This window comes from Agrobacterium sp. RC10-4-1 (genome assembly GCF_014138475.1).
Taxonomy (GTDB): Bacteria; Pseudomonadota; Alphaproteobacteria; order Rhizobiales; family Rhizobiaceae; genus Agrobacterium; species Agrobacterium pusense.
Genome location: NZ_JACJIT010000014.1, coordinates 1 through 44,581, shown reverse-complemented (window position 1 = coordinate 44,581; position 44,581 = coordinate 1). Strand labels below are relative to the sequence as shown.

The following is a 44,581-nucleotide window of genomic DNA, read 5'->3' as shown; positions in this document are numbered from 1 at the left end:
TAGGTTCCTTGCGGCAGGCAAACGACACCGCGCCATGTGAAAGGCTTGGCTCCAGCGGTCCCAAATTGAAGGTCGGAAACATTCACGCCTTCAATAGGAAATTCAGCGGCATAGAAGTCGCTTGCCGCAAGAGCCGCATCGGCAGTTTGAACGACTAATCGGGGGCGGGTGACAGAGCCATCGGAACTCGTTTTGGCCGCCAGTGTTCCGCGCAAAACCCCGCCGCCACGCGCGCCGACGACAACCCCATCAAACAGATAAACGCTTGGCGTGGATATATCGACCAACGTCCCGACATTGCGATCCTGACTAACCTGAAACGCCGGGTTCAGATGGCGGTTTTCGTTGCTGGCCTTGGTCGAGTCCGCATCCGCAGCAGCCTGCGCAACGGCGTCGATTGCTGCCCATTGCGCGTCACTTACAGGCTTGTCCTTATCGGACGTGTTGTTGGCGTTGCTAAGGCCAACATCTGCCTTTTCCAGCGTGATATCGCCAGACAGGTCTTTTCCATTCACCTTGCGCGTAGCCGGGACCTTTTCTGCCAAGCCTTGGGAAAGCGCCTGTGCTGTTGCATAGTAGGCTGGCAACTGCCCACCAAACTTGAGCGTGTCGGGTGCCTTGCCGCCGATGATGATCTGGTCGATTTGATCTTGCGCCAGTTCGATTGAAGTTCTCAGCGTTGCGAGCTGGGGCGCAACGTTGACTTGAATGTAGTCGAGCGAGGCCTGAATGCCCCGCTCTTCAAGTTCGGTGAAAGATGCTGCGCGCGCCTCCACAACTCGAAGGCGCTCATCGACATCCCCCATGGTAAAATTCCACAGAATGCGGTCGATGAGTGTCTTCGGATATGAGGGAACCTGATAGCCGTTAGACCTCTCTGGCATAGTCAAGCACCTCGTCACCTTCCTGCTCGATGATGGCCACCACGACCTTTCCCTGCATGGTGATTTCGTTGAGCGGCTTGTAGGTGAACGCTCCGCGCTTAACCGGGCGCGTGAGCTTCACCTCATAGGATTTTTCCGGATCGATCTGGAAAGCCATGGGAACCCCCTAGAGTGCGGCAATGAACGCGTCCTGCACGAAAGGCACGGACGCTACATTATTTGTGGTGGCTGCTGGGCGCATGCGGGCAGCGTTTGCGGCCGCGCCGAGCGTGTAGGTTGAAAGATAAGTTCGACGCGCAGGCATCTGCGCGTCGATTGTAACTTCGGTCGTGTCGGGATTTACGACCGAGTTGCCCACCATGATGGCTGGCGTGAAGGTGTGACGGTCCGCGTCAAAGGCATCGAGCGTGTATTGCGTCTGGATTTGCGTAGTCGCAAACCCAAACTGGAAGCTTTTGGTGACCGCTCGCATGCTGTTGCGATTGCGGGCGACACGGGAAACAGCCTTCTCATCAAGCTGGATCATTGGCTGCAAGTCAGCCGTACCCATCATGACCATTCGCAGCTCGACAGAGGCAGGAAGCCCAACCAGTGGGTTCGTCGCCGGATCGCCGTCATCCAGCTCCGTCCAGACGGCCGAGCCGGATGGTCGGATTTCCCAGCCGAGCTGGCAACCACCAGGCACCCACCCCGCAAACAGCAAATCGATTTGCGTCATGCCGTCCGCAAGGTTCAAAGCCTGCATGGGAACAACCGTGCGGGGGCTTCTGTAACGTGCAGCATTCAAGCGGAAGCAAATATCGATTTCCGTAGAGCCTTGCGCAAAAGCGCCGTCTGTCGTGAGGAATTGCGTTCCACCCGTGTACTTGTTCGCGGCCGAGGTATGGAGCGCATGCGCGCCGGTCGTAACCGTGACGAAGGCATAGCGCTTTCCGCTTTCCAGCAACGTGATGGGTAGAACAGCCTTGTTCCAGCCGACGACAAGCTTGGCATGATCGAGCTTGCCTTGCGCCAGCACAGCATCAAATCGCGGCATGCCGTTAGGGGTTGTTTCTACGATGAACACATGCACGTCGCCGTCAGTATCAACGCGGGCAAACGACAGGTCGAGACTAGTGAGTTGCATCGGCTGAGCGACAAGGAACGACTGCCCAAAGATGGAGCCATTCACGCCGACATTCTCAGTGACGTATTCCCAATAGGGTTCGTTGTAGACTTCATAACGAATTTGCCGGACGCCATATTGCTGATGGCCTGGCCCACCATTTGCGCCGACATAGACCACTTCGAAGGTCTCGCCGCCGACATTGAGCATTTGCCCGACGCGGGAATCGCCGCCGAGGCCAGACCATCCCGCTACGTTTTCACAAGCCCATTGCGTCGGCCCATAGGTTATCCGAACGCGGGACGCTTCCTTGCGGACGAGCGTTGTTTGGGTGTGCTCAAGCTGCGAAATGTTCAGCGTGCCATCCCGCGATGTGTTGGCAATACGGGTGACCTCCTCAAAGGCGGGCACCATGCGACGTCCGCGAAACGCAATCTTCGGATCGTCTTCAGCCTGCACCTCGAGTCTCGCCTGCGCTTCGGCGGCAAAGCCAAAGCGCACACCCTCCTCAATGCGGGCCAGCCAGTCCACATGCGTCATGTCCCAGCGGTCCTTAACAAGCGCGTTGTCAAAGACGAAGGCACGGGCCTCATCCGGCAGATCGACCTTTAGCCGGGCTGCGCCAATATCGCGCTGCATCTGGCGAATAATGACAGGTCGAGGGATTTCCGTCAGTTTAGCCTTGATGTTGACGATCTGCGTTTCAATCGTCTCGGTCCGCATGAAAAGGCCATCAAGATCGACTTCAAGGGCCGTCACCCGCCCCTCAACTTCAAAGAGCGTCTTCACGCGGTCGCTATTGCCCGGCTCGATAGCGTCAATTCCCGAGGATGTGAGCAGCACGAATGCAATGCAAGCGTCGGTCGAGTCTACAACCGGCTTGACCGGAACCGGGTTTGCTTCGCCGGGCTGCACGATCAGATCGACAACGCGGCGGATCGTCTTCGGCGTCGTGCGGTTGACGATGACGCTGGTTTCCGGATCGTCCGACGTTTCGAAAGGGCGGGTTGCCGTTTCGGTCACTTCCTTGCCACGCAGAAGAATGGCAACCCAGCGCTGGTCAGATGCGGCGACCGGAATATGAAGCTGAAGGTTCATATCCTTTGGGGCCACCTGCGCATAAACGATCTTGCCGGCGACATAACGCCCGGTCGAAACCGTGATTTCCTGCGCAGATTTGCGGGCGACCGTGAAGGCAGCCCAATGGCCGGGATAGCCGATTGCATCGAGCCAAAGATGATCGGTGGCGTCTTGCGCCTGCAAACCGATGGCTTCGAAATCGGCGTGATCGGCGATTTCGGCTTCAGAAAAAGCAGTTCTCTGCATGATTGTTTTCCCTCAATCCAGCCGCTTGCGGTCCATGTAACCGCCGATGGCATGGCTTCCGTCGATGAAAATATTGTCGTCAAAGGTGATGCCGCGCCGCCATGCGAAGGAAACCGAGTAGAGCGTTTCCGGCGTCTTGGCGGTCGTCATGGCCAGCTTGGCGCGGCGAATAGGTTCAAGGTTAACCGGCGTCATCGCCGCCCGCCCGAAGGCGCTACGGCCGATCTGGAAACGGTTCTTCGGGGCGGTCAGCGTGACGCGCACCAGGTAGTGCGCAACGAATGCCTTATGCGCGATGGGCGTTCGCCCGATCACCGCCCGGCCGAAGGTGAAGCGGTTCGGATGCGCAATGCGATCCACAATGACCGCATCGACAAAAGCAAGATAGCGCTTCAGGCCGGCAAGGGTGCCTTTCAGCGCCGCCAAAGGTGACGCCGGGTAGAGCGTGGAAACGCCAGCGCATTGCGCGATCATTTCCCGCTTTCGTTCTTCGGGCCAATCGTCAAACCAGAGATCGACCGAACGATGCACGGCAAGCCAAGGCAGGAACCGCGCCGGCGTCTGGTATGGGTCCATCAGCACGGCGTAAGGGATCGGCAAGTCATCCGACATTGCGGCGGCAAGCGCCTTTTCGAATTCCTCTGACGATGGCGGAAGCAAAACGCCTACATCGCTCATGCCCGCACCTCGATTTGAATATCAAGGCTCGTCATGACGGGCACCTTGTACGGGTCCGGCTCGATGACAACAGGGGCGAGATCGCGCACCCGGATCACGCCATCACCGAAGGCAGCGCCCGAAAGCAGGGCTTGCGGGATTTCGCCGCCAATCAGGATGCGGGAGGTTGCCGCCGCGATGATGCGCCTTTCCGCTTCCGTCTTGATGATGGCGGCGCTGGCGCGAGCGGCCACGATTTCCAGCGAGAGCGAAACCGCATATTCGGTGCGGCCGGCCGCCATGACCGAAATAGCCACGGCTTCAGGCGCACGGTCCGGATGCGTAACGGCCGCCCGGATAATGGCCAGCTCGGCGTCTGTCGGAAGCCTGCCCATTGGACCGGCTATGACGACATCCGTATCGCCGCGCCGGCCGTGGACCGCCCGGCCATTCACTCGCGCATCCCAAAGCCCAAGCGACTTGTCAGCGGATTGCGGCCACGCCGTCCAGGCATCGAACAGATAGCGACCGGCCGAACCAGCAGCCGGCAAATCGAAGGACAGGAGATAGCGGCGAAGCAAGGCTTCGTCGCTTTCCATGATAGCGGCCGAGCTGGGCGTGGCAGGGGCGACAACCAAGCGGACGATGTTGCGGCCGGCCGCGATGGCTTCCAGATTGCTGCCCTTCGCATAGGCCGCTAGCAGCGACCGGAAGGCATCGTTGACGCGCTGGCGGTCCATCAGGCGAAGATAAGACCACGCTTCGCCGACAATGCCGGCAGGATCGGTTTCAAGGTTTTGCACGTCATAGACCGGCAAGGCCGGATTGATGGCGCGCATCTGGTTCCAGAATTCCAGAAACCGGACCTTGAAGGCCGAATAGAGGGTTTCGAAATCCAGCGCCTCGATGGCATCCGGAGCCGGCAGGCGCGAAACGTCGATGGCGGCCGGCGAGTAAACAGCAAGTGTCATGATGATCTGCCCGCTATGACGACCCGCGTGCTTTGATCTTCCGCAATGGAATAATCGCCGCGATGGCCGAGAGGATAATAGACGCCGAAGATTTCGAGCGAGATTTTGCCGCTCGCGTCGGCGCGGCTGACTTTTCCGAACCGCATCCGGAAACGCGGTTCCCATCGCTGGATTGCGATTGCGGCCGAGGAATAGAGCGCCAGCACATTGCGGCGCGTCATCTTCGCATCGACCAGGTCCGGCAGTTCCGAACCGAAATCACGCCGCATGACGCGAGCGCCAATCGGCGTGTTTAGGATTTTGGCAATTGACTGCTGGGTATGATCCCAATCAGTCAGGGGTGCGCCGGTTGCGGCGTTGACGCCGGTCGAGCTTGGCATCCGCTTTCCCCTTTTCATCGATTGGCGAGACGACATCGCCGAAGGGCGGCGCAAGCTCGCGGGCCTGATCGGCAGACAGTTGGATGGGTTCGCCGGCATCACGCCAGCGCCCGGCAATCTCGCAGCCGGTGCGAACCTTGTAATTTTTCATGGGGGTTCCTCAGTCTATTGCGAAGACTTTTTCCGAGCCTTCGACAATCGGCCACATGCCGGCCGATGACCCTTTCTCGACATGCACCATGTCGCCGATCCGCGCGACCTGCTTGCCGCCGTCGCCGCCGAGCTGCACGTTATCGGATTGCACAACGACCTTTGGAGCTGTGACTTTCACAAGCTCGCCGGTCGCCTCAATGACAGCATCGCCGATCTTGATGTGAAGTGGTGTGTCGCGGTTTTCGCGGGCGTTCTCGTCGCTATAGGTCGAGAAATCGATCTGCGCGTCTGCGAGATCGCCGCTTTCCGAAACCACGTCCACTTGCTCGCCGATGCTGTAAAGCACATCGACCTTGACGCCACCGCCAGCAAGCGTGCGCGCCTTTATCCATGGCGTCAGGTAGGGTTCCTCACCCTGCCGTGACAGCTCGACGCGATACTTGCTTTTGTCGTCGCTGATTTCGGCAATCTTGCCCTTGCGGCGACGGTTGCGTTCGCGGCGCTCGATATCGGCAATCCGATAATTCAGTTCCTCGATATGGTGGGCCAGCCACTCGGCACCTTTCATGGCGCACCCCCATCCGGAAGCGTCAGCAGCATGGCGTCCGCTTCGCTGTGTGTCATGCCGTAACGCCGCATCGCCGCCGCCAGCTCGTCGTCATTGCCAGCAATCTGCGCTTTCATAAGCGCGATCTTTTTGACCATGTCCGGCTCGCGGTGCACTAGGTCGCTTTCGCATTTGGCGAAAAATGCAGCCATCGGCGAACCTTCCTTCAGCGGGTAGCCCGTAACCGGCTCAGCAACGGCGGCAACAGTCATCTTCATCTGATGAGCTGCCAAACGAACGCCGTTCGTGTCGCCGCTGATACGGGCGCGCTGGCATTTCTCGACCCGCAAAATCAGGCTGTTGAAGATCGCAGCCCATTCATTGTCGGGATCAGCCAGAGCATCCGCGATCTGGCGAAGCGTCATATCGAGATAGAATTCGAAGTTGGCGTCGGCCGCAGGAAGGCCATTCATGATGATCTTTTCCTCCGTAAGGGGATCAGTCATCAGGTGCGGCGAGGCAACGCCGGCCTCAAAGACGAGATCGATTTCGCCGCTGGCGATCAGGGAGCGCAATTCAAGGCCGCTCACCTGTTTGCTGTCATCGGTATAGACCGAAACGAATTGCTTTTCCTGCGGGGTTTTAAGCTCGCCGGCAGAGCTGGTTTCCAGAGCGCCAATCTCGCTATCGAGAACATTGTCGCCTACCAGCGTGCGGCCCTTGAAAGCTTGAACGGCACAGATGCGAAGGGCAATACGAACAAGGGACATGGCACCTACCAGCGTCAGGCTTGGTTAAGCCCAGCAATCAACCGGGCGTGATTTCGGTCATCGACCGTGGAAACTTCAAAGACGGGTTCGCCGGGGCGCTCCAAGGCGCGCAGCTTGTCTTTCTTGCGAAGGACGATATCGGGGTATTCGGTGCGGTCGATGTAGAGAGCCGCCTTTCCCGCCGCGATCCGCGAGTGCAGGGAGCGGCCGCCGCTGACATCGAGAGGCCCGGCCGTTTCGTCGCCAGTCCGCAGAACCGCCATGATGACGACTTGCGGCCGGTCCGGATCGGCTTTTTCGTTTTTCATGGGAGACAGGCGAATGCGCTCCGCAAACCTCTGGTCGACGCCGGACACAACCGCATCGCGCGCAGCCCGAAAGGAAGAAGCAACCGGCATGGCAATCCCCATGAAGTGCGCCCGGCCGTCGAGATGGCGACCGGGCGTTTGTTGAAAATCAGTTGGTCTTGAGCTGCACCAGGCAGTCAGGCTGCTTGCAGATGGCCAGCATGTTGGACTGCGACTTCATTTCGAGGCCGGTTCCGTGTTTCAGCGTCTCGGTAGAGATGAAGATCGAGCCGTCTTCGCCTTCCGTAGGCGCCTGATTGACGCGGTCGATATGATAGGCCGGGCCGTCATAGGTGCGGAACATGGACTGCGTACCGGTCGGGTAGGCCGTGCCGCTGTTGTCATCCACATTCTTGACCGTCGAGACAGAGCCATCATTCGCCTTGACCGGCAGACCGCCCTTGTATTCGCGGAAGAGAATGTCGCCGAATTCGAAGACGCGGCCCCAATTGCCGCCGAGGCGTTGGCGTTCAAGCGTTGTGTGAAGGCCTGAATTCTGCGCCTGCACCCAAAACTTTTCGACCTTGGCATGCGAGATCAGCTTGGAGAAGAATTTCGTATCGACCACGGCTTCCACCGCGCCTACCGTTTCGCCCTTGGCATTGCTGATGATGTGGTCACTCGCTTCCTCGCACTTGGCGCGGACATCGGTAGCGGCCGTGCCGAGCGCGAAATCGATTTCCTTCTTTTCGACGCCGAACGTGTCGTAAAGATTGTAGAGCGTGCGAAGCTTGCCGTCCTTGATTTCGCCGCGGAGCATGCCGAGCCGCAAAAACTCGCGGGTAATCGCGTGGTTCTTGCGGATGATGACAAGCTTGCGTTCAAGTTCGGCGTCGAGCGAGCGCTCGGTAATCTCGCCGTTGACGACTTCGAGCATGCCGTCGATATCGCCGACAAGGATGTTTTCGAGGTGCACGAAATGCGGGATCGCAATGATGATGCCGTTCTGGTCATCATCGCCGGCGACCTCACCAGGTGCACCCGGCTCCTGATGCGAGAGAACGACGATCTGGCCGTCGCGGAAGTCGATGCGAACCATGCGCGAACGTTTCGGTTCGCTCGGCGCGATGTTGAGCGCGTTCAGAAGGCCGAAGGTATTCGGCAGTTTGTTGACCTCGTCGGTGAGTTCAACGTTGGAGTAAGGCAGCAAGATTTCAGGCATTGCCGATTGTTCCTTGTGAAGAAAAAGGCGCAGGACATCGCGTCCCGCGCGCGCAGGCTGAAAGGCCGGCTATTGTTGGAAAGGGTGGATCAGGCGCGCAGGATGAGGCCGAGGCGGTCTTCGATATCTGCGATGGCGGCGGCCTGCTGTTCGGCAGTGACGCCAGCGGGCCAGACGATGTTGGCACGGTTGAGAACCGAGAAGCGACGGGAATAGAGCAGCCCGTCAACGCGGTCCGTGCCGTCCGGCGCTTCGCAATCCTTCAGGCAAACGCCGTGAACGATCTGGCTACCGTCCGTCGCGGCCGGGTCCCATGCGACCAGCTTGCCGAGCTTTTCGCCGGCCGGCGCTTCTTCGGTTCCGGCGATACGGCCGATGAACTGGCCGAGCTTGACCAGGCGGGCATTACCGCCCGTGCCGCCAAGCAGCGTGCCGACGCCGCGCGAGATTTCGGGATCTACTTCCTTCTTCAGCAGCGTGGACATGCCGGGGGTCTGCTGGAATTTCATGACAGGCAAAGTGCCCATGGTTCTTTCCTTTCGAAAGGAATTGGAGTTTCAGGGGTGACGCGCGGAGCCGATCAGCTCTTTTTCATCTTGGCGGCGCGGGCATCCATGCGAGCGGACAGGCCGCCCTTTGCCTTCGGCTTGCCGTTCGGTTCGCGGTTGAGGTTTTCCGCATTCATCATGCGGCGCGGCGGCTGGTATTCTTCCTCGCCGGCGTCCGCTTTCGGCGCGACGGAAAGCGTTGCCTTGGCGGCCTCAACAGTGTTGCCGGCGTTGAACAGATGCTCGGCAAGCGCCTCGCGGCCCTTGGCTTCATCCAGCGCCATGATGGCGGCGCGGCGATCAAGCACCTCCTTAACGGCGTCGTTCGCGGATGCCGTCAGTTTCGCGACCTGTTCTTTCAGGCCATTGTTTTCCGTTTCAAGCAGCGCGGCGCGCTCTGCATCGGTCATGGTGGTTTCCTTTGGAGGGTTTGGCGTTTGGGTCTTCGGCGGATGGCTGGATGCCATCGACCATTTCTTCGTTTTCGCCAGCGCAACCAGTTTTTTGGGCGCGTGCGCAAACAGGCTGTAATCGAAGGCAGCAACCGGCTTGGCCTTTGTGGTGGCCGTCGCATCGGCGAAGCCCTCGGCAACCGCCTCATCGGGCGTAAACCAGCGTTCCGCTTTCATAATCTCGCGGCAGTCTTCAGCGCTCTTGCCGGACTTTGCCGCGTAGACGCGAGCATAGGACGTTGCCAAGGCTTCCAGAGCTTCGATTGTTTTGCTGTGTTCGCTGGAATTTCCGAAGGTGAAACCGCTCGGATCATGGATCATCATCACAGAGCCGGCCGTCATCGTGACGGTTGCGCCAGCCATGGCGATCAGCGAGGCGGCCGACGCGGCAATGCCCTCGACGACAATGTTCGTGATGCCAGGGCGAGCCGACAACAGCGCGTGGATTGCAGCGCCTTCCGTCGCAACACCGCCGCCCGAATTCAGATGAACATCGAGTTCGGAATCGCCATCGATCTGTGAAAGCGCAACGATTACATCAGCGGCGGTAAAACCGTCATCGTAGTAATACTCGCCGACATAGCCGGAAAGCCGAAGCTTTCCGTCTTCAAGAATTGCAGCCATTTGGGTTTACCTCAGTAGGGCCGGAAACGACCGCTGATAGCGTGCCGCCGAATTTTGGGTTTCTCGCCGCGCGCAATCTGGCAATTGCGGATGGCTTCATTCAAAGCGCGCTGCACCTGGTCGAGCGAGGCGGTGGAATAGCGCATCATGTCTTCACCGAAGCGGCCTTCGGTCATCATCTCGCCGGTAAGAAGCGCTTCCTCGACGCGGCGCAGTTTGACTGCGCGCGCGCACCAATCGATATTCACGGGATCGTCATTGTCAGCCATCAAGCGGCGTCCTTTGCTGGATCACGGTTGCCGACAGCAGCAGCCCCGAGCGGCCCGCCACCCCCGCCTTGCGAGCGGCCAAACGGATGGGGAACGCCTGCGGCTTCAAACATCTTCTTTTCGATGCCAAGCTGCTCGATCTGTTCTTCGCCGTTTTTGCCGGCCAGAGCGCATTCGTCGTGGAATGTGGAAATACCAGTTTCCAGACGAATTTTGACGGCAAGCGCCGCCTTGTAGTCATCGGCAGATGGTGCAGCCGGTCCGCTCCATTCAGACTGGTAGACGCTTTCACGGTCCCGGCTGAAGGCTGCATATCCGCCCTTGAACGGAATGACCTTGCGAAAGATCATCTCATCAAGCCAGCGCTCGAAAACGCCCTGAAGGAACGGGGCAACGATCCGCGAACGCCGGCGCATGACGATAGGCCAGATGGTGGCAACGGCCATGCGAACCGACGAATAGGAGGCGTTGGAATGATCCATCGCCAGTGCCTCGTATGTGATGCCGAGGCAGCGCGCGATTTCCTTCAGGAGACTTTGGAAGAACGGCAGATATTGCGCACCCGGCGTTGCCGCCGTGTGCATCTCGAAAGTTTCGCCCGGCCCAAGATGATTGATGCGGCCGGACTCGGACATCGAAATGCCCTTGTTCTTCAGGGCATCAATCCGATTGCCCCAAACGTCCATCAAGTCTTCCTGCAGGCCGCCGATAAATGCGCCCCAATCGCCCTCATAACCTTCGGGTGGGTCCATATCGGAAAGCGTCCGGATGGCTTCGAAGGCGGTTTCGCTGGGTTCGGGACTTTTGATCGTCGCCGCGAAGATGGTCTGCATCAGCGCTGTGGCCAGCGTTGCGTCCGCGAGCTGGTCGGATTGTGCGATGACCTTCAGCGCCGGCGCAATGACCGAAATCCCGCGCGGGCTGTTGAGGTTGGCGGCACGGTCCATGACATGGATAACGTCAGCTCCATCGATAGTCCGATCGGACTCGATACCATTCTTGCGGACGCGGAACTTGTAGCCAATCGCCCGATTGTGTTCGTCATGATAGACGCCCTGATCAAGCCCCTCGCTTTCGTTGGTCGTGCGCGGGCAACGATGCGAGGCGAGAACGGAAACCTTCAGGCCGATGGTCAGGCCGAGGCGGCGTTGAACGTCCACCGGCAATTGATCGAGAACGGCAAAGCCCTCGCCCGTGGCAAGGAAGCTTCGCAGAAGCGCTTCCGCCATATCCGCAATCGTCGCCTTGCCGGCGAGATCGCATTCCTTCGGGTTCCACGCAAAGCGCCGCCATGCCCGTTCAACCTTGCGGCACCACGCCGAGGCCTGCTTTTTCGTGTAGCCGAAAGCTTCGAGCTGGGAGCGAAGATTGAGTTTCAGTTCGTCGCCGATGGTATCGGTGATGATCTGTTCAACCGCGCCCGATATCCAGCCGCTGTTCTGCATGAAGTCGAATGCAAGCGCCGAGGCGCGTTCGGCCGACTCACGAACATCGAGGCGGGCATCGCGCGTGACGGCGCGGCGCATGGCAAGGGTTCCTGCCGTGTCGCCGCGCAGATATCGCGCAGTCATCTTTCGCGCCAGCGGCTTGTTCGCGGCCGGGGCTGATACCCGAACCGAATTCGCCTTGACGCGATGGCGAGGTTTTTCACTCAAGAGTATGACCCCCAACGTTTGCGCTGACGCGACTTTTTGTCGGTTGCTGGCGCTGGTTTCGGTTTTTGCTTGCTGAAGGGGCTTTCGTCGGCCAGGTCGAACAAGTCGTTGATCTGTTCCGTTTCGCCGTGAAGATCACGGATCAAATCGGCCCAGCGGTCGGTTGTCAGCCGGCGCTTGTTTTCGAGGTGCCAGCCGAGCGCATAGGCGTAAACGGTCACGTCAAACCAGTCGTTCTGGCGACCGTTGATCTTCTTCCATTTGCGCCCGGCCTTCGGATTGACCAGCTTTCGCGAACCGCGCTTGAGGCTGGTTCGCGCCTCTTCTTCCTCGTCAACCAGCCTTTCGGCCGTCAGCTCCTTGGCGAAATCGGTGTCGCAAAGGTTGGCGGCAAAATGGATGGTGCCCCGTGGCCACTGGCTATCCTCGCCGACGCCCTGCACCAAGTTGGCGAGGGCGGCCGCAACAGCCGTTTTCACATCGTAGAGGCCGACTGGATAAAGCAGGACTTTCGCAATCACGCGGTTGCGATGATCCTTGATATCCTTCTTTTTCGGCGTTCCGAGCCATGGCAGGCCGATGGGTTCGCGACCGTCGAGAGCAAGCACATTCGGCCGGCCAGCGCAGAACCGGTAAACCCGGTCTGTTGCCCAACCGGTATCGACACCGGAAATGTCCAAGCCCTTTTCCCTGCCGCTCGGCGTGACATAGGTCCGCGAGAGCGCGTCAGAAAGCTTGATCCATGGTTCATCCGACTTGTCGGGCGATCCCTCGAAAATCTCGCGGTCGATAAGGCAATACTGCCCGCGCGGCCCTATGGCATAGACACCCCACTTGATGCCGTAGCCCTGAACGTCAGCAGCCGAAACCAGCAGGGCCGCCCATTCCGGAATGACGTTGTTTGGTATGCCCTCGTCGCGGGCCGCTTCAACGATCTTTTCGTGATCGATTTCGACGCCGCCCGGATCGTATGGCAGGGCCAAATCCTGCTGATAAAACGCCTTCATTTTGGTGGTATCGCCTTGCGCGTCTTCCCACCGTTTCCAGATTTCGGCCCAGCGTTCGCGGGGCGCGTAGGCGGCCCAAAGATGATAGCTCGGTTCCCACTCGCGGCACCTGCCCTCTTTTACGGGGCAAAGCCATTTCGCAAGATCGGCCGGCGCTATAGCCAGCGGCACAGGATCGTCACCCTCATGAACGCGCCGCGCAATCCAGTGTGCCTGTTCCTCCATCTGGCGCTTGTGGCCGTCGAGGATCGGTTCGTCACAGCGAACGCAACGCATATGCACCGGAAGGCCACGCGCGGCGTCCGGCCCACGCATCATGTCGAATTCGAGCGCCTGGTAGGTGCCGCAGTGCGGGCACGGCATATAGCGATATCGCTGATCGCCCGCCTCGAAATCTTCGGTAATGGCGCATTCGCCGGCGATGCCCGGCGTAGACCCTTGCCATTCCTTGGCGAGATCGCCGTACATTTTCTGACGCGCCCGCGCCTGATCGCGAGGACTGCCGCGACCGTCAACGTCTTTCGGATATCCCGTGACTTCGTCCATTGCCAGATACTTGATGGACACCATCTGCAAGCCCTTGGAAGAACCCGCATTGACGATCTGGCAGAAGCCACCGGCATAGCGCTTGAACGCGGACGTGCTGCCCTGTTCGTCGCGGCTGTTGACCGGCATAACCTTGTGAGCGATGCGCGGCGATACCTCGATTGTCGGCTGCAATTTGATGCGGTTGAACTTCGTCGCTTCTTCCAGCGTCGGCAGCACGATCATCATCGAGCCGGGCGCTTGATCCACGATGAAGCAAAACCAGTTTTCAATTGCGGTCGATTTGCCGAGCTGGGCGGCCCAGCGGCACGTTACCCGCCGCGCCGGATGATCCGGATGGAGGCAATCTTGCGGCTCGCGCAGATATGGAACGCGGTCCGTCAGGAAGTCACCCGGCCACGGGGAACCCGATTCCGGCGACACCTTGCGATAAGCGTCAGAAAATTCGCTGATCGTCAGGTCTTCAGTCGGCCGGCTGGCGGCGGCCATGCCGCGAAAGAGCACCAACGCGCCATGCACAAGTTCTGGAAATCGAGCGCGCGCATCGTGAATTGTCACTGGAAAGCCCGCCCTGATTAGTCTTGCTGAAGCAGCTCGCCCTCGGCTTGGCGCTTCAGCGCTTCAAGTTGCTTTGTCACCTGCTCGTTGAATGTCGCCAGACCGAGTTTCGCGAAGCCCTTCAGGGCGAGGCGAACGGTTCGTTCGTCCCAGCCGAATTTGAGGGAGAGCGTTGCGGCTTCCGGCTCGATGGCGCGCTCGAAGGCGCTTTGCATCAGGGCAACCGCATCGCGGCCGGCCTGATCGACCTCATCAACGGTGGTAAGTTCACCCCGCCGCTTGGCGAGGTCCATTTCTTTCAGCTCCGCTTCGGCGAGCGCCTTGCGTGCGCTGCCATCGGCTTGCGTTTTGTTGCGGCTTTGGATGCTGCCCGAAGCAGGTGCCGGGCTGGCCACACTACTGAAGAGCGTACCGGCCGGGGCGGAACGGATGCGGATGTTGCCGGATCGATGCTCGACCAAGGCGATGTAATCAACCTTGTTCGACTTTCCGTCTTCGCGAAGCGGCAACGCTTCGGCGTGCTGCTTGAGGTAGCGGGAGAGCGTCGAGCGGTCCACCTTGTCGCCGGATTGCGTCAATCGCGCCGCCGCTTCGGTGATGGAAATCCAGTCTTCGTCCATCAAATCCATCCGTGCAAGCGTGCGTGCATCGTGCGTGTATGCGTGTACCGCTTTTCGAAAGTGCAACTAGTGAAATCCCGCAGTACCCCTGTCCCGTATGGTCGATTTTCTTCGAATACGGTCCCTAAATGGGGGGGGGGTGAGGGGTGCCGCCCTCAAAGGGGGCAGGGTCGAAGGGTCACGGGACCAGCTTATCAAGCACCGCCGAAACACGTTGATCGAGCAGCGGAGCGCCGACCCGATGGAAAGCGGCGGCTGTTGCGCCCGTGGACATTTCCGTCGGGATGAAGACACCCGACCGGGCGAAGGTAATCTTGCTGCCCGACGAATTCAGCCGGTAGTAAACGTGCCCGTTGAACTTCGGAACCTCTTTGCGATCCGGGAACAACCCGCCCCGCATGAAAGTGCCGGGGTAAAGCGTTGCCTTTCCGAACGGCCTTGCCACCACGCCAGCCGGGGTTTCCTTCGGCCTAAGATACTTGAGGCGGATGTTTCCGCCCCGCGTCGTCATGTCGTAAATATACCGACCGGGCCGAGCTGCCGCAGGATTGCCAATCGCCTTGACGATAACCTGCCTTGGCAAGCCGGTCTGTTTCGTCAGCTCGCGGATGACAACCGTTTTCGAGCGGTTGCCCACCTGGTTGACGATGCGCGGCAAGACTTTCGGGAATTGCGCATTCAGCGTTTGAAGGCGCTTGCCGTACTTGGCAAGGTTTCTGTCGGCCCATTTGATCGTCAAAACACCAGACATGGCCGCGCCTCCGGGAAATAACCCCTATACAAACGCAAAAGGCGACCGGTTAAGGTCGCCTTCTGAAAACATAGCTATCGCACCGACCCTGACTCGATGCCTCAAAAGCGAGGCCGGCAAGGCTGGGTTCCGGATCGCCTGTTCCCTGTAACCGTCTGGTTAGCTCTGGCAGCGTCTAGCGCTGGCATTTGAGGGTGGCGAATCCGAAATATCCGTTGCCCAAATGACTCTCACACCTTTTTCAGAAATGCAAGCGGCAGTGTGACGGGCTTCAAACGATCCCCAAAAGCCTCAATCCAAACGGTTGCTCTGGCGTTTCTGGCGGCTGTTACCTGCACCACAACGCAATCATGACCGGCAAAAGGCCCGTGGGTGATTTGAACTTTGCTGCCCTGCCCTATCGAACGATCAACGGCCATGCGGCTTACATCGTTCGTGTCGCAGATGGCCTTCAGCTTCGTAACATCAGCCAGCCGGACTTCGTAATAGCCCGTGGAGCCGCCCACGAAATCCACCACGCCCTCTTGCAGTTTCAGCCCGAAGAACGCTTCGGCCGAGGGCAGCACCCTAACCAGCATGTAACCGGGCAGAAGCGCGCTTTCGCCTTCAACCTTCACCCCTTTTTTCACAGCCGTCCAGCGCTCGCGTGGTACGAAAACGTCAACGCCGGCATCTTTGAGATTTTGTTCAAGCGTCAGTTCCCGCCCTCCAAAGACCGCCATGCAAAACCACTTTGCCCTTGTCGGCTCATCCTCGAAACGAGACATGGCGGCGGCGCTGAGTTGCTGGATCGCAAGTCGGAGCCGCCGCGTCATGCGCCTTTTTTGCCATTCCGATGGCTCGTTTTGTGCGCAAACATCAACTTGCGCCCCTGATTTCTTTCCCCGCATCCGCGTCAAACCTTGCTAATCTGTGTTTCAAATTCGGTGATAGCGGCCTCAACAGCCGTATCGAGATTGGTTTCGTCCGGATCGACAGGCGGAAAGCGCATGCCCATAGGCGGCACCCATGAGAACCACGGCCAGCATCGACGTTCGTGCAGACGCTTCCACGCGGCCAGCAGCTCGCTATCAGGCGCAACCCATTGGAACCGTTCGGAAATAGGCTCCAAAAACGTGGAGCATCGCCAAGGCTCACGCCGTCTGGCGGCAAAAAGCATCCCCTCGACAACGCTTGCGCAGTAGTCAATCAGCTTATTGCGGCTGATTTCCTCAAAAGACTTTTGGCCGGAATCGACCATGATCTTTTCGATAGGTGCCAACCGGATTGGCTGGTTTGAGGCCGTCAAGAGCATTTCGAGCCATGTCGCCATCCAGAGATTGGAAAATGATTTTGCTGGCACTTTCGCAACCGGGCCGCTCGCCGGTGGCAGCTCTTTCCATGCCTTTTTCCGCAAGTAGATGGCTGGGCTGTAGGGCTTCACCCTGCCCTCAATCCACCTAAGATACGATGGCGTCAACCGGATGCAGTCCCGCCGATCCGCGTCAGCCAGCTTGTCCCATTCCGCTTTCGCCTCGTCACGGCTGTAATCTTCGTGGCGCGGCCACGTCGGTTTCCACCGCTCAAACTCGCGGTTTATCCGCTTTCGCTCTGTCGGCGTCAGTGCGCGCTCGCCCGCGCCTCTTTCTGGAGAGTTAATTGGAGAGGTAAGTGGAGAGTTATTATAGAGGGGGCGCTCTGCCCCCAGCTTATGGGGCGCAGCGCCCCCAGCTTCGGGGCGCAATTCCCCCACCTCGCCAGTGCCGGCATCGTCATAAGGTGAGGGCATAACACCGCCACCTTGCTGCAATAATTCCGGATGGCTGTAACCGTCTGGCCAGCGCGCAACGTACTTCTTTTGACGCCATTTTTGACCTTTCATGCCGGCGTTTTCCACCCGCAGCCAGCCCTTTTCTTCGGCGGCACGCAGATGAATCCGGATTGTCTTGCGGTCACGCCCGCTTTTTTCGACCAGGTCGCCAATGGGAGGAAAGCAACGGTCGCCCTCGCGGTTCATGAATTCGGAAAGCACACGCAGAACGTCGCGCGTCGTCGCCGGCAGATCGGAATTACCGATTGCCCAGCGCCACCGCCACATCCGCGATTGCTCCTTTCGTGTTCTGTTTTCGCTCATTTTCTGTCCTTTAGCCCCGACATATGCTCGTCTTCACCCTTTCCAGTTTTCGTAAGCGCGGCGCAGATCGAGCCATCTGCGAGCCGCTTGCGTGTCTTCGTTGAGTTGATTTTTTGAGCTGATCGCGAGAACGCTTTTCAGCCGCGTATCGGCCGCCGTTTGCGTTCGGACCTGACCGCCCGCCGTGGTGGCCTCTAGGAAGCGCCAGAACGATGGTTCTTTCGCCGTAATCGCTGCATTGGCCGCGTAGTTCTTTTCGCGTTCCTTGCGGTCCTCACGGCCCAAGGCGCGGCGCAGGGCGGCGATGATCTTGCCGGCTCTTTCGCCAACATCGAGAAGCAGGCGGGCGACGTCGAGGCCGAGCGCTACCAACTCGATTTCGTGCGACAACGCATCCTTGCTGAAGGTTGCGATTATGGTTGCTTCGTCCATGTGGCGGAACGCGACCAGGTGCACGCGCTCATTGTCGGTTTCGACCACCCATTGATCGCCGGCCAGCCGATCCGCGAGGTAGCGAACCCGATCAACCTTCTTTTGTTCGGCTTGATGATCCCTCATGCGGCGACCGCCTGGACTGCGAGATGATTGCAGTTCGCAGCCGCGAGCGCCTTTGCCACGGGTGGGCAAACGCTGTTTCCAACGCAGGAAATCTGCACTTCCTTCGTGAAGGGAATCCATCCGGGGCCGCCATTATGGCCTATCTGCGAGCGATCATGGTAACCGTCGATCTTGTAATCGGCCGGGAACCCTTGAGCCGTGTAAAGCTCGCGAGGCGTCAGCATGCGCATGCCGATATCGACAACAACGAAAGTCAGGCCGTCGATTTCTAGAGTGACGAATTCCCGAGCATCCCAAAGTCCATGGGACCGCATGAAATCCGCCACCTGCCGCGCGCGAGCTGCTTGCGCTTCCGTGAAGGGCGGAATGCCGATTTCCGCCTCAAGATGAGCGTGGCGCGCTTTACAAGTCGCGGTCCGCATTGGCTCATCGCCGCGCGAACCCTCGCCAGTCTCGTAATAGGATTGCAGGAACGGCAGTATCAAACGGCTTTTGCCCTGCCCTTCCGGCATCACAGTGCCGCAAGGCTGTTTCATGCTGTGGCCGGTAGAGGTTCCGAAATCCCGCGCCACGTAAGCGGCAACGAGTTGCTGATGGCTTCCAGTTTGAGTGACGGCCGACAAAGGCGCGGACGCCGGCCGGCCCGGATTTACCCCGCCGATGCGCCGGCTATCGTTATTGTGCTGGGCCATGAACGCGCAAATGACGGCGTTTTGATCCTTATCGCTGGCAGTGATGGTATGCGCGGGCGTCCGAACAGAACGGTTTGCGCCTCCCTGCTGGGCGTAAGTCAGCACAGGCGCGACCAGCGCATGCTTGCCGCTACCGGCGACAACGGTTCCTAACGGTTGATCAGCCGACATGCAGCGTGGCGCTTGCCCTGCCCGCTCACCATATCCCACATGAACCAGGTACGGCCGACCGGCACGCAACACAAACCTGTCAAACCCGCGCGCAACCCGAGCCAAGGAGTTGTCAGCAAGGGGCCGCTTTGCTTGCACGCCGTGCTTTTCCTTGATTTCTGCAGTCGTGTCGAAGATTGAAGGGCAAGGAATGCTGTAGTCGATGCAGTCACCCACGATAGGCCACGGCAGCTTGCGGCCGGCAATTACTTCCGGATCATCGGGACGGGCATGCGTTGGGACCGGCCACACGATGGGCTGACCGTCAAAACGAATGATGATGAACAACCGCTTCCGGATCGTCGGCGCACCATAGTCGCACCCGCGCAGCTCGCGGCTTTCCATTTTCCCGCCAAGCTTGCGGATAGCCTTGCACCACTTCCGATAGCTTTGCCCCTTCTTTTCAGGATCAGGCATCAGGCCGCGAGGCGTCATGATGAGCGGGCCGTAATCCTTAAATTCCTCGACATTCTCCATCATGACGACATCGACTTTGCCGCCGCTTTTCTGGATGCGTTCAATCCATCCGGGAATGATCCAGCAGAGGTCACGAATATTGCGCTCAACAGGCTTGCCGCCCTTGGCCTTGCTGAAGTGTTTGCAGTCAGGCGAGAACCACGCCAGTCCAATATGCTTGCCGCGCAGATGGTCTAAAGGATCTACCTTGTAGACGTTTTCCGAAAGGTGGATTGTGTTCGGGTGGTTTTCCTCATGCAACCTAAGCGCCAGAGCATTGTGATTGATGGCATAATCTGGCGACCGACCAAGCGCTTGTTCAATGCCGGTCGAAGCGCCGCCGCCACCCGCGAAGCTATCTATGATGTACGGGCCATTTGGACCGATGGCAGGCGTCGCGGCCAAAAGCGTGCTTGCGAAAAGTGCACCAACATGAGCGTTCATGCTGCACCGCCTTCCGGCGCGCCAGCTTGATTGCCCCAAAAATCCCAGCGGCCGTTAAGGCGGATATCGCCTTCAGCCAGACTGTCTTTGCGCTGGAAAAGCTCAAGCTTTCGCAGATCGGGCCACAACCTATCAATCTGCTCGGCGAACCATACCGGTTTGCGGCTATGCTCGGTCTTGGCCTCACAATAGAGGCTGGCCGGCTGGGTGCCCTCTAAAGGCGCCATCGAAATGGAGCCCCGCTTGCCGATCAACAACAGCTCGTGACGATCCCGAACCCATCGACCCATGCCGATGTTAACCTTGTCCCAAGCCATGCAGGTGACGTACTCAAAGCCCCAAGCTTCAAGCACGGCGATGCCGTCAGGCAGGCGATTGGCCGTCACCCAAAGATACAGCACCGCATCGCGCGTAAACGGCGACTTGTCACCAGCGCAGAGCGCCTTGATTTCCTCGACCGGCATAGGAGGATAAGGAAGCCCTTTATCCTGCCCTGTTTCGTCGCTCCAAGCCTCTTGCTTCCATGGTGGATCAGCATAACCAACCGAATACGCCGCACGCGGCATTTCAGCCGTGGACCTTCGGCCCTGCTCGGCAATCAGGCTGATCATCCGAAGACGTGATGCCCGGCTGCTCGCGCGTTCCGCGTTGCGAACGACCTTGTTTTCCGCCTTCACCGCCCTGTCAGCGGCAAGCAGCGCGCGGACATAGCTTTCCTGCGCTTCAGGCGTCTCAATCTTTTTAAGATGATCGAGCGTCACCCCGTTGTTGTGTCGGGTGCCAATGAGCTGCTGAATTGCGGACTTGGAAATCTTTTCGCCACGCTCGACATCGCGCCGGATGGAACGTTCATCCCTACCGGTCGCCTCGGCAGTTGCGGCGGCAAACGATTTGGCGTCACGGACAACTTGTCCGCCACGTCCCTGCGCAGCGTTTGAGGCCAGAGCCTGCGCAACCCCTTTAGCCGTTTCCGGGTACTTGATGAGATGCAACTCTTTGCGCCGGGCCATAAACAAAGCGCGCTCGGCGACACTCAAGTCGGAGCGGATAAGGTTCTCGTCAATTTCCCATAGCTCGCGGTCCGTATCGTCGCCCTGCTCATGAAAGCAGAGAATGGTTGACATGCCCAACCTGGTGCACGCTTCCAGACGATGACCGCCGGCGCTTAGGCGAACCGTCGCATCCGCTTCATCCCCATAAACCGTAATAGGGGTTTTAAGCCCAACCGCTTTGATCGAATCCATGAACGAAAGCACTTTGGCTTCATCCAGATTGCGCAGCCGGGTTCCGACAATGATCTTTTCAATGTGCCGAGCAACGGCAATCTTTTTCTTTGGTTCGAGGATCATCGGCTAGGCTCCGTCCGAACATAGTTGCCGTGATCCGTCGCCTTCAGCTTTTCGCCGACGCGCTTGCCACTCATTCCGCGCGCGAGCATCTTTTCGGCCGCCTGCGGATGAAACTGGAAAGCCGCACCAGAAATGGCGCGGCGAGCATCGACCGGGAGAGCATCGAAGCGCCGCATCGTCGCGGCTTTTTCTGGATTTGGGGGAGGAAGCCGATCCGGACCGTCCATCAGTCAGCCCTCACGATGACATCGAGGTATCGCCGGCCGCTATCCTTCAGATAGACTCGATCCTGCCCGCCCTTTTGTTCTTCGATCCGGCAATACCCCGCCTCCGCGCATGCTTTGGCGCGGTCACGATCATAGATGCGAATGAGGGGCATTGTTCCGCCTGCCACGTCGCGCAGCATGAAAAGAAACTTTCGATCCAGCCTGCTAAGTGGCTTCTGGAAAATCCGGGTGGCCGGTGAGTTGCGAGCGGGCTTCATTCGTCACCGCCGATCATCATCGCGTCGAGGCGGGCCAAAGCGATCTTTGCGGATGCAATGCGCTTGCGGATTTCCTTCCGCTCGTAAGCGTCCGCATGGCCGTCCGACAGTGCGTTCGCAACCTCATCGACAACATCGTCGAGTACACGATCAAGCTTGAGCAGGCTCAGCGGGCAGAGCTTGACATCATCCCCCTCCGGCAGATCGTCACGGACCAGCGCAAAGCCCAGCTCCCTTGCCATCGTGGTGACGATGAACGGGTGCGGCGATCTGCGATCCAGATCGACAGCAAGATCAACTCGAATGAAATTCTCTTTCCACTGCTCGTCTTGCGATGCGTATTTCGACAACGCGGAAATGCCGACGCCGAGCAACCCGGAGGCGGAAGATGTTCCGCCGACCGCATCATATGCTGCCTGCGTATTAGCCTTGAGAGCACTTTCAAAAATCTTGGAATTCTGACGCACTTAGAGACCCCACAAAAGCAAGGAAAAAAAATCTGGAAATGATTCCGTGAATGCCGTTCGCAGGCGGCGTATTCAGGTGACAGCTACAGAGTTACGGAGATCACCCGATGCGAAACAAAGTTAGAAACCCGCGCCAGAGCATCAGTGAGATTGCGCCCCGGCGCGGGCCGCAGCAGGCCGGGAGGAAAGGCCGCGCGATTGGAAGCTATGGTGGTGCCCGCTCTATTCATTTGCGGCACCTGCCGGTTCAGAAAACAGGTCAGAGCGATTGGCTTTCAGCCATTCAAGACGCTGGTTGTGCATGTCGATGACGGCAACATCATTGTTCGTCACGTCACGAATGCGCTCGACCAAGTGAGCATCGGCGCGATTTTCCCCGTCCTCGTAACGCTGATAGGTGCGTGCCCTCTCGATACCGAGAAGCGCCGCCATGTCAGCCAGGGTCTTTCCGCGCGTCAGTCGCCACTCTTTCAATCGCATGGCCGGGAATATGTCGATAAACGACAATAAAAGTCAATCAAAATACTTGTCGACAACCGACATACCCTCTTTGTCGAAAATCGCTATAAAAAAACCATGACAAATCAGATCAGAAAAATCCGGGAAATGAGTGGCAAGACGCAGGCGGAAGCGGCTGCGGTGCTTGATATCACTACTGAAAATTACAACCGGCTGGAAACGGGCAAGACGCAGTTAACCCTTTCCAAGATAGAAAAGCTGGCCGAGTTTTTCCACAGGCAGCCGGCCGAACTGATCGCCAGCCACGGCAACGTGCGGACGGTTAGGGTGCGTCAGCACGTGCAGGCGGGGGAATGGGCAGAATCACTGCTATGGCATGAAGACGATTGCTACGACGTAATCGTTCCTAATGATCCAGAGTTTCAGAATGTCATGCTTTATGGCGCGGAAACGCGCGGACCGTCTATGAATAAGCGTTATGCCGAAGGTTCGGCAGTCATTTACACTAGCCTGATGGAAACCGGAGAATCCCCTATTCCCGGAAAAAGATACATCGTGGAGCGAGAGCGTGCAGACGGCCTGCGCGAGGCCACGGTTAAAACACTCTTCAAGGATGATGAGGGTAAATTCTGGCTGCTGCCGGAATCGAATGATCCGCGTCACCAGCAACCTATCGACCTGAGCGGCGGCGATAACGACATCGTGAGGATCGTAGGTAGAGTGACGTTCTCGGTACAACGCGAGACGTAAAGCCGCCTAATCAACGCGCCCGGATTTTTCATAGGCCTATGTCATTGAACGACATAGGTCTTTTTTTGTTCTCCTTATATATTGTCGATAATCGACATGCGGTTGCTTGACATTGATTGTCGTTTATCGACATATTCCCGCCGTCCCGAACCGTTGAGCCCCCTCACGGAAGAAGGGTTCCCGGATGGGCGGCTTTCCTCGAAATGTCATGCCGCCCATCCACCTCAACAGGATGGAGAACCAGGCATGAAACAGCGCTCGCAGGAAGAGAACAAGATCATCAACAAGATGGCGGATGCAATTTTGGGCCTTGGCGAAGGCTGCACCGAGAACGAGATCGCCGACCGATTTACCCGCGAACAGATCAAAAAATACGGCGAGGAGGCCCGCGAGCTGGCTGGCCGCCTTGCGCGTCGTGAAGCGGCCTAACGTCCCTTCCGGTTTCCGCACCTTCGCCTGCGCAGGCAGGTGCGGTTTCCCGAAACGATGGACAGGCCATGCCCAACACCCCGCACCGAGTGACTTCCAAATGAATGCCAGCCCCAGCCGCAAGCCAAAGTCACTTTTCCGCGTCACATATCGCGACGGCGCGACGTTGACGACAACCGCCGCCACTTCCGTTCTGGCAGGCGCGCAGGCCGAGCGCCAGCGCCCCGGCGCAATCAAGAGCATCAAGTTTTTGAAGAAGGTTTCCCATGGCTGATACGACTAATATTTCGTGGGCGGATATGACGTTCAATCCTTGGATCGGTTGCACCCGCATCGCGCCAGCATGTGATGGCTGTTACGCCGCCCACATGATGGAAACCCGCATGCACCGCGCCGAGTGGGGCGGGCCGGGCAAAGGCAACGGCACCCGCGTTCGCACCAAAGACGCCAACTGGCGCAAGCCACTGGCATGGAACGCCAAGGCCGCCAAGGAAGGCACCCGCCCCTTTGTGTTTTGCGCTTCGCTGGCTGACGTATTCGACAACGCCGTTCCCGAAGAATGGCGCAGGGATCTATTCGACCTTATCCGCGCCACCCCGCATCTTGTCTGGTTGCTCCTAACGAAGCGCCCGCAGAACATTGCCAAGATGGCGGAAAAGGCCGGTGGCTTGCCCGAAAATGCAGCGATCGGAACCACGGCCGAGGATCAGCCGCGGGCAAATATCAACGTGCCGGCATTGCTGCAGGCGAGCGCTGATCTAAGGCGCGCCAATACCCGCCCGCTCTTTCTCTTTTTGTCGTGCGAACCGCTTATCGGCCCAATCGACCTGATTTCGAGCCTCGGCGGCACGCAATGGGTAGGAGGCCAGCGCGGTTGCGATGGCTACCACCGTCACAACGGCCGGCCGGGGGAGATCATCCACGGCGTTCAGCATGACTGCAATCCAAATCATCCTCATCATCACCATGACGAACGATGCAACGCGGGGATCGATTGGGTCATCGCCGGCGGCGAAACAGACCAGGGCGAACACAAGGCACGGCCAGCGCATCCAGACTGGCTGCGCGATCTGCGCGACCAGTGCGCGGAAGCCGGCGTTGCCTTTCATTTCAAGCAGTGGGGCGAGTACGTGCCCCAATTCGGCTCGGTCACACTCGATGATGACCCGGAAATCAGCCGGTATGACTGGATGGAGTGGACCGGCGAGGAGTGGGAGCACTGGCATAAGCCTATGTGGTGCGACGAGCTGGACGCCGACCACAGCATGATCCGAGCCGGCAAACACAAGACGGGCCGCTTCCTCGACAGCATCGAGCATAACGCCCGCCCCGCCGTCCCTGCCCTCACCCTGAAAACCACAGCACCCTGAAAGGCGATCCGATGACAGAGCTGAAGTTTGTGCCAGACCAATGGTGTGACGAAGTTTCAACCGAGCCGCAGACTACGCCAGGCGCTTTCATCGTGCGCGATGACGAAGGCTGGAAGCTGCGCCCCGCTGACGAGGACGATGCAAATGACCTCGAGTCATTCCCGCATATTCCCGTGAACCACGGCGATATCGTTATGTTCAATGAGTACCGCAATTTCGGAACCCACAAGCTTGAAGTAGACAATGAAGGAAACTGGACTGTCGATCCGGAACCCCCGAACTACGCAAACTGCTTTGCTTTGCCCTATGATTTTGAGAGCATGGCGCATGACATTCCCGAGTTGATTGAGTTCAATCAAGGCGAGATCGGGCGCGGCAGCGAGGTCGAGATCGAGGTGTGGTGGTGGTCGGACACCGCGAAGCCGTGGCAATTCATTGTTGAGGGCGATACCGCCCAGCTCGTCAAGTTTGTGGGGCAAGCCTGATGGATGTGTCCGCCCCTCACATTCGCCGTATCGTCGGCCCCACAATCCTTCTCGGCTCCGGAACCTATTTTGATTTCGAGAACCCCGAAGCCGCCGAGCTGACGATTGAAGACGTTGCCTATAGCCTCGCATTTCAATCCCGGTTCACCGGCCAGTGCGTCAGCCGGCGCACCGGCAAGCGCGTCTACTATCCGATAGCGCAGCATTGCGTGATCATGGCGCACTATGCCGATCCGCAACACAAGATGGCGGCGCTCATGCATGAGGTCAGCGAGGCGACCTGTGGCGATATGAACGCGCCGCTAAAAGGCATCTGCCCTGATTATAAGAAGGTTGAGAAGCGTTGCGAGGCGGCGGGGCTGAAGCGCTTCGGCGTCATAGTAAGCGATCCGGCCTACATCAAGCATCTAGACATGCGGATGCTCGCCACAGAGCGCCGCGACCTGATGGCTTGGAACGGTGAGCAGTGGACAGGCACCGCCGAACCCTTTGATGCGGAAATTGTGCCCTGCCAAAACCCGCATGTGGCGGCCGAAACGTTCCTTGCCACCTATGATATTTTGAGGGAGCGCGGCCTATGACAACAAAGCTCGAGGCCGCCGCCCGCAAGCTCGCCAATGCTGTTGAGCATGACATGAACGGCACCATGGGCAAGGGCGGCAATGGCGGCTTGCTTTCCGACAGCACGTTGCGCGCCGCCCATGAAGTACATGCGATCCTGAACCGAGAGAAAGGGGGCAGAGCTAATGACGGACAAACCGCTTAGTCTGCGCGAACGCATCGTCGCCGTCCTCCGTGATCACCACGAAGTCAAACATATTGGTGCGCTCGCCGACAAACTGGAAGCCGTCTTCCCGGACCCATGGCCTTGTGACCACGTTTGGGGCGTTGTCCCTGATCCGGGCGGCATTAACCGGCCAGCGAAGGCATACTGCGTTTATTGCGGGAGAAGCCCCGAAGGTGTGGTTGTTATGACGCCAAGATACTGGCCGCCATCGGATCGCATTGCCGCCCGGTCAATCGCCCATCAAGCGAACCCGCGCTATCCCCACGTAAGCGATCCAGGCTTCTCGCATGGCTTTTCGCCCTTTGGGGGCAGCGCTGTGACGAGTGACAACACGCTGGCTGCAATGCCGGCGAAGGATATCGGAGCGCTTGAGACACAGTTGGAAAACCTTATTGCTGAATACCCAGCGATGGCCGCGCTCGCGGCGAGCTACCAAGACCAACGGATGTGGTTCGTTGCCAAGCTCGCCAGCATCGCCAGCGGCCGAGTGTCTCTTTCGGAAATCGAGACACTGGTGCAACAGCACCTATCAACGGCGCGAGGCGACCCAAGCGTGAATTGATGAGCGAGTTTGCCAGCGGCGAAACGCCATCACCGAGGAAACTTTGTGACGCCGCTTGCAGAATCAACGGGAATCACTGCTACATGTAGAGATGAAGAATACTCGTCCCTCATCCCGTGAAAGCGTTGCAGCCACCCGTGCAAGACAAGCAGCCAAAGGGCTTGTGAATGTCAGCATTGTTATGCCGGGTGAAGTGGTAGCAGAGATTGACCGTTTGAAACAGGAGCGTGGGGCATCGTCCCGCGCCCCGATATTGGAAGAGGCCTTCAGGTTTTATATAGAACAAACAAGGGCATAAAATAAAAAAGCCCGCCTTTGGCGAGGCAGGGCTTTTTTGGATAAGTAGATAAAACGATCTTGAGAACCGTAAGACAGTCTCAAGATAGTTCAGAATTAACGAACTCGCAAGATGTTAGCGCTTGCGGGAACGCTGATTTTTTGTCTGCTGTCCATGCCCTCTTGAGAGAGGACAAAGGAACCATGTTCCAGCAGATTGGCGCGGTGCAGGCAAAATCCGGCACCAAACGAACTGGCGCACCCGTGCGCAGAAATTCCCGCCTTAAGGGCAAGTGTGAGGCTGTATTCTGGAAGCCCCTGCCCCGCCACGAAGCCCGCGAAATCCTGCTTGCCGCGCGCAAGTATGAGCTGGCAATGAAACAGCCAGGTAAGCGCACCGGCCCCCTCGGCCACGTCGCGCTTGAGGTGCTGGATTATCTCACCAATCTGGTTGATTTCGGAAACGGCCGCCTTGACCCGTCCATCAGCACCATCATGGAAAAGATCGGCCGCGCCCGAGCTGCCGTATGCCGCGCGCTTGATGCGCTCCGCACCCATGGCTTTGTCGATTGGTTGCGCAGATACATTCCGACCGGGAACGAAGGCGCAGGCCCGCAGGTGCAGCAGACAAGCAACGCATATCGCTTGAGCCTGCCGGCGCGCGCCAAGGCGCTTCTTGGCAAGTATGCGAGGAAGGCCGCCCCCCTGCCCGATGACGCGCTACAGGCCCAGCAGGAACGCCAAGACGCCATCAAGGCGCACATGGACAGCCTTTCGCCGGCAGATCGCCTACGGGAAACAGTAGAGGACAGGGCGCGCGCCGAGCAACTGGCGGGCATTGTGGAGCGGGCAGCACAGAACCGCGCCCAGCGGGCCGAGGAAGGCCGTCAGACGCCGGCAGCAAAGCAGATGCAGTTTCACTACACCCAGCCGGCCACGGCGAACCCTGCCATTGAGCGCATCCGCAAAAATTTAGAGGCGCGAAAGGCCGAAAAGCTTTTGAATGAGCGTGAGTTCACTGAAAGAACTGAATCCGGTCCTGATTTTTATAATCCTGCGGATTAATAAGCGGACGCCGCTTGTTCGGTCCGCTACGCGGCCCTGCGGCGGTTCCGAACCGCGTTAAAGTGCGGTTCGGCGGCAACCTGTACGCATTTTCAGACCCGTTTACACGCTCGGATAGGTCTTTTGGCTTATGAAAGGTCGCAAGGGGAAATCTTGAAGAGAATATTATTCCAAATCACCCGGAGTGGCGTCTTGCGATGCACCTTTAAGGCGAGAGATTGTCAGGCGGCTTGTGCCGAATTTTCGGGCCACGGCTGCAATGCTCGCGCCGGCCGCCAGATCGGCAAGCGCCGCCTGTTTTTGCCGATCCGTCAGGGCGGGCGGCCGGCCGAAACGCTTTCCCTTTTCCCGCGCCCTCGCCACGCCGGCTTGCGTGCGCTCAATATTCAAATCCCGCTCGAATTGCGCGACGGCGTTTAGGACGTTCATCGTCATCGTGCCGGCCGAGCTGGTGAGATCGAGGCCGCCCAACTGGAGGCAATGCACCCTCACCCCGTTTTCAGCGAGCATCTTGACCGTGCTGCTGACATCGATGGCGTCACGGCCGAGCCGATCCAGCTTTGTGACGATCAGTACGTCGCCCGGTTCCATCCGGTCGAGCAACTTCATGAAGCCCGGTCGCTTCGCAACCGCGGTGCTGCCGGAAATCGTTTCGGATATTATGCGGCGCGGCTCTACCGAAAAGCCAGCGGCCGAGATTTCGGTAATCTGGTTTTCGACCGTCTGCCCCGTGGTTGACACTCTGACATACGCGAACGTGCGCGACATAGCTGTTTCCCTGTTCAAAAGTGTCCCGTTCTTTTTGAGCATGCAACAAAGTCGGGATAGGCACTTTTGAGCAGAACCGCCCTACCCTGTCTATAACCGGACGGTTTTGAGCATCCGGCGAAGGACCAGCGCGGCCGGGCAAGGCATTGATAATGCGTGATTCTTTCGTCAGTTTGAAAATTAATTCTCTGTTTACTTTCATCACTCGGCATATCGGATTTAGGCAAATACCGGGTTTCGTTTGTAACCGGATTTAATTTTTAATCTGATTAACAGGGAAATCTGATTACTTTAATTACCGGATTGACAAACAAACCGGGTTTGCACTTATATCGGGTTAATTCAGTTACCGGATTTACAAATTAATCCGATATCAACTTTTACCGGGTATCTGAATAAACCAGATAATTATTTAAACCGGAGTTCTAACATGCCCGTTGTCGTTATCGCCTCTTCGAAAGGCGGCGCAGGAAAATCAACCACCGCCGTCTTGCTGGGCACAGAGCTTGCCCGCAAAGGCGTGCCCGTCACAATGCTGGACTGCGACCCCAACCACTCATTGAGCATATGGGCAGGGAAGGGAACCTTGCCCAGCAACATTCAAGCGCTGACCGATGTTACAGAATCCAGCATCGTGAAGACAATCAAGCAACACGATGTGGATGGCGCGGTTGTCATCGTTGACCTTGAAGGCGTTGCCTCGCGCATGGTGTCGCGCGCAATATCACAAGCCGATCTGGTGTTGATCCCTATGCGCGCCACGATCCTTGACGCCACCATTGGCGCACAATCGCTCCAGCTCATCGCGGAAGAGGAAGAGGCGATAAACCGGGAGATTGCGCATGCAGTCGTCTTTACAATGACGCGCGCCATCCGCTCGAAGCAGCAAAACGGAATTGAAGCCTCTTTAAGGGAAGGAGGGATTGATATTGTGGAGCCACCGCTCATGGAGCGCGCCGCATTCTCAGCCCTATTCGAGTTCGGCGGCGATCTGCATTCGATGGAAACGAAACAAGGCAACATGTCATCAGCAATCGAGAACGCCGAGGCATTCGCCATGGCCGTTTACAAACGTCTAACGGAGGCACTGAAATGACCGATTTCAAACTTGATCTAGGTGCGCTGAAACGCACCGCTAAACCGGCCAGTGAAGCCGCAATTGCCAAGGCCGACGCGGCAGGCGAGGCGAGGGGGTTTGTTGATCGCTCACCGCGCGGAAAGCCCGGTAGAAGGAAGAGTGAGCGAACGGGCCAGGTGCACGCCAAGGTACTGCCTCACGTCTCGGACGAGATCGCCGAGGAAGCTGCACGTCGAGGCGTCGTGCAGGGCGTCATCATTGAAGAAGCGTGGGCACTTTACAAGGAGAGCAAAGTATAATGGCTTCAAAGGTTCGAAATGGTTACATCGCACCAACGCCCAAAGGGGTAAACTATGTCGTGAACGGAGTAAGCCCGTCAGGCGTCTTCGTTCAACACATGATCGGAGCTGAAGTGGAGCTGCATTACGCAGGCGAGGGCGCAGGGGTAGCGCTGGGAGAGTTCCACCTACCAAATGATCCTAAATTTTTGCGAGATATTGCGAAGGCTATCACCAGCGTAGCGAAAGAGATTGAGGATTCCCGTAAACCGCGTTGAGCAGTTTTTGAAATACAAAGGCCGGCCGGCAACGGGCGGCTTTATTTTTGTAAGCAAAAAACTTACATCACCCCTTGCATTATGTAAGCAATAAGCTTACATTCCTTTTGTCCGAAACAGAGAAAGAAAGGGCGAGAAATGGTGTAAGGAGATGAATTTTGATAAAGACATTCAAACATAAGGCGTTAAGCGAGTTTTTTGCTACAGGCAAAACGGCAAAAATCGATCAGAAGATGCTAAGTCGCATTAAAGTTCGATTGGATCGCTTGGAGCAGGCGACGACAGTAGGCGAAATGAAGCTACCCGGCTTCGACTTTCATCCTCTAAATGGGTTCAACCCCACGAAATACACGGTGCATGTCAACGGTCCGTGGTGCATTACCTTCGAGTTCGATAACGGTGATGCATACAACGTTGATTTCGAGCAATACCACTAATGGAACCAGCACCAGCCATACGTTGTTCGTATGGCTGGTGCTAAAGTTGATAGAGACGACACCCCCGAGACGTACACAGTGAAGTGCACGCCTCACAGTTAGGAGACGAGAATGGCTTATGAGGTAGAGAGGCCCCTGAAGAGGTGCCCATCTCATCCGGGCGCATTACTCAATGATATCATCCCGGAGACTGGGAAGAATAAGGTAGAGATAGCTAATATGCTGGGCATTTCCCGGCAGCAGCTATACGATATTCTTAATGAGAAGAAGCCCGTATCGCCCAACATCGCGGCGAGACTGGGAAAGCTGTTTGGAGATGGAGCCGCTATTTGGCTTAGGATGCAGGCAGCTTACGACGCTTGGCAGGCAGAACATACCGTGGACCTGAAGGACGTGCCCACCTTAGAAGTTGCCTGACGCGGAGCCCACGACCAACAAGAAAGCCGCTCACCCTCATGAGCGGCTTTTTTGTATCTTGGAGTCTACCGGCGATTGCTTGACACTTTTTGGATATGAGAACATTCATAGAACAAAAAGGAAGGATCAATGCCCGCGCCGCTCCTGAAATCAACCGAAATTCAAACCACGATCAGGAAGCCACTAAGCTGGCCAATGCTGATTTGCTATCAAGGTGAATGGCAGGTTTGTTACAAGGCAAAAGGCAAGCTTGAATGGCGCACCGTCATTGCATGGGTGTACGGCCGGGAAAGCATCTTCTTTTGCGAAGTAGGTCAGGAGCAACATGTGGTGGATTTGCCAGACCCAAAAAAGGTGCCTTTCTTCGACACAAAATTTCCTTTCACCGTCGATGAAATCACGGGCGAGGGCTTTCGTTGCATGGAACTTGCCGGCGCTGGCAACATCATGGCGGCAAATGCCGCCTACCAGGTCTACAAACACAATATAAACGGCATCGTGCGGTTGCGGCATGGCGGCCGAATAGTGAGGCGATCCGATGAAGAAAACTAGTAGCTAGAAATCTAGGTCATCATCTGGCGAAACAGACAAAAGGGCTTCGTGCACAGCATCAACGAAAGCCGCCCGCGCGTCTTCCGGTCGATCATCCAAGCCGTTTTCTAGCACGGCCGAGCAGACCATGAGCGCCGTCACATAAGCTGGCGCATCTGTGCTTGCCGGCCATTTGTCGAGCAGGTATCGAGCCAGTTCCGTGACCGTTTCAAAGGTTTCGAAGTCACCCCAATTGATCGTTACCGGCTCTATTCTAAATTCGCTCATAGTGAGAGATTACACCAAAAACCCCGAGGCCTAATCAAGCCGGTACACGTCCGCGTTATCCTGCCGCTCTCTTAGCCCCTTATAAGCTGCGTGGCGTAGCTTACGATCCGGCGTCAACTGGCGGAATTCAATTTCCGCAATAAGCGTCGGCTGCACCCAAACGACCTCACGCCGGTCAGAATAGGCCACGGGCGGCCCTTTCTTCCGCCAAGGTAGTTTATCGAACATCCGGCGCAGCTCGTTTGCGGCGCGCTCCTTGAAGCCCGTGCCGACGCTTCCAACATAGCGCAGCTCGTCGCCGTCATAGGCGGCCAGCAAGAGCGAGGCAAAGCCGCCGCTGGCCGACATGGAGGGTTCATATCCTACGATCATAAACGGCTCTGACTGGACGCATTTCACCTTGATCCAGTCGCCAGTTCTTCCGCTCCGGTAGGGGCTGTTTCGATCTTTGCCGATGATGCCTTCAAGGCCGAGGCGGCAGGCATGTTCAAGCATCAAACCGGGATCGTCGGTTTCAACCTCTTCCGAAATGCGGATCGCGCCGTCAAAGCCCGTCAGCATTTCTTCAAGCAGGTGGCGGCGGCTCCTGTAAGGCAGCTCGCGCAAATCGCGCCCGTCGAGGTAAAGAAGATCGAAGGCGTAAAGCACAGCGTCGCCGGCCGTCTTCTTGCCGCTACGCGCGCCAACAGCACCCAAGCTGTTCTGTAGCGCATTAAAATCCGAGCGCCCTTGCTCGTCCAGGACGACCGCTTCGCCGTCGATGATGAAAGACGCCGGACCGAGATCGCGTGCCGCTTGCTCGATAGCCGGAAACCGCGCGGCCCAATCATAGCCGCCGCGCGTCAATATCCGGACGCCGCCCGCGTCGGCATGGACCGCGAGGCGGTAGCCGTCCCATTTGATTTCCCAGCCCCATTTGTCGCCTGAAGGCGGCTTTTGCTTCAGCAGCGCAAGGGCGGGTTCAACACGCGCCGGCATTGGCTCCAGCGGCAATGCCGGCTGGGCTTTGTTTCGCTTGCGGATCGCGCGCGACTGGATGGGTTTACCATCATCGCGCAGCAGCGGTTTAGAGCGTGGGCGAGGGGGCTTTGTCATACCGACAGACTGCGCCCGAAACCTTTACAAAGATTTGTCGGCAGGAGCGGGGAAAATCATTCCAGCGAACGCCGGCGGCCGATGCTGCAGCGTGAAACATTCGTTCGCGATCTTGTAATTTTATTGCGGCCCCGGATCCGCTCGAGCGCGCGATCGGCGCGAGAAATTAGAATGTCATTCCCGACGCCAGCGCCAGAAACGCAAAAAGCCGCCCGGCGTAACCGAGCGGCTTTCGTTCAAAGCAATGGCAGGTTCGGGATTGCCGGTTCTTTGCCATCAAGGATGACGACTTCGCCAACTTCTTTGCCTTCGCCGCCCCGGATAGTGTAGGTCAGCGAAACCGGCGTCATTGGATAGCGGCCGAAGATTTCCCGCACTTCCGGCCGGTCATTGAGTGAGATCATGAAGCGGCCTTTGATCGTGCTGAGACGTTCGGCCATTTCCGCGAAATCATCCCGCTTGAAGACGTTCTTTCCATAATCGTTCTCGCAGCCATAGTAAGGCGGATCGAGATAAAACATCGCGCCCGGCCGGTCGTACCGCTCGATGAGCGTGCGCCAGTCAAGGCACTCGATCACGACGCCGGCGAGGCGTTCGTGGACTTCTTCCATGATCGGCGTCAGCCGTGTGACGTTGAACCGCGCACTGCCCGTGGTATCGACGCCAAAGGTTCGGCCGGAAATCTTGCCGCCGAACGCCAGCTTTTGAAGGTAGAGGAACCGGGCGGCCCTTTCCAGATCGGTCAGGGTGACAGGATCGCACGCGGCCAGCCGCTCGAATTCTCGCCGTGACGTGATCTGGAATTTCATCACCTCCAGCAGCTGGGGCAAGTGACGCTGCAGAATGCGAAAGAGCGTCGTCACATCGCCGGAAATATCGTTGATCACTTCCGCGCGAGGGACAAGGCGTCGTCGGAAGAATACCCCGCCCATTCCAGTAAACGGCTCCACATAGAGATCGTGGGGGATTTGTTCGAGCAATGCAGCGATCCGGCCGGCAAGCTGCTTCTTACCGCCGAGATAGGCGGCAGGGGGAGACACCGGCCGCACTTCGGAAAACTGAAAGACATTTTGCATTGTGTAAGACCATCTTTTCTGACAAACCGCCCCGGCCTGCGCAGGCGAAGGGTGCGGCAATGATCTTTGATGTTGTCGGGCGGGGTATGAGGCCAATCAGCACCCGCTGTTGCAGCCGCGAGGCTGCGACCACCCGAGGGCGGCAAAAGAAATGGGCCGGGTGGAAAACCAGCCGGCCCATGTTTTTGTAAGGTCAGGCGACCTTTTTGCTAAACCAGCGCTGGAAGAGAACTTCCGTTCCGCGCGGGCCGAGATAGGCGAGCGCGGCAATAAGCCCGGTCGATGCGGGCTGGCTCATACCGACGTATGACGCAAGGCCTTCACCGATTAGCGCCATACCCACGGCCACCGGAAATTCCCAAAGCAGTTCGCGCCCGAAAAACTTCCTGTTGCCCTTTCTGGCTTCGTTGCCGTGCCACATAAAGCGGCCGGCAAGTGCGCCAATTATAGTTGTGAATGCCCCGCCGCCCCATGCGGTCAGCATTTCGTTGAACGAGTTGAACTTGTCCACCTTCAGCCCCTTGGCTTCCTTGAAGCCTTACGATTTCTATTTGCGGCAGGCAGGGTCTTTCATGCACTGCTGGTTGTTTGAGTGGATGGCAGGGCCAGCCGTGGCATCCTGCGAAGCCAGCCGGGCCGCCTCCGCATTTGAAAAGCGCGTAAGCTGATATCCGCTGCCTTCAGTCGTCGCAGGCGCTGTCAGGCAACCCGCTAGAACGCATGAGAGCGAGGCAACGATGGCGAGGCGCAAGATCGCGGAACGATGCATTGTTTTTCTCCATTTCGGTGATGCGTTGGAGCGCGTTCTTTGCGGCCTTCACCTCGCCCTCAGCACGCTCGATGGAGCGCCCTTCGTGCTTTCCGAGGTGATAGGAGCCAGCGGTGAGGGCGAACGCGCAGAAAAGCCCCCCAGCCGCCATTTTCAGCCATCCGGCATCCAGCCCGAACATTACCGTGCGGCGCTCCGGTTGATCGTGATCCGGCCGGAACCGACAAGCCACGTCAGAACCACAGCCCCGGTTGTCGCGAAGACCAGGCTACCGAAGGCCCACGGATTGGAGATCGCACCGAACAGGGTTGCGCCGCTTTCAACAACGCCCTTCAAATCGTCCACCGCGCCGAGGCCGATAGCGCCGAGGAAGCTGCCGATGATCGTCAAGAGCGACTTGCTTTTCATGGCCGGCACGTTGTCCGGCTGGGCATCGCGTTCGGCAACATCGTCCGGCTGGCCTTGATAATAAGCGACGGTCGCCGCCTCCAATGCATCAAGGAAGGACTTGTAATAGCCGGCGATCAGCTTCGCCTTGTCGGTCCCATTTACGACCGCCCGAGCGCCGATAGGATCATCCTTCTTGAGGTTGAAATAGTCCGTCAGCTTCTTTTTGGTAAACAGGCCTTCCAGCATGCCCACGATGGCAATCTCTGCGCTGATATCGAGATCGAGGGCGAGCGAAGGATTTCCAACCAGGTCAACATCGATCCGCTCGCCGAGGACTTTATAGTTTTCTTCGTGCGTGAGCTGGATATCGCCCCGCCCGAAGTAGGCTTTACCGTTCGCGCCTTTGCGCCAGTACGGCTTGCTGACCTGTCCCAGCCGGCCGGCTTTGTATGCCTTGTCCAAAGCAGCGATTGCGCCGGCGTCTGTCGAGGCGAAGGTTTCGCGCACGGGCACCATTCGGCCGCCCGTTTCGTGAAACACCGAAGCCAGAATGTAGGCGAGGTGGCGTTTATCCGGAGCGGGGATTTTGTGAGATTCCCAGCACCGGAACAGTGCATTCATGCCATCAATCTGGCCCTGCGTAAGACGGCCGCCAAAAGGCGCGCGCCTCGCATATGCGAAGAACGTTGTCGCATCCATAAGAATAACTCCGATTTTGGTGAGGATTGCCCGAAGGCGAGGGGAGGGATTGAACCTTGTGGTTCAAGCGCCCGGCGAGGCCGGGCTTTGCCAAGTCACGCGATGCGACCAGACAGGAGAGGCCAACGCTTTGCGCCGGCGATCAGTGATTTAGTTTTCGTCTGTGCGCCCCAGCCGAGGCGTGAGGAAGTGTGCCGGCGTTGCGGGTGTACCAGGTGCACTGTTTGGCGCGACCTTGCCGCCACCTTCCGTTTCGGCCTTCGAGCCGCCAGCGCCGCGAGACGAACCGCCGCCATCGTCATCGTCGCCTTCCGTCGATGATTTCCCATCGTAGAGCTTGCCGGAAATATCCGTGGTGAAGGTGCCTTTTGCGACATATTTGTGCGTGGCCGTGTCGATGATGTAGGGCACGCCATCGAGGCCCGGCCGAATGCCGGCGTAGAGCAGGGGAGCGCCGGCGCAGATCGAGGTATCGCCAATCACCGTGACTGATGTACTACCTTCGCCACGCTTCAGGCTTTTGGCTTTCGCCTGCGCCGCCTTGTCGGCTTCATCCGGCGATGAAAACGGCTCTGGAATGCGGTAGACGCTTTCGCCGTCCGCGTCCGCATCCGCTTCGATTTCGACGCGCTGCGCCTTGTCGCTATCCTGATAGTAGGCAACCACCTTGCTGTATTTGGTGCGGTCGCCAATATCGAATTTCAGGCTACCGAGCTGCACCATTTCAGGGGTGACGATGACGCTACCGATATTGTTGCCGCTCGCCGATCTGCCCGAACCCAGCTTCGAAAACAGCAACCGGCCCTGCTTGATCGAGAACAGACCGTTATGCCGCTGGGCAAGCCGGCGCAGGAAATGCAGGTTGCTTTCATCCTGCTGGCCGATCCAGTCATAAACGAATTTCGACAGATCGGAATCAATGGCCGGCGTCAGGCCGCTTTCATCGGCGATCTGCGAGACGATATCGCCGAGGGATTTTTTATCCCATGCCCGCTCTTGCCGTTCTTTCAGCTTGCCGCTTCGGAAGTCCACGGCCTTGCCAGAGATCGACAGGCCATAGGGCAGACATGCGCCATTTATCTTGTCGGCCGTGAAGGTGCCGAGCGATCCAAGGTTCTGCCCGTAACCCATCCGGACGGCAATGATGGCACCCTTGCGGGGCAAGGCCAGAAAATCGGGCGAGCCATCGTTCAGCTCGATATCGACCGTGTCAGATTTCAAGCCTTCCTTATCGGTCACTGTGATGGATTTCAGACGCTCATAGAACGTGCCGGCCACGGGCTGGCCGTCAATGGTGACTTCGACGCGTGGATGCATGGCTCAATCCCAAAGGCTGACAAGGCGCGGTTGCGTTGTGGTGGACGGCATGGCCGGCATGATGATCGTGGTGCCGAGCGGCAGCACCACGCCCAGCGCCGCGAGGCCCGGATTTGCTTCAAGCACGGCCTCGACGACTTTTTCCGTTCGGCCGTAGTGCGCAAGGCAAGCGAGATCGACGGTTTCACCCTGCCGCGTGATGTATGTGTTCGACATGGCAAATCACCGGAAGAGATTGGAAAGGAAGCTTGTGGCGCGATCCAGAATGGAGCCACCGGGCAGGGGCGTTGTGTCCGGCTGGCGCTTGAGCTTGATGGTGTAGGCGTTGCGCGCAGCCTCGCCACGCGCGTTGTGGTGGGACTTATCTTCCTCAATGCCCTGCACCGTGAAAACGCCTCGAATGACACCCTCGACCGCATCACCCGTCACCAGCATCATGGGCACCCCGGCCAATGCTTCAGCGGCAATTCCGTCGAGCTGCGATTGCCCGCCGAATTCCTCGGTGAAGATCACGCCGGCGATGGTGAGCTCGTCTGACGTTGGGCCGGTCCATTGCTGGGGGTTGAGGGTTTGCCCCACGGCCACTTCAGTCCATTGGGTATTAAGGGAGCGCTTGACACCCTGATAGCCGAAGCCCAGCGCCTCGAAACCGAAGCCGCCGAGCATCATTGACGTATAACCGGACATATTTTACCTCTGGCGACGCATGATGAATAAGAGGGGGAACAGCGGTGAAGCCAACGCTGATACTTGCACCGCTGCTGATGTTCGCGACGGCAGTTTCTGCCGCGCCTGAAAAAGTTTCCGGCCAGATTGCAGTCCAGCTCGGGACGGTTTTGGCTGCTGAAGATTTTTGCGGCCTAACCTACGATCACAAGATGATCGAGGCGTACATAGAGAAAAACGTGCCGGCCGACGACATGGGTTTCCCTTCATTCCTTGAGCTGATGACATCAGGCAGGAAGGCAAAGCAGAAGAAAATGACGCCATCCGCCAAGGCCGCCCATTGCGCTCAAATAAGCAGGGTTGCCAAGGCGAATGGCTTTATTCACTAGTCGCTGTAAGAGCTTTCAACACCCTGCCGCACCTTTTCGCCGACTTGCGCAGCGGCCGCATTGCCGGCCGCCTCTGGATCGGAAACACCCGTGATGCTGATCTGGTTGTGGACCGTGACGCTGACAGGCTCACGGTTTGTCACCCTGACATCCTGCGTGCCGTTCGGCTTCACCATTTCAGCAATTGAGCCAGCGTCGATGCGAGCCAAAACCGGCTGACCGGAGGCGTTTGCCGTGGCGGGCGTACCGCTCGCCGGTCCACCGACGCCCGAGATACCGGCATGTTCGCGAAAGCTGAAATCCGGTTTGGCAGCATCGCCATACCAGAAGCGGTCCCAACCCGAGACGCCCGAAGCGTCCTTGTCGAGGCCGAACAGCTTTTGCAGACCCTCCTTGTATTTTTGCTGGTTATTGACCTGATCTTGAAACGTATCGCCGGGCGTATCGCCGAGGCTTTGGACAGACAGACCGAACGCGAGCTGCGAACCAAAGCCCTTCAGCCACTGGCCAGCTTGGCTATACCAGGGCAAAACTTCTGGAACATTGCCGCCCCCGCCTTTGGGAGATTTTCCGCCCGGTTTTCCACCGTCGCCACCCAGCCCCGGAAACTCGCTCAAAGTCCCTATCGTCTTCAGGATGGAAAGCGCTGTGCTCGCGCCTGAAAGAAGCATCAGCGCCCCCGCAAGCTTGCGGACAGTGCCGGCCAGCATCGCGATGCCTGAAGCGTACAAGAAGAGCTGAAAGCCGTAGCCGGACATTTCCGCAAGGAACTTGGCAATCGGATTATCCTTGATTGCATCGTTCAGCTCGCGGAGCGCCGCACCCCACTCTTTAGCTTTCATGAAAATGCTGCCGATGCGATCTGCCGCGTTTGCGTCGATTTCACCGAAAAGCAAATCGCCTAAATCTTCCGTCAGCTCGCGAATGCCGCCTTCGTAGCCCAGCCCCTGCATGAACCCCTTCATGGTCGCCGTGGCCTTATCGAGGATCGTCACCCGATTTCCGAGCGTATCGATCACATAGCCGATACCTGCCGCACCCTCCCGGATCGCCGGCAACATGTCGTCACCCATTTCCGAGAACACGTTCGAAATCTTGTTGCCCAAGAGATCGAGGACGTTGCGCGTGGTGTTGGCGCGCTGGACATACTCGGCAAAAGCCGATCCGGAATATTTCGTCCGGTCGGCCACGGATGCGAGCGCCTGGTCGAGCAACTGAATATTGCCCACCAGCGGCATGAAGGCGCTGGCTTCATCACCGAAGAATTCAGACAGGAGCGAAGTCTGTTGATGCTTCGGAGCCTTGGCAATTGCCGTCAGCACCTTTCGCAAGGTGCCCTTGGCATCTTTCTGCATGTCCTTTGCGATGGTGGGCAGATGCAGGCCGAGGGCTTTGGCTGCGTCACGCTGCGACTTTTTTGCAAAGTCACCTCTTGCCAGAGCGCGGATAACGTTCTTCATCGCCGTCCCGGCCGTGCTGGCATCCGAGCCGGCCGCGATCATGGCGCTACCCATTGCCGCGACGTCTTCTTTCACAAAGCCGCTCATCTCGCCGATGGCGCCAACGCGCAGCATGAATTCGGTGACATCCTTGGCCTTGGACGCCATGTTGTTTGACAGATGGTTAATGGCGTCGGCCATATCGCCAGTTTCGGCGACGTTCAAACCGAGCTGGGTTTTCAGCTTGGCGAGGCTTTCGCCGGCGTCGGCCGCCGTCATATCGAAGGCAACACCCACGCGGGCGGCCATTTCTGCGAAACTTTGTAGATCCTCAGTCGCAACACCGGACTCGCCGGCCGCCGCGAACAGGGCCGCAATGTCGGTTGCGGCCAGAGGGATTTCGCCGGACATGCGCCGGATGCTACGGCGCATGTTTTCAAACTGTTCGTCGGTCGCCTCGACAACCTTTTTCACATCAGCAAAAGCGGTTTCGAACTCGATGGCTGCGCCGGCCGTCGCCGAAATACCTTCGGTCGCGCCGAGGTAGCCGGCACCCAGCGCGACCGCCTGCCCCATCAGCCCGCGCATCGGCGCGAACGCCTTCATCTGCTGGCCTTGGAGCCGGTCGAGAGTGCGGAAGATCGGGGCGGATTTTGCGACTACATCTTCCAGAAGGGAGATGCGCAGGGTGCTTTGCACGACAGACATTTATTGCCTCATGATCTTGGAAAGCTCACTGGATTTTTCGAAATAGGCCAGCAGCTTTTTAGGTGACCATCGCTCGATGGCTTCAAGCGAGGTGGAATGACGTTCGGAAACGAAGACGGCGATTAGCCGCCAGTCGTGTCCCTCTTCTTCTCGTTTCCCAAGAGGCCAGCCGTCGCATCGACAATCTTGGAAAAGTCCTTCGCACCGATCCTCTTGAACGCAGGGAGGGGCGTGTCAGAGATCGAGGCGAGGATCGCGGTCATCTTGGAAAGCTGGCCGGTCATCTGGTCGCCGATGATCAGATCGCCCACGGTCGGCTCGCGGAAGGTCAGCTCGGTGATGGTGGTTTCGCCATTGGCGACGGGCTTGGCGAGGGCAACAGTTACAGTCTCGGTCATAGTGGAACCTCAAAGAAATGGCCCGCACGAAGCGGGCCGAATGAAAGGAGAAATTCGGGAGGGGAGTGACGCGCCCTTAGAGTAAGAGCGCGGTACGAATGTCGGCGTTTTGCGAGACGCCGCCGACTTTGAATTCGAAATCATCCATTTCGTAGATTTCTTCGCCGTCGATTTCGAGCTTGTAGTAATTCACGTCCACGGCGTAATCGTTCGCCGCGAGATCGCCACCCTTCCAGGTGCCCGGATCGGGCTTGTAGAGCTTGCCGCGAATGGACATGACGGCGCTGTGCGTGGTGCCATCTTCATCGACGTGCGCGCCGGTAACGAGGAAAGGCGTGTCAGCGCCGGGCTTCAGGCCGAAGAGCTTCAGGATTTGCGGATCAAGGCCCGGCATCTTGAAGCTGAATTCCAGCGCATTGTAACCAAGGTGCACGTTGCGTTCCTTGATCATGCCGGCGTTGCGCATCCCCTCGCGCTTGGCTTCCGGCACGGGCGGCGTGATTTCGCCGATCTGGCCGAGCTGGCTTTCGCGATCCGCCCACAGCATGCAGTCGCGAAGGATGTAACGGGGAAGGGTTTTTTCTGCCATGTCTGGCTACTCCTTATGCGGCGACCGAGAGCGGGCCGGTTTCGATAAGCCCATTCACTTCATCCAGCAGAAGCCGGTAGTAGAGAATGTTGCGGTGAGTGGTGATGTGGATTTGCTCCATGATGGCAACAGGCTCGAACTCGACGTGCAGGAAGATTTTGCCGTTTGCCATCAAGGTCGGATCATTGAGCGCCGGGAACCAGCACCTGCCGCCGAGAATGTCATCGTTGTTCTTAAAGACGCGAAGGGCGGCGTTACCGTCCTCAATCATCATCTTCATATTCGCTTTCGTGAACTTGCGATCCACGTAAGCGAAATAGATATCTTCCAGCGACTCGTTGATCATGTCGGCCGTGGCGCGGACGTTATCGAATTGCCAGATCGGATCATCAATGGCGAGACGGCTACCCCAGGTGCGGAAGCCGCCGCGCTCGTTGATGATCGTCGCCACCTGATTTTCGTTCAGGTAGTTGGAGTCATCAGGGTACATGATCGTGCGGGCGACGCCGTCGATAGTGCGGATGATCTTGTTCGAAACCGAACCCGACACGCCCTCACTGGATGCCACGACGCGAGAGCGCACGCCGGCGAACACAGCCGCAACGGGCTTTGTCACCGGAACGCCATTCACGTTCTTGATGACCTTCGGATCAATGACTAGAATGCGACCACCGTTGATGGTGCGACGAAAGCGCAGGGCTTCGGCGTTGGTCGTGTTCGGGCCGCTGATGTAAGCGCGAGCGCGGATTTTCGGGGTGATGGCATTCAGCGCCGAAACAAACGGGTTTGCAACGTCGCCGACATTGGCCGTCGCCTGCGGCAGGACCTTGGCACCATCAGCGCCGCCGCCCTCGAAGGTGATGGCAGGCGGTTCCGAAAGCTTCTTGCCGGGCTTGACCACGCGGACGGCCACAACCTTATCCGCGTTAGTGCCTTCACCCAAGACGGCTTCCAGCTCGGGTAGTTCCTTGCCCTGATCGTTACCGCCGCCCGTAGCCTTCACAATTGGCGGCTCCGTCAGCTTGGAGCCTTCGGCAACGACGGAAACCGATACGACGCCGGCTTCCACCCATGCGCCAGTGTTGCCGGCCGTGATGATGACGCGCGGCTGATAACCCGTCAGGCCCTTGGCACGAAGTGCCGCGTAAATGCCGGTTCGCGCGACCAGGTCACCGATAAGGTTCGTCTGCAGTATTGCCGGATCGGCGCTATGCTCGACGCGGTTGACGATGCACCACGATCCGCCTTCGCCGAAAACCGTCTTCACGTCTTCAAGCAGGGTGCCGTCCGCGCCGAGGCCACTCGCTTTCGCCTCAGAAGTAACGAGCGTCGGCGTGTTCAGCGGAAAGGCGGCCGGATCGGCGTCAGGTGCCGTGCCGTTGATGAAAGTGATGCCTTGGCGCTGGACACGAAGAAGCGACGGGGTTTCCGTGCTTTCGGTCAAGGTCACGCCATGCGCATAGGCCAGGTCAGCCATTATGGACTCCTTTGAAGTTTCCAGATTGTGAATGGAGGGTTCCGGATCATTCCCGGAATGATGAAAGCGCCCCGCCTAAGCGGCGAGGCACATTGTCAGGAAGCCGTTAGGCGTAGTTCGCGAGCGCCCATGTCCAGAGGTCATCAAGCTGGGCTTGGGAGATGTTTTCCAATGCGGCCATCTGGTTCAGCAGCGGGTCGGTGCGCCGGTAGAGCTGCGCATCCTCGAAATAGACAATCGCTTGCTGTTTCTCGACGCCTTCGGGCATGGCGTCGATATGGGCTTTCACGCCGGCTTTCGTGACGCCGATTTCCGCCGCTGCGAGCCAGAAGCCAAGACGCGGGATCGGCGGGATTATGGGCGCAGGCGCAACGTATGCTTCAGGGATGTTGCCCGCCGCCAACCACTCATCTCGCAAGTGCCGCAGGTAATTGTCCGCCGCTATGGAAAGGTCGTCCGACCATTCCTCGCCATTGGACATAACCAACTTCACCGCAGTTGAGGGCGTCGGGGCGGTGAAAATGATATTCAATACGGTCATTTTCAAAGCCTCGAATTTGCGATTAGGATTAGCTCCGCCCCACTATCTGCCGGGGCTTGGCCTTGAGGCGCGATGTAGGCCCGCTTCTGTGAGTTGTTGGTGTTAAGGCCAAAGGTCGCGCCGCCAGGGAAGCCTCCGAAGTTGTTCTGCGAGAACCCTTGGATTACCGGGCTTCCTCTCATCTCTGTGAGATCAAAGTTTGCTATTGCCCCGCCATACGAGCCATGGCCCGTCGAGTAAACGTTTGCACCGCATACACGAAAAAGGCGGCGACAAGCTTTAAGGACCTTCAGGTAATCCGGCTTCTGCCATTCCGGCAACTTGGTGCCAAAATACAGACCAATATCCGCGATTTCGAGTGTGTTTCCGACCGTTGCCAGTGCGTTGGTTTGGGCCGCCGTACCTAAGAAGTTCCCGGCCACCCAAGCGCCTTCGGTAGCCGTCATAAAGCTGTTGCCAAAGCCGAATGTGACACGCGCTCTAATGCCCGTGCCCGATGTGTCCTTGAGCCAAGTTCCTGCCGTATCACCCGGAACAACAAACGAAATAAGTTTGTCTTTGTTTGCTTCGCCAGCCGTGACAGTAAACATCGCGACATAGGTTCGCGTGTTATCGAAGTTCGTGAAGGATAGGCCGTAGGTTCCTTGCGGCAGGCAAACGACACC

The 44,581-nt window shown here is 58.1% G+C and carries 59 protein-coding genes and 1 pseudogene; 17 read left to right on the top strand and 43 right to left on the bottom strand.

What is annotated here, in order from left to right:
* The 27 genes and pseudogenes from FHW77_RS25790 to FHW77_RS25660 all read right to left on the bottom strand — a co-directional run.
* Window positions 1-890: pseudogene (locus tag FHW77_RS25790) on the bottom strand (hypothetical protein); the annotation flags it as partial.
* Window positions 868-1,041, bottom strand: a complete 174-nt coding sequence (locus FHW77_RS25785; RefSeq protein WP_182591025.1) for a hypothetical protein — start codon at window positions 1,039-1,041, stop codon at window positions 868-870. The pseudogene FHW77_RS25790 and the gene FHW77_RS25785, both read right to left, overlap by 23 nt.
* Window positions 1,042-1,050: 9 nt before the next feature.
* Complete coding sequence (locus FHW77_RS25780; RefSeq protein WP_182591024.1) at window positions 1,051-3,315, bottom strand: hypothetical protein; 2,265 nt, start codon at window positions 3,313-3,315, stop codon at window positions 1,051-1,053.
* A gap of 12 nt (window positions 3,316-3,327) precedes the next feature.
* Entirely contained in the window at window positions 3,328-3,993 is a 666-nt protein-coding gene (locus tag FHW77_RS25775) for a phage tail protein I (RefSeq protein WP_182591023.1), read from the bottom strand.
* Window positions 3,990-4,943, bottom strand: coding sequence for a baseplate J/gp47 family protein (locus FHW77_RS25770; protein ID WP_182591022.1), 954 nt, complete (start codon window positions 4,941-4,943; stop codon window positions 3,990-3,992). Before FHW77_RS25770 ends, FHW77_RS25775 begins: the two co-directional genes overlap by 4 nt.
* Window positions 4,940-5,323 (bottom strand): GPW/gp25 family protein, encoded by a 384-nt coding sequence (locus tag FHW77_RS25765; protein ID WP_182591021.1) that lies wholly within the window; start codon window positions 5,321-5,323, stop codon window positions 4,940-4,942. Before FHW77_RS25765 ends, FHW77_RS25770 begins: the two co-directional genes overlap by 4 nt.
* A complete protein-coding gene (locus FHW77_RS25760) occupies window positions 5,274-5,474 on the bottom strand; it encodes a hypothetical protein (protein WP_182591020.1) in 201 nt (66 codons plus the stop codon). Before FHW77_RS25760 ends, FHW77_RS25765 begins: the two co-directional genes overlap by 50 nt.
* Before the next feature lie 9 nt (window positions 5,475-5,483).
* Window positions 5,484-6,044 (bottom strand): phage baseplate assembly protein V, encoded by a 561-nt coding sequence (locus FHW77_RS25755; protein ID WP_182591019.1) that lies wholly within the window; start codon window positions 6,042-6,044, stop codon window positions 5,484-5,486.
* Window positions 6,041-6,793 carry a hypothetical protein gene (locus FHW77_RS25750; protein WP_182591018.1) on the bottom strand — a complete coding sequence of 251 codons (753 nt, stop codon included), beginning with the start codon at window positions 6,791-6,793 and terminating at the stop codon, window positions 6,041-6,043. Before FHW77_RS25750 ends, FHW77_RS25755 begins: the two co-directional genes overlap by 4 nt.
* A gap of 14 nt (window positions 6,794-6,807) precedes the next feature.
* The gene (locus FHW77_RS25745) at window positions 6,808-7,191 is read right to left on the bottom strand and encodes a hypothetical protein (RefSeq protein ID WP_072495482.1); all 384 of its coding nucleotides are present in this window, start codon (window positions 7,189-7,191) and stop codon (window positions 6,808-6,810) included.
* 58 nt (window positions 7,192-7,249) lie between these two features.
* Window positions 7,250-8,302 (bottom strand): major capsid protein, encoded by a 1,053-nt coding sequence (locus tag FHW77_RS25740; RefSeq protein WP_112212337.1) that lies wholly within the window; start codon window positions 8,300-8,302, stop codon window positions 7,250-7,252.
* Window positions 8,303-8,391: 89 nt separating this feature from the next.
* Window positions 8,392-8,829 carry a head decoration protein gene (locus FHW77_RS25735; RefSeq protein ID WP_182591017.1) on the bottom strand — a complete coding sequence of 146 codons (438 nt, stop codon included), beginning with the start codon at window positions 8,827-8,829 and terminating at the stop codon, window positions 8,392-8,394.
* 53 nt (window positions 8,830-8,882) lie between these two features.
* Entirely contained in the window at window positions 8,883-9,926 is a 1,044-nt protein-coding gene (locus tag FHW77_RS25730) for a head maturation protease, ClpP-related (RefSeq protein ID WP_182591016.1), read from the bottom strand.
* Between the two features lie 11 nt (window positions 9,927-9,937).
* Window positions 9,938-10,195, bottom strand: coding sequence for a hypothetical protein (locus FHW77_RS25725; protein WP_112494756.1), 258 nt, complete (start codon window positions 10,193-10,195; stop codon window positions 9,938-9,940).
* Window positions 10,195-11,766 (bottom strand): phage portal protein, encoded by a 1,572-nt coding sequence (locus FHW77_RS25720; protein WP_286086167.1) that lies wholly within the window; start codon window positions 11,764-11,766, stop codon window positions 10,195-10,197. Before FHW77_RS25720 ends, FHW77_RS25725 begins: the two co-directional genes overlap by 1 nt.
* 80 nt (window positions 11,767-11,846) lie before the next feature.
* Window positions 11,847-13,961, bottom strand: coding sequence for a terminase gpA endonuclease subunit (locus FHW77_RS25715; protein ID WP_182591015.1), 2,115 nt, complete (start codon window positions 13,959-13,961; stop codon window positions 11,847-11,849).
* A gap of 17 nt (window positions 13,962-13,978) precedes the next feature.
* On the bottom strand, window positions 13,979-14,581 hold the full coding sequence (locus FHW77_RS25710; RefSeq protein ID WP_286086166.1) for a hypothetical protein: 603 nt from the start codon (window positions 14,579-14,581) through the stop codon (window positions 13,979-13,981).
* A 178-nt stretch (window positions 14,582-14,759) separates the two neighbouring features.
* Window positions 14,760-15,332, bottom strand: coding sequence for a hypothetical protein (locus tag FHW77_RS25705; protein WP_182591013.1), 573 nt, complete (start codon window positions 15,330-15,332; stop codon window positions 14,760-14,762).
* Window positions 15,333-15,562: 230 nt separating this feature from the next.
* Window positions 15,563-16,147 (bottom strand): transcription termination/antitermination protein NusG, encoded by a 585-nt coding sequence (nusG, locus tag FHW77_RS25700; RefSeq protein ID WP_167378261.1) that lies wholly within the window; start codon window positions 16,145-16,147, stop codon window positions 15,563-15,565.
* 80 nt (window positions 16,148-16,227) lie between these two features.
* Window positions 16,228-17,445, bottom strand: a complete 1,218-nt coding sequence (locus FHW77_RS25695) for a helix-turn-helix domain-containing protein (protein ID WP_182591012.1) — start codon at window positions 17,443-17,445, stop codon at window positions 16,228-16,230.
* 33 nt (window positions 17,446-17,478) lie between these two features.
* Window positions 17,479-18,003, bottom strand: coding sequence for a hypothetical protein (locus FHW77_RS25690; RefSeq protein ID WP_182591011.1), 525 nt, complete (start codon window positions 18,001-18,003; stop codon window positions 17,479-17,481).
* Complete coding sequence (locus FHW77_RS25685; protein WP_182591010.1) at window positions 18,000-19,805, bottom strand: DNA cytosine methyltransferase; 1,806 nt, start codon at window positions 19,803-19,805, stop codon at window positions 18,000-18,002. The genes FHW77_RS25690 and FHW77_RS25685 overlap by 4 nt, the downstream gene beginning before the upstream one ends.
* The gene (locus FHW77_RS25680) at window positions 19,802-21,154 is read right to left on the bottom strand and encodes an MT-A70 family methyltransferase (protein ID WP_182591009.1); all 1,353 of its coding nucleotides are present in this window, start codon (window positions 21,152-21,154) and stop codon (window positions 19,802-19,804) included. The genes FHW77_RS25685 and FHW77_RS25680 overlap by 4 nt, the downstream gene beginning before the upstream one ends.
* Window positions 21,151-21,381 (bottom strand): DUF6525 family protein, encoded by a 231-nt coding sequence (locus FHW77_RS25675; protein ID WP_072495448.1) that lies wholly within the window; start codon window positions 21,379-21,381, stop codon window positions 21,151-21,153. Before FHW77_RS25675 ends, FHW77_RS25680 begins: the two co-directional genes overlap by 4 nt.
* A complete protein-coding gene (locus tag FHW77_RS25670; RefSeq protein ID WP_182591008.1) occupies window positions 21,381-21,533 on the bottom strand; it encodes a hypothetical protein in 153 nt (50 codons plus the stop codon). The genes FHW77_RS25675 and FHW77_RS25670 overlap by 1 nt, the downstream gene beginning before the upstream one ends.
* Window positions 21,534-21,634: 101 nt before the next feature.
* Window positions 21,635-22,105, bottom strand: coding sequence for a hypothetical protein (locus FHW77_RS25665; protein WP_020811229.1), 471 nt, complete (start codon window positions 22,103-22,105; stop codon window positions 21,635-21,637).
* A gap of 222 nt (window positions 22,106-22,327) precedes the next feature.
* Window positions 22,328-22,585: a helix-turn-helix domain-containing protein gene (locus FHW77_RS25660; protein WP_031234071.1), complete on the bottom strand. Its 258-nt coding sequence runs from the start codon at window positions 22,583-22,585 to the stop codon at window positions 22,328-22,330.
* A gap of 96 nt (window positions 22,586-22,681) precedes the next feature.
* Here FHW77_RS25660 and FHW77_RS25655 point away from each other — a divergent pair, with 96 nt between their 5' ends.
* From FHW77_RS25655 to FHW77_RS25610, 10 genes are all read left to right on the top strand, one after another.
* Complete coding sequence (locus FHW77_RS25655) at window positions 22,682-23,314, top strand: LexA family transcriptional regulator (protein WP_035264236.1); 633 nt, start codon at window positions 22,682-22,684, stop codon at window positions 23,312-23,314.
* Window positions 23,315-23,560: 246 nt separating this feature from the next.
* Window positions 23,561-23,743, top strand: a complete 183-nt coding sequence (locus FHW77_RS25650; protein WP_182591007.1) for a hypothetical protein — start codon at window positions 23,561-23,563, stop codon at window positions 23,741-23,743.
* Between the two features lie 100 nt (window positions 23,744-23,843).
* A complete protein-coding gene (locus tag FHW77_RS25645; RefSeq protein ID WP_182591006.1) occupies window positions 23,844-24,017 on the top strand; it encodes a hypothetical protein in 174 nt (57 codons plus the stop codon).
* The gene (locus FHW77_RS25640; RefSeq protein WP_182591005.1) at window positions 24,010-25,113 is read left to right on the top strand and encodes a DUF5131 family protein; all 1,104 of its coding nucleotides are present in this window, start codon (window positions 24,010-24,012) and stop codon (window positions 25,111-25,113) included. Before FHW77_RS25645 ends, FHW77_RS25640 begins: the two co-directional genes overlap by 8 nt.
* Window positions 25,114-25,124: 11 nt before the next feature.
* On the top strand, window positions 25,125-25,598 hold the full coding sequence (locus FHW77_RS25635; protein WP_182591004.1) for a hypothetical protein: 474 nt from the start codon (window positions 25,125-25,127) through the stop codon (window positions 25,596-25,598).
* Window positions 25,598-26,179: a hypothetical protein gene (locus tag FHW77_RS25630; RefSeq protein ID WP_182591003.1), complete on the top strand. Its 582-nt coding sequence runs from the start codon at window positions 25,598-25,600 to the stop codon at window positions 26,177-26,179. Before FHW77_RS25635 ends, FHW77_RS25630 begins: the two co-directional genes overlap by 1 nt.
* Entirely contained in the window at window positions 26,176-26,364 is a 189-nt protein-coding gene (locus FHW77_RS25625; RefSeq protein WP_182591002.1) for a hypothetical protein, read from the top strand. The genes FHW77_RS25630 and FHW77_RS25625 overlap by 4 nt, the downstream gene beginning before the upstream one ends.
* Window positions 26,345-26,947, top strand: a complete 603-nt coding sequence (locus FHW77_RS25620; RefSeq protein WP_182591001.1) for a hypothetical protein — start codon at window positions 26,345-26,347, stop codon at window positions 26,945-26,947. Before FHW77_RS25625 ends, FHW77_RS25620 begins: the two co-directional genes overlap by 20 nt.
* A gap of 91 nt (window positions 26,948-27,038) precedes the next feature.
* Entirely contained in the window at window positions 27,039-27,245 is a 207-nt protein-coding gene (locus FHW77_RS27020) for a ribbon-helix-helix protein, CopG family (RefSeq protein WP_080823827.1), read from the top strand.
* Between the two features lie 182 nt (window positions 27,246-27,427).
* Window positions 27,428-28,288, top strand: a complete 861-nt coding sequence (locus FHW77_RS25610) for a helix-turn-helix domain-containing protein (RefSeq protein ID WP_182591000.1) — start codon at window positions 27,428-27,430, stop codon at window positions 28,286-28,288.
* A 165-nt stretch (window positions 28,289-28,453) separates the two neighbouring features.
* On the opposite strand, the gene FHW77_RS25605 is transcribed toward FHW77_RS25610, so the two are convergent.
* Entirely contained in the window at window positions 28,454-29,056 is a 603-nt protein-coding gene (locus tag FHW77_RS25605; RefSeq protein WP_182590999.1) for a recombinase family protein, read from the bottom strand.
* Between the two features lie 430 nt (window positions 29,057-29,486).
* Here FHW77_RS25605 and FHW77_RS25600 point away from each other — a divergent pair, with 430 nt between their 5' ends.
* The 6 genes from FHW77_RS25600 (at window position 29,487) to FHW77_RS25575 (ending at window position 32,096) form a co-directional block, all read left to right on the top strand.
* On the top strand, window positions 29,487-30,152 hold the full coding sequence (locus tag FHW77_RS25600; RefSeq protein ID WP_182590998.1) for a ParA family protein: 666 nt from the start codon (window positions 29,487-29,489) through the stop codon (window positions 30,150-30,152).
* Window positions 30,149-30,433, top strand: a complete 285-nt coding sequence (locus tag FHW77_RS25595) for a chromosome partitioning protein ParB (protein ID WP_182590997.1) — start codon at window positions 30,149-30,151, stop codon at window positions 30,431-30,433. Before FHW77_RS25600 ends, FHW77_RS25595 begins: the two co-directional genes overlap by 4 nt.
* Window positions 30,433-30,690 (top strand): hypothetical protein, encoded by a 258-nt coding sequence (locus tag FHW77_RS25590; protein ID WP_182590996.1) that lies wholly within the window; start codon window positions 30,433-30,435, stop codon window positions 30,688-30,690. Before FHW77_RS25595 ends, FHW77_RS25590 begins: the two co-directional genes overlap by 1 nt.
* A 158-nt stretch (window positions 30,691-30,848) precedes the next feature.
* The gene (locus tag FHW77_RS25585) at window positions 30,849-31,127 is read left to right on the top strand and encodes a type II toxin-antitoxin system RelE/ParE family toxin (RefSeq protein WP_182590995.1); all 279 of its coding nucleotides are present in this window, start codon (window positions 30,849-30,851) and stop codon (window positions 31,125-31,127) included.
* A 111-nt stretch (window positions 31,128-31,238) separates the two neighbouring features.
* Window positions 31,239-31,544 carry a HigA family addiction module antitoxin gene (locus FHW77_RS25580; protein WP_182590994.1) on the top strand — a complete coding sequence of 102 codons (306 nt, stop codon included), beginning with the start codon at window positions 31,239-31,241 and terminating at the stop codon, window positions 31,542-31,544.
* A 129-nt stretch (window positions 31,545-31,673) separates the two neighbouring features.
* On the top strand, window positions 31,674-32,096 hold the full coding sequence (locus tag FHW77_RS25575) for a hypothetical protein (RefSeq protein WP_182590993.1): 423 nt from the start codon (window positions 31,674-31,676) through the stop codon (window positions 32,094-32,096).
* A gap of 3 nt (window positions 32,097-32,099) precedes the next feature.
* Here the strand turns inward: FHW77_RS25575 and FHW77_RS25570 are convergent, their stop codons facing one another.
* From FHW77_RS25570 to FHW77_RS25530, 9 genes are all read right to left on the bottom strand, one after another.
* The gene (locus tag FHW77_RS25570) at window positions 32,100-32,363 is read right to left on the bottom strand and encodes a DUF982 domain-containing protein (protein WP_182590992.1); all 264 of its coding nucleotides are present in this window, start codon (window positions 32,361-32,363) and stop codon (window positions 32,100-32,102) included.
* Window positions 32,364-32,393: 30 nt separating this feature from the next.
* Entirely contained in the window at window positions 32,394-33,458 is a 1,065-nt protein-coding gene (gene ligD / locus FHW77_RS25565) for a non-homologous end-joining DNA ligase (protein ID WP_182590991.1), read from the bottom strand.
* A 236-nt stretch (window positions 33,459-33,694) separates the two neighbouring features.
* Window positions 33,695-34,534, bottom strand: coding sequence for a DNA adenine methylase (locus tag FHW77_RS25560; RefSeq protein WP_182590990.1), 840 nt, complete (start codon window positions 34,532-34,534; stop codon window positions 33,695-33,697).
* Window positions 34,535-34,727: 193 nt separating this feature from the next.
* The gene (locus FHW77_RS25555) at window positions 34,728-35,018 is read right to left on the bottom strand and encodes a phage holin family protein (RefSeq protein WP_107678098.1); all 291 of its coding nucleotides are present in this window, start codon (window positions 35,016-35,018) and stop codon (window positions 34,728-34,730) included.
* Window positions 35,019-35,214: 196 nt separating this feature from the next.
* Complete coding sequence (locus FHW77_RS25550) at window positions 35,215-35,484, bottom strand: hypothetical protein (protein ID WP_182590989.1); 270 nt, start codon at window positions 35,482-35,484, stop codon at window positions 35,215-35,217.
* Window positions 35,484-36,392, bottom strand: coding sequence for a glycoside hydrolase family 19 protein (locus tag FHW77_RS25545; protein ID WP_182590988.1), 909 nt, complete (start codon window positions 36,390-36,392; stop codon window positions 35,484-35,486). Before FHW77_RS25545 ends, FHW77_RS25550 begins: the two co-directional genes overlap by 1 nt.
* 150 nt (window positions 36,393-36,542) lie before the next feature.
* Window positions 36,543-37,709, bottom strand: coding sequence for a phage late control D family protein (locus FHW77_RS25540; RefSeq protein ID WP_182590987.1), 1,167 nt, complete (start codon window positions 37,707-37,709; stop codon window positions 36,543-36,545).
* Window positions 37,710-37,712: 3 nt separating this feature from the next.
* On the bottom strand, window positions 37,713-37,925 hold the full coding sequence (locus FHW77_RS25535; RefSeq protein WP_020811263.1) for a tail protein X: 213 nt from the start codon (window positions 37,923-37,925) through the stop codon (window positions 37,713-37,715).
* 6 nt (window positions 37,926-37,931) lie between these two features.
* Window positions 37,932-38,396 (bottom strand): phage tail protein, encoded by a 465-nt coding sequence (locus FHW77_RS25530; protein WP_072495475.1) that lies wholly within the window; start codon window positions 38,394-38,396, stop codon window positions 37,932-37,934.
* Between the two features lie 44 nt (window positions 38,397-38,440).
* Between FHW77_RS25530 and FHW77_RS25525 the strand changes: the two genes are divergently transcribed.
* Complete coding sequence (locus FHW77_RS25525; protein ID WP_284160415.1) at window positions 38,441-38,764, top strand: signal recognition particle; 324 nt, start codon at window positions 38,441-38,443, stop codon at window positions 38,762-38,764.
* Here FHW77_RS25525 and FHW77_RS25520 read toward each other — a convergent pair.
* From FHW77_RS25520 to FHW77_RS25495, 6 genes are all read right to left on the bottom strand, one after another.
* Window positions 38,761-40,911, bottom strand: a complete 2,151-nt coding sequence (locus FHW77_RS25520; protein ID WP_182590986.1) for a phage tail tape measure protein — start codon at window positions 40,909-40,911, stop codon at window positions 38,761-38,763. The genes FHW77_RS25525 and FHW77_RS25520 overlap by 4 nt on opposite strands.
* Window positions 40,912-41,033: 122 nt before the next feature.
* Complete coding sequence (locus FHW77_RS25515; RefSeq protein WP_182590985.1) at window positions 41,034-41,309, bottom strand: phage tail assembly protein; 276 nt, start codon at window positions 41,307-41,309, stop codon at window positions 41,034-41,036.
* 76 nt (window positions 41,310-41,385) lie between these two features.
* Window positions 41,386-41,898 (bottom strand): phage major tail tube protein, encoded by a 513-nt coding sequence (locus tag FHW77_RS25510; RefSeq protein WP_072495471.1) that lies wholly within the window; start codon window positions 41,896-41,898, stop codon window positions 41,386-41,388.
* A 13-nt stretch (window positions 41,899-41,911) separates the two neighbouring features.
* Window positions 41,912-43,375 carry a phage tail sheath protein gene (locus FHW77_RS25505; protein ID WP_182590984.1) on the bottom strand — a complete coding sequence of 488 codons (1,464 nt, stop codon included), beginning with the start codon at window positions 43,373-43,375 and terminating at the stop codon, window positions 41,912-41,914.
* 106 nt (window positions 43,376-43,481) lie between these two features.
* Window positions 43,482-43,916, bottom strand: a complete 435-nt coding sequence (locus FHW77_RS25500) for a hypothetical protein (protein WP_182590983.1) — start codon at window positions 43,914-43,916, stop codon at window positions 43,482-43,484.
* A 2-nt stretch (window positions 43,917-43,918) separates the two neighbouring features.
* Window positions 43,919-44,581, bottom strand: a 663-nt coding sequence (locus tag FHW77_RS25495) for a hypothetical protein (RefSeq protein WP_210277082.1), incomplete at its 5' end; no start/stop codon positions are given.

What these genes read in the sequence shown, in the direction of transcription:
- FHW77_RS25510 (WP_072495471.1), bottom strand. Translation starts at nt 41,898, where the DNA reads ATGGCAGAAAAAACCCTTCCCCGTTACATCCTTCGCGACTGCATGCTG.
- FHW77_RS25730 (WP_182591016.1), bottom strand. Translation starts at nt 9,926, where the DNA reads ATGGCTGCAATTCTTGAAGACGGAAAGCTTCGGCTTTCCGGCTATGTC.
- FHW77_RS25755 (WP_182591019.1), bottom strand. Translation starts at nt 6,044, where the DNA reads ATGAAAGGTGCCGAGTGGCTGGCCCACCATATCGAGGAACTGAATTAT.
- FHW77_RS25740 (WP_112212337.1), bottom strand. Translation starts at nt 8,302, where the DNA reads ATGCCTGAAATCTTGCTGCCTTACTCCAACGTTGAACTCACCGACGAG.
- FHW77_RS25535 (WP_020811263.1), bottom strand. Translation starts at nt 37,925, where the DNA reads ATGTCGAACACATACATCACGCGGCAGGGTGAAACCGTCGATCTCGCT.
- FHW77_RS25625 (WP_182591002.1), top strand. Translation starts at nt 26,176, where the DNA reads ATGACAACAAAGCTCGAGGCCGCCGCCCGCAAGCTCGCCAATGCTGTT.
- ligD (WP_182590991.1), bottom strand. Translation starts at nt 33,458, where the DNA reads ATGACAAAGCCCCCTCGCCCACGCTCTAAACCGCTGCTGCGCGATGAT.
- FHW77_RS25680 (WP_182591009.1), bottom strand. Translation starts at nt 21,154, where the DNA reads ATGATCCTCGAACCAAAGAAAAAGATTGCCGTTGCTCGGCACATTGAA.
- FHW77_RS25675 (WP_072495448.1), bottom strand. Translation starts at nt 21,381, where the DNA reads ATGGACGGTCCGGATCGGCTTCCTCCCCCAAATCCAGAAAAAGCCGCG.
- FHW77_RS25685 (WP_182591010.1), bottom strand. Translation starts at nt 19,805, where the DNA reads ATGAACGCTCATGTTGGTGCACTTTTCGCAAGCACGCTTTTGGCCGCG.
- FHW77_RS25690 (WP_182591011.1), bottom strand. Translation starts at nt 18,003, where the DNA reads ATGAGGGATCATCAAGCCGAACAAAAGAAGGTTGATCGGGTTCGCTAC.
- FHW77_RS27020 (WP_080823827.1), top strand. Translation starts at nt 27,039, where the DNA reads ATGAAGAATACTCGTCCCTCATCCCGTGAAAGCGTTGCAGCCACCCGT.
- FHW77_RS25610 (WP_182591000.1), top strand. Translation starts at nt 27,428, where the DNA reads ATGTTCCAGCAGATTGGCGCGGTGCAGGCAAAATCCGGCACCAAACGA.
- FHW77_RS25760 (WP_182591020.1), bottom strand. Translation starts at nt 5,474, where the DNA reads ATGAAAAATTACAAGGTTCGCACCGGCTGCGAGATTGCCGGGCGCTGG.
- FHW77_RS25710 (WP_286086166.1), bottom strand. Translation starts at nt 14,581, where the DNA reads ATGGACGAAGACTGGATTTCCATCACCGAAGCGGCGGCGCGATTGACG.
- FHW77_RS25770 (WP_182591022.1), bottom strand. Translation starts at nt 4,943, where the DNA reads ATGACACTTGCTGTTTACTCGCCGGCCGCCATCGACGTTTCGCGCCTG.
- FHW77_RS25590 (WP_182590996.1), top strand. Translation starts at nt 30,433, where the DNA reads ATGGCTTCAAAGGTTCGAAATGGTTACATCGCACCAACGCCCAAAGGG.
- FHW77_RS25560 (WP_182590990.1), bottom strand. Translation starts at nt 34,534, where the DNA reads ATGCAAAATGTCTTTCAGTTTTCCGAAGTGCGGCCGGTGTCTCCCCCT.
- FHW77_RS25595 (WP_182590997.1), top strand. Translation starts at nt 30,149, where the DNA reads ATGACCGATTTCAAACTTGATCTAGGTGCGCTGAAACGCACCGCTAAA.
- FHW77_RS25650 (WP_182591007.1), top strand. Translation starts at nt 23,561, where the DNA reads ATGAAACAGCGCTCGCAGGAAGAGAACAAGATCATCAACAAGATGGCG.
- FHW77_RS25655 (WP_035264236.1), top strand. Translation starts at nt 22,682, where the DNA reads ATGACAAATCAGATCAGAAAAATCCGGGAAATGAGTGGCAAGACGCAG.
- FHW77_RS25705 (WP_182591013.1), bottom strand. Translation starts at nt 15,332, where the DNA reads ATGTCTGGTGTTTTGACGATCAAATGGGCCGACAGAAACCTTGCCAAG.
- FHW77_RS25530 (WP_072495475.1), bottom strand. Translation starts at nt 38,396, where the DNA reads ATGTCCGGTTATACGTCAATGATGCTCGGCGGCTTCGGTTTCGAGGCG.
- FHW77_RS25765 (WP_182591021.1), bottom strand. Translation starts at nt 5,323, where the DNA reads ATGCCAAGCTCGACCGGCGTCAACGCCGCAACCGGCGCACCCCTGACT.
- FHW77_RS25515 (WP_182590985.1), bottom strand. Translation starts at nt 41,309, where the DNA reads ATGACCGAGACTGTAACTGTTGCCCTCGCCAAGCCCGTCGCCAATGGC.
- FHW77_RS25735 (WP_182591017.1), bottom strand. Translation starts at nt 8,829, where the DNA reads ATGGGCACTTTGCCTGTCATGAAATTCCAGCAGACCCCCGGCATGTCC.
- FHW77_RS25620 (WP_182591001.1), top strand. Translation starts at nt 26,345, where the DNA reads ATGACGGACAAACCGCTTAGTCTGCGCGAACGCATCGTCGCCGTCCTC.
- FHW77_RS25775 (WP_182591023.1), bottom strand. Translation starts at nt 3,993, where the DNA reads ATGAGCGATGTAGGCGTTTTGCTTCCGCCATCGTCAGAGGAATTCGAA.
- FHW77_RS25780 (WP_182591024.1), bottom strand. Translation starts at nt 3,315, where the DNA reads ATGCAGAGAACTGCTTTTTCTGAAGCCGAAATCGCCGATCACGCCGAT.
- FHW77_RS25580 (WP_182590994.1), top strand. Translation starts at nt 31,239, where the DNA reads ATGGCTTATGAGGTAGAGAGGCCCCTGAAGAGGTGCCCATCTCATCCG.
- FHW77_RS25505 (WP_182590984.1), bottom strand. Translation starts at nt 43,375, where the DNA reads ATGGCTGACCTGGCCTATGCGCATGGCGTGACCTTGACCGAAAGCACG.
- FHW77_RS25570 (WP_182590992.1), bottom strand. Translation starts at nt 32,363, where the DNA reads ATGAGCGAATTTAGAATAGAGCCGGTAACGATCAATTGGGGTGACTTC.
- FHW77_RS25635 (WP_182591004.1), top strand. Translation starts at nt 25,125, where the DNA reads ATGACAGAGCTGAAGTTTGTGCCAGACCAATGGTGTGACGAAGTTTCA.
- FHW77_RS25550 (WP_182590989.1), bottom strand. Translation starts at nt 35,484, where the DNA reads ATGTTCGGGCTGGATGCCGGATGGCTGAAAATGGCGGCTGGGGGGCTT.
- FHW77_RS25645 (WP_182591006.1), top strand. Translation starts at nt 23,844, where the DNA reads ATGAATGCCAGCCCCAGCCGCAAGCCAAAGTCACTTTTCCGCGTCACA.
- FHW77_RS25640 (WP_182591005.1), top strand. Translation starts at nt 24,010, where the DNA reads ATGGCTGATACGACTAATATTTCGTGGGCGGATATGACGTTCAATCCT.
- FHW77_RS25500 (WP_182590983.1), bottom strand. Translation starts at nt 43,916, where the DNA reads ATGACCGTATTGAATATCATTTTCACCGCCCCGACGCCCTCAACTGCG.
- FHW77_RS25660 (WP_031234071.1), bottom strand. Translation starts at nt 22,585, where the DNA reads ATGCGATTGAAAGAGTGGCGACTGACGCGCGGAAAGACCCTGGCTGAC.
- FHW77_RS25695 (WP_182591012.1), bottom strand. Translation starts at nt 17,445, where the DNA reads ATGAGCGAAAACAGAACACGAAAGGAGCAATCGCGGATGTGGCGGTGG.
- FHW77_RS25720 (WP_286086167.1), bottom strand. Translation starts at nt 11,766, where the DNA reads ATGACTGCGCGATATCTGCGCGGCGACACGGCAGGAACCCTTGCCATG.
- FHW77_RS25745 (WP_072495482.1), bottom strand. Translation starts at nt 7,191, where the DNA reads ATGCCGGTTGCTTCTTCCTTTCGGGCTGCGCGCGATGCGGTTGTGTCC.
- FHW77_RS25540 (WP_182590987.1), bottom strand. Translation starts at nt 37,709, where the DNA reads ATGCATCCACGCGTCGAAGTCACCATTGACGGCCAGCCCGTGGCCGGC.
- FHW77_RS25670 (WP_182591008.1), bottom strand. Translation starts at nt 21,533, where the DNA reads ATGCCCCTCATTCGCATCTATGATCGTGACCGCGCCAAAGCATGCGCG.
- FHW77_RS25725 (WP_112494756.1), bottom strand. Translation starts at nt 10,195, where the DNA reads ATGGCTGACAATGACGATCCCGTGAATATCGATTGGTGCGCGCGCGCA.
- FHW77_RS25750 (WP_182591018.1), bottom strand. Translation starts at nt 6,793, where the DNA reads ATGTCCCTTGTTCGTATTGCCCTTCGCATCTGTGCCGTTCAAGCTTTC.
- FHW77_RS25630 (WP_182591003.1), top strand. Translation starts at nt 25,598, where the DNA reads ATGGATGTGTCCGCCCCTCACATTCGCCGTATCGTCGGCCCCACAATC.
- FHW77_RS25555 (WP_107678098.1), bottom strand. Translation starts at nt 35,018, where the DNA reads ATGCTGACCGCATGGGGCGGCGGGGCATTCACAACTATAATTGGCGCA.
- FHW77_RS25785 (WP_182591025.1), bottom strand. Translation starts at nt 1,041, where the DNA reads ATGGCTTTCCAGATCGATCCGGAAAAATCCTATGAGGTGAAGCTCACG.
- FHW77_RS25545 (WP_182590988.1), bottom strand. Translation starts at nt 36,392, where the DNA reads ATGGATGCGACAACGTTCTTCGCATATGCGAGGCGCGCGCCTTTTGGC.
- FHW77_RS25600 (WP_182590998.1), top strand. Translation starts at nt 29,487, where the DNA reads ATGCCCGTTGTCGTTATCGCCTCTTCGAAAGGCGGCGCAGGAAAATCA.
- FHW77_RS25520 (WP_182590986.1), bottom strand. Translation starts at nt 40,911, where the DNA reads ATGTCTGTCGTGCAAAGCACCCTGCGCATCTCCCTTCTGGAAGATGTA.
- FHW77_RS25575 (WP_182590993.1), top strand. Translation starts at nt 31,674, where the DNA reads ATGCCCGCGCCGCTCCTGAAATCAACCGAAATTCAAACCACGATCAGG.
- nusG (WP_167378261.1), bottom strand. Translation starts at nt 16,147, where the DNA reads ATGACGCGGCGGCTCCGACTTGCGATCCAGCAACTCAGCGCCGCCGCC.
- FHW77_RS25605 (WP_182590999.1), bottom strand. Translation starts at nt 29,056, where the DNA reads ATGTCGCGCACGTTCGCGTATGTCAGAGTGTCAACCACGGGGCAGACG.